General features: G+C 65.1%; 52 protein-coding genes (1 of these 52 cut by a window edge). 34 read left to right on the top strand and 18 right to left on the bottom strand.

Translation table 11 applies throughout. From position 1 onward, the window contains the following. The 6 genes in view from R2N11_RS10865 to bioB are tightly spaced (at most 42 nt apart) and all read left to right on the top strand, a layout consistent with a single transcriptional unit that may run on beyond the window. Positions 1–128, top strand: the end of a protein-coding gene (locus tag R2N11_RS10865) for an HAD family hydrolase (protein WP_199029598.1). The gene continues 571 nt to the left of window position 1, outside the view; only the last 128 of its 699 coding nucleotides appear in the window; the start codon falls outside the window, past its left edge; its stop codon occupies positions 126–128. Beyond that, positions 128–565: a YchJ family protein gene (locus R2N11_RS10860; RefSeq protein ID WP_316681105.1), complete on the top strand. Its 438-nt coding sequence runs from the start codon at positions 128–130 to the stop codon at positions 563–565. Before R2N11_RS10865 ends, R2N11_RS10860 begins: the two co-directional genes overlap by 1 nt. A 27-nt stretch (positions 566–592) precedes the next feature. Beyond that, positions 593–2200 carry a carboxyl transferase domain-containing protein gene (locus R2N11_RS10855; protein ID WP_316681104.1) on the top strand — a complete coding sequence of 536 codons (1608 nt, stop codon included), beginning with the start codon at positions 593–595 and terminating at the stop codon, positions 2198–2200. A 29-nt stretch (positions 2201–2229) separates the two neighbouring features. After that, entirely contained in the window at positions 2230–3177 is a 948-nt protein-coding gene (locus R2N11_RS10850; protein WP_316681103.1) for a dienelactone hydrolase family protein, read from the top strand. Next, positions 3174–3977, top strand: coding sequence for an enoyl-CoA hydratase/isomerase family protein (locus R2N11_RS10845; RefSeq protein WP_316681102.1), 804 nt, complete (start codon positions 3174–3176; stop codon positions 3975–3977). Before R2N11_RS10850 ends, R2N11_RS10845 begins: the two co-directional genes overlap by 4 nt. 42 nt (positions 3978–4019) lie before the next feature. Continuing rightward, positions 4020–5102 (top strand): biotin synthase BioB, encoded by a 1083-nt coding sequence (gene bioB, locus R2N11_RS10840; RefSeq protein WP_316681101.1) that lies wholly within the window; start codon positions 4020–4022, stop codon positions 5100–5102. Between the two features lie 237 nt (positions 5103–5339). Here the strand turns inward: bioB and R2N11_RS10835 are convergent, their stop codons facing one another. Further along, positions 5340–5504 carry a hypothetical protein gene (locus tag R2N11_RS10835; protein WP_316681100.1) on the bottom strand — a complete coding sequence of 55 codons (165 nt, stop codon included), beginning with the start codon at positions 5502–5504 and terminating at the stop codon, positions 5340–5342. A gap of 474 nt (positions 5505–5978) precedes the next feature. Between R2N11_RS10835 and R2N11_RS10830 the strand changes: the two genes are divergently transcribed. The 7 genes from R2N11_RS10830 to R2N11_RS10800 all read left to right on the top strand — a co-directional run bounded on the left by R2N11_RS10830 (position 5979) and on the right by R2N11_RS10800 (position 12475). Next, positions 5979–8003 (top strand): acetyl/propionyl/methylcrotonyl-CoA carboxylase subunit alpha, encoded by a 2025-nt coding sequence (locus tag R2N11_RS10830; protein WP_316681099.1) that lies wholly within the window; start codon positions 5979–5981, stop codon positions 8001–8003. A gap of 97 nt (positions 8004–8100) precedes the next feature. Next, the gene (locus R2N11_RS10825) at positions 8101–9042 is read left to right on the top strand and encodes a 2-hydroxyacid dehydrogenase (protein ID WP_316681098.1); all 942 of its coding nucleotides are present in this window, start codon (positions 8101–8103) and stop codon (positions 9040–9042) included. Between the two features lies 1 nt (position 9043). Beyond that, entirely contained in the window at positions 9044–9973 is a 930-nt protein-coding gene (locus R2N11_RS10820) for a hydroxymethylglutaryl-CoA lyase (RefSeq protein WP_316681097.1), read from the top strand. A gap of 22 nt (positions 9974–9995) precedes the next feature. Continuing rightward, a complete protein-coding gene (locus R2N11_RS10815; RefSeq protein ID WP_039599414.1) occupies positions 9996–10496 on the top strand; it encodes a YbaK/EbsC family protein in 501 nt (166 codons plus the stop codon). A 10-nt stretch (positions 10497–10506) separates the two neighbouring features. Further along, positions 10507–10773, top strand: a complete 267-nt coding sequence (locus R2N11_RS10810; RefSeq protein WP_199029620.1) for a DUF1289 domain-containing protein — start codon at positions 10507–10509, stop codon at positions 10771–10773. A 12-nt stretch (positions 10774–10785) separates the two neighbouring features. Next, complete coding sequence (locus R2N11_RS10805; RefSeq protein ID WP_316681096.1) at positions 10786–11739, top strand: MBL fold metallo-hydrolase; 954 nt, start codon at positions 10786–10788, stop codon at positions 11737–11739. 70 nt (positions 11740–11809) lie between these two features. Beyond that, positions 11810–12475 (top strand): TetR/AcrR family transcriptional regulator, encoded by a 666-nt coding sequence (locus R2N11_RS10800; RefSeq protein WP_199029624.1) that lies wholly within the window; start codon positions 11810–11812, stop codon positions 12473–12475. 121 nt (positions 12476–12596) lie between these two features. Here R2N11_RS10800 and R2N11_RS10795 read toward each other — a convergent pair whose 3' ends face one another. The 8 genes from R2N11_RS10795 to R2N11_RS10760 all read right to left on the bottom strand — a co-directional run bounded on the left by R2N11_RS10795 (position 12597) and on the right by R2N11_RS10760 (position 23707). Further along, positions 12597–14183: an AMP-binding protein gene (locus R2N11_RS10795; protein WP_316681095.1), complete on the bottom strand. Its 1587-nt coding sequence runs from the start codon at positions 14181–14183 to the stop codon at positions 12597–12599. A gap of 69 nt (positions 14184–14252) precedes the next feature. Further along, complete coding sequence (locus R2N11_RS10790; protein WP_316681094.1) at positions 14253–16247, bottom strand: acetyl/propionyl/methylcrotonyl-CoA carboxylase subunit alpha; 1995 nt, start codon at positions 16245–16247, stop codon at positions 14253–14255. A 3-nt stretch (positions 16248–16250) separates the two neighbouring features. Then, a complete protein-coding gene (locus R2N11_RS10785; protein WP_316681093.1) occupies positions 16251–17408 on the bottom strand; it encodes an acyl-CoA dehydrogenase family protein in 1158 nt (385 codons plus the stop codon). 64 nt (positions 17409–17472) lie between these two features. After that, on the bottom strand, positions 17473–19092 hold the full coding sequence (locus tag R2N11_RS10780) for an acyl-CoA carboxylase subunit beta (protein WP_199029632.1): 1620 nt from the start codon (positions 19090–19092) through the stop codon (positions 17473–17475). Next, positions 19079–19972 carry an SDR family oxidoreductase gene (locus tag R2N11_RS10775; protein WP_199029634.1) on the bottom strand — a complete coding sequence of 298 codons (894 nt, stop codon included), beginning with the start codon at positions 19970–19972 and terminating at the stop codon, positions 19079–19081. The genes R2N11_RS10780 and R2N11_RS10775 overlap by 14 nt, the downstream gene beginning before the upstream one ends. 12 nt (positions 19973–19984) lie before the next feature. After that, the gene (locus tag R2N11_RS10770) at positions 19985–21139 is read right to left on the bottom strand and encodes an acyl-CoA dehydrogenase family protein (RefSeq protein WP_316681092.1); all 1155 of its coding nucleotides are present in this window, start codon (positions 21137–21139) and stop codon (positions 19985–19987) included. A gap of 14 nt (positions 21140–21153) precedes the next feature. Further along, positions 21154–22926 carry an acyclic terpene utilization AtuA family protein gene (locus R2N11_RS10765; protein WP_316681091.1) on the bottom strand — a complete coding sequence of 591 codons (1773 nt, stop codon included), beginning with the start codon at positions 22924–22926 and terminating at the stop codon, positions 21154–21156. 1 nt (position 22927) lies between these two features. Next, positions 22928–23707 carry an enoyl-CoA hydratase/isomerase family protein gene (locus R2N11_RS10760; protein WP_199029640.1) on the bottom strand — a complete coding sequence of 260 codons (780 nt, stop codon included), beginning with the start codon at positions 23705–23707 and terminating at the stop codon, positions 22928–22930. A gap of 274 nt (positions 23708–23981) precedes the next feature. Between R2N11_RS10760 and R2N11_RS10755 the strand changes: the two genes are divergently transcribed. Genes R2N11_RS10755 through R2N11_RS10745 form a run of 3 tightly spaced genes read left to right on the top strand, consistent with a single transcriptional unit; the run spans position 23982 to position 27687 of the window. Next, positions 23982–26261 carry a TonB-dependent receptor gene (locus R2N11_RS10755; protein ID WP_316681090.1) on the top strand — a complete coding sequence of 760 codons (2280 nt, stop codon included), beginning with the start codon at positions 23982–23984 and terminating at the stop codon, positions 26259–26261. After that, on the top strand, positions 26261–27013 hold the full coding sequence (locus R2N11_RS10750; protein WP_316681089.1) for a tetratricopeptide repeat protein: 753 nt from the start codon (positions 26261–26263) through the stop codon (positions 27011–27013). The genes R2N11_RS10755 and R2N11_RS10750 overlap by 1 nt, the downstream gene beginning before the upstream one ends. Then, a complete protein-coding gene (locus R2N11_RS10745) occupies positions 27004–27687 on the top strand; it encodes a Fe2+-dependent dioxygenase (protein ID WP_316681088.1) in 684 nt (227 codons plus the stop codon). Before R2N11_RS10750 ends, R2N11_RS10745 begins: the two co-directional genes overlap by 10 nt. Positions 27688–27705: 18 nt before the next feature. Here R2N11_RS10745 and R2N11_RS10740 read toward each other — a convergent pair whose 3' ends face one another. Continuing rightward, positions 27706–28632 carry an alpha/beta fold hydrolase gene (locus R2N11_RS10740; protein ID WP_316681087.1) on the bottom strand — a complete coding sequence of 309 codons (927 nt, stop codon included), beginning with the start codon at positions 28630–28632 and terminating at the stop codon, positions 27706–27708. Positions 28633–28785: 153 nt separating this feature from the next. On the opposite strand from R2N11_RS10740, the gene R2N11_RS10735 reads away from it, so the two are divergent. Both R2N11_RS10735 and R2N11_RS10730 read left to right on the top strand, forming a co-directional pair. Next, positions 28786–29769 carry an NAD(P)H-dependent flavin oxidoreductase gene (locus R2N11_RS10735; protein ID WP_199029651.1) on the top strand — a complete coding sequence of 328 codons (984 nt, stop codon included), beginning with the start codon at positions 28786–28788 and terminating at the stop codon, positions 29767–29769. Positions 29770–30009: 240 nt separating this feature from the next. After that, positions 30010–31452: a DUF1254 domain-containing protein gene (locus R2N11_RS10730; RefSeq protein WP_316681086.1), complete on the top strand. Its 1443-nt coding sequence runs from the start codon at positions 30010–30012 to the stop codon at positions 31450–31452. 13 nt (positions 31453–31465) lie between these two features. On the opposite strand, the gene R2N11_RS10725 is transcribed toward R2N11_RS10730, so the two are convergent. Beyond that, a complete protein-coding gene (locus R2N11_RS10725; protein WP_316681085.1) occupies positions 31466–32068 on the bottom strand; it encodes a hypothetical protein in 603 nt (200 codons plus the stop codon). A gap of 187 nt (positions 32069–32255) precedes the next feature. Here R2N11_RS10725 and R2N11_RS10720 point away from each other — a divergent pair, with 187 nt between their 5' ends. Further along, positions 32256–33158 carry a LysR substrate-binding domain-containing protein gene (locus R2N11_RS10720; protein WP_316681084.1) on the top strand — a complete coding sequence of 301 codons (903 nt, stop codon included), beginning with the start codon at positions 32256–32258 and terminating at the stop codon, positions 33156–33158. A 54-nt stretch (positions 33159–33212) separates the two neighbouring features. On the opposite strand, the gene R2N11_RS10715 is transcribed toward R2N11_RS10720, so the two are convergent. From R2N11_RS10715 to R2N11_RS10700, 4 genes are all read right to left on the bottom strand, one after another. After that, positions 33213–34355, bottom strand: a complete 1143-nt coding sequence (locus tag R2N11_RS10715) for an acyltransferase family protein (RefSeq protein WP_316681083.1) — start codon at positions 34353–34355, stop codon at positions 33213–33215. 7 nt (positions 34356–34362) lie between these two features. Next, the gene (gene blaOXA / locus R2N11_RS10710) at positions 34363–35184 is read right to left on the bottom strand and encodes a class D beta-lactamase (RefSeq protein ID WP_316681082.1); all 822 of its coding nucleotides are present in this window, start codon (positions 35182–35184) and stop codon (positions 34363–34365) included. Between the two features lie 191 nt (positions 35185–35375). Continuing rightward, positions 35376–37154: a M56 family metallopeptidase gene (locus R2N11_RS10705; RefSeq protein ID WP_316681081.1), complete on the bottom strand. Its 1779-nt coding sequence runs from the start codon at positions 37152–37154 to the stop codon at positions 35376–35378. Beyond that, complete coding sequence (locus tag R2N11_RS10700; RefSeq protein ID WP_199029664.1) at positions 37151–37534, bottom strand: BlaI/MecI/CopY family transcriptional regulator; 384 nt, start codon at positions 37532–37534, stop codon at positions 37151–37153. The genes R2N11_RS10705 and R2N11_RS10700 overlap by 4 nt, the downstream gene beginning before the upstream one ends. 188 nt (positions 37535–37722) lie before the next feature. Here R2N11_RS10700 and R2N11_RS10695 point away from each other — a divergent pair, with 188 nt between their 5' ends. Beyond that, the gene (locus R2N11_RS10695) at positions 37723–38310 is read left to right on the top strand and encodes a helix-turn-helix domain-containing protein (RefSeq protein ID WP_199029666.1); all 588 of its coding nucleotides are present in this window, start codon (positions 37723–37725) and stop codon (positions 38308–38310) included. Beyond that, the gene (locus tag R2N11_RS10690; protein ID WP_199029668.1) at positions 38307–38843 is read left to right on the top strand and encodes a GNAT family N-acetyltransferase; all 537 of its coding nucleotides are present in this window, start codon (positions 38307–38309) and stop codon (positions 38841–38843) included. Before R2N11_RS10695 ends, R2N11_RS10690 begins: the two co-directional genes overlap by 4 nt. Here R2N11_RS10690 and R2N11_RS10685 read toward each other — a convergent pair. Further along, positions 38840–39697, bottom strand: a complete 858-nt coding sequence (locus R2N11_RS10685) for a PhzF family phenazine biosynthesis protein (protein ID WP_199029670.1) — start codon at positions 39695–39697, stop codon at positions 38840–38842. The two genes, R2N11_RS10690 and R2N11_RS10685, sit on opposite strands and share 4 nt — an antisense overlap. Before the next feature lie 155 nt (positions 39698–39852). After that, on the bottom strand, positions 39853–40707 hold the full coding sequence (locus tag R2N11_RS10680) for a 3-hydroxybutyryl-CoA dehydrogenase (RefSeq protein WP_316681080.1): 855 nt from the start codon (positions 40705–40707) through the stop codon (positions 39853–39855). Between the two features lie 169 nt (positions 40708–40876). Between R2N11_RS10680 and R2N11_RS10675 the strand changes: the two genes are divergently transcribed. The 7 genes from R2N11_RS10675 (at position 40877) to R2N11_RS10645 (ending at position 47033) form a co-directional block, all read left to right on the top strand. Then, positions 40877–41809, top strand: coding sequence for a LysR family transcriptional regulator (locus R2N11_RS10675; protein ID WP_199031869.1), 933 nt, complete (start codon positions 40877–40879; stop codon positions 41807–41809). Positions 41810–42082: 273 nt separating this feature from the next. Continuing rightward, complete coding sequence (locus R2N11_RS10670) at positions 42083–42769, top strand: hydrolase (RefSeq protein ID WP_021196188.1); 687 nt, start codon at positions 42083–42085, stop codon at positions 42767–42769. Between the two features lie 115 nt (positions 42770–42884). Next, the gene (locus R2N11_RS10665) at positions 42885–43706 is read left to right on the top strand and encodes an alpha/beta fold hydrolase (protein WP_199031870.1); all 822 of its coding nucleotides are present in this window, start codon (positions 42885–42887) and stop codon (positions 43704–43706) included. Positions 43707–43772: 66 nt separating this feature from the next. Then, on the top strand, positions 43773–44063 hold the full coding sequence (locus R2N11_RS10660) for a XapX domain-containing protein (RefSeq protein ID WP_316681079.1): 291 nt from the start codon (positions 43773–43775) through the stop codon (positions 44061–44063). Positions 44064–44067: 4 nt separating this feature from the next. Beyond that, a complete protein-coding gene (locus R2N11_RS10655) occupies positions 44068–44487 on the top strand; it encodes a DoxX family protein (protein WP_199031872.1) in 420 nt (139 codons plus the stop codon). 10 nt (positions 44488–44497) lie between these two features. Then, entirely contained in the window at positions 44498–46336 is a 1839-nt protein-coding gene (locus tag R2N11_RS10650) for an amidohydrolase (protein ID WP_316681078.1), read from the top strand. Beyond that, on the top strand, positions 46326–47033 hold the full coding sequence (locus R2N11_RS10645; RefSeq protein ID WP_316681077.1) for a YoaK family protein: 708 nt from the start codon (positions 46326–46328) through the stop codon (positions 47031–47033). Before R2N11_RS10650 ends, R2N11_RS10645 begins: the two co-directional genes overlap by 11 nt. Before the next feature lie 647 nt (positions 47034–47680). Here R2N11_RS10645 and icmF read toward each other — a convergent pair. Next, positions 47681–50968: a fused isobutyryl-CoA mutase/GTPase IcmF gene (gene icmF, locus R2N11_RS10640; RefSeq protein WP_316681076.1), complete on the bottom strand. Its 3288-nt coding sequence runs from the start codon at positions 50966–50968 to the stop codon at positions 47681–47683. A gap of 310 nt (positions 50969–51278) precedes the next feature. Between icmF and R2N11_RS10635 the strand changes: the two genes are divergently transcribed. From R2N11_RS10635 to R2N11_RS10610, 6 genes are all read left to right on the top strand, one after another. After that, a complete protein-coding gene (locus R2N11_RS10635) occupies positions 51279–51776 on the top strand; it encodes a hypothetical protein (protein WP_199031876.1) in 498 nt (165 codons plus the stop codon). Positions 51777–51955: 179 nt separating this feature from the next. Further along, positions 51956–52981, top strand: a complete 1026-nt coding sequence (locus tag R2N11_RS10630; RefSeq protein WP_199031877.1) for a hypothetical protein — start codon at positions 51956–51958, stop codon at positions 52979–52981. A 243-nt stretch (positions 52982–53224) separates the two neighbouring features. Further along, positions 53225–54427 carry an ammonium transporter gene (locus R2N11_RS10625; protein ID WP_316681075.1) on the top strand — a complete coding sequence of 401 codons (1203 nt, stop codon included), beginning with the start codon at positions 53225–53227 and terminating at the stop codon, positions 54425–54427. Between the two features lie 119 nt (positions 54428–54546). Then, positions 54547–54903 (top strand): DUF427 domain-containing protein, encoded by a 357-nt coding sequence (locus tag R2N11_RS10620; protein ID WP_064801208.1) that lies wholly within the window; start codon positions 54547–54549, stop codon positions 54901–54903. Positions 54904–55059: 156 nt separating this feature from the next. Next, entirely contained in the window at positions 55060–55803 is a 744-nt protein-coding gene (locus R2N11_RS10615; protein ID WP_316681074.1) for an AraC family transcriptional regulator, read from the top strand. Between the two features lie 116 nt (positions 55804–55919). Beyond that, positions 55920–56900 (top strand): DMT family transporter, encoded by a 981-nt coding sequence (locus R2N11_RS10610; protein WP_316681073.1) that lies wholly within the window; start codon positions 55920–55922, stop codon positions 56898–56900. Positions 56901–57400: the final 500 nt, after the last annotated feature.

Below are 57400 nucleotides of genomic sequence, written 5' to 3'. Positions count from 1 at the left end.
CTGCCGGCCATGCTGCGGGCATGACGGTGCTGGCCTACGCCGGTCGCAACGCACCGGGCCCGCTGATCGCAGCCGGTGCCACGCGCACCTTTACCGACATGCGCGACCTGCCGGAGCTGCTGGCCTGATGGGCACCCAAGCCAAGCCCATCGGCCCGGCCGACGCCTGCCCCTGCGGCGGTGTTGCGTACGCGCGCTGTTGCGGCCCGTTCCACGCCGGTGACGCCGTGCCGGCCACGGCCGAGCAACTCATGCGCTCGCGCTACAGCGCGTGTGTGCTGGGTGACACGGCGTATCTGCGCCGCACGTGGCATCCGTCCACTTGCCCCGCTGATCTGGAAACGAGTGAGGCAGATGCCGCCGCCACCCGCTGGCTCGGCCTGGACGTGAGGCGCCACACACTGCAAGACGCTACGCACGCGACGGTGGAATTCGTCGCGCGCTACAAGGTGGGCGGCCGCGCGCATCGCCTGCATGAAACCAGCCGCTTCGTTCGCCTGGACGCCAGCGGCGCCGAATCCGCCGAAGGCCGTTGGCTGTACGTCGACGGCACCTTCCCTGAATAACCGCACCGCACTTCCTGCACCGCTGCCATGCCGACGCTAGACACCAAGCTCAACCCCCGTGCCGAAGACTTCAAGGCCAACGCCGATGCCATGCGCACCCTCGTCGCCGACTTGCGCGACAAGGTCGCCCGCATTGCGCAAGGCGGCGGTGAAGACGCCCGCGCCAAGCACCTCGCCCGCGGCAAGCTGCTGCCGCGGGACCGAGTGCAGCAACTGCTCGACCCCGGCACGCCGTTCCTGGAGTTCTCGCAACTGGCGGCGTACGGCATGTACGACGACGCGGCACCGGGCGCCGGCATCATCACCGGTATCGGGCGCATCTCGGGGCAGGAGTGCGTGATCGTCTGCAACGATGCCACGGTCAAGGGCGGCACCTACTACCCGATGACGGTGAAGAAACACCTGCGCGCGCAGGAGATTGCCGAGCAGAACCACCTGCCCTGCGTCTACCTGGTCGACTCGGGCGGCGCCAACCTGCCGAACCAGGACGACGTGTTCCCCGACCGCGACCACTTCGGCCGCATCTTCTACAACCAGGCCAATTTGTCGTCCAAGGGCATTCCGCAGATTGCAGTGGTGATGGGCTCGTGCACGGCCGGTGGCGCGTATGTGCCGGCCATGAGCGACGAGTCGATCATCGTGAAGGAACAGGGCACGATCTTCCTGGCCGGCCCGCCGCTAGTGAAGGCCGCCACCGGTGAGGTGGTGAGTGCCGAAGACCTGGGCGGCGCCGATGTGCACACACGCCTGTCCGGCGTGGCGGATTACTTCGCCAACAACGACTCGCACGCGCTCGCACAGGCCCGCGGCATCGTCGCGCACCTGAACCGCCGCAAGCCGGAGCAGGTGCAGGTGCATGCGCCGATCGAGCCGCGCTATCCGGCCGAAGAACTCTACGGCGTGATCCCGACCGACACACGCAAGCCGTTCGATGTGCGCGAGGTCATCGCCCGCATCGTCGACGACTCAGCCTTCGATGAATTCAAGGCACGCTACGGCACCACGCTGGTCTGCGGTTTTGCGCGCATCTGGGGCTACCCGGTCGGCATCATCGCCAACAACGGCATTTTGTTTTCGGAAGCGGCGCTCAAGGGCGCGCACTTTATCGAGCTGTGCTGCCAGCGCAAGATTCCGCTGGTGTTCCTGCAGAACATCACGGGCTTCATGGTGGGCCGCAAGTACGAGAACGAGGGCATCGCCAAGAACGGCGCGAAGATGGTGACAGCGGTCGCCACGGCGCAGGTGCCCAAGTTCACGGTCATCATCGGCGGCTCGTTTGGGGCGGGTAACTACGGCATGTGCGGGCGGGCGTATTCACCGCGCTTCCTGTGGATGTGGCCGAACGCGCGCATCTCGGTAATGGGCGGTGAGCAGGCCGCCAGCGTGCTCGCCACCGTGCGCCGCGACGGCATTGAGGCCAAAGGCGGCCAGTGGAGCGCCGAGGAAGAAGCGGCTTTCAAGGCGCCGATCCGCGACCAGTACGAGCGCCAAGGCCATCCGTACTATGCCAGCGCGCGCCTGTGGGACGACGGCGTGATCGACCCCGCCGACACGCGCAGCGTGCTGGGGCTGGGCTTGTCGGCCAGCCTGAACGCGCCGATTGGCGATATGAACTTCGGCGTATTCCGCATGTAAGCGGACCGCCATCGAACAAGGAACTTGCAGTGAACAGCAACACCGCGCGAACGTGGCGCAGCGCCTGGGCAGCCATCGGCTGTGCGCTGCTACTTGCCGCCGCGCATGCGCAGGACAAACCGTCCAGCCCAACGAGCACATCGGGCATCAGCGAAGAGATCGTGGAGGTGCCCAAGTCAGCGGGCATCTTCACCATCAAGCTGGAGACCACCGTCTACAAGCCAGCGGGCACCGGCCCTTTCCCGCTCATCGTGCTCAACCACGGCAAGTCACGCGGTAACGCGGCCTTCCAGTCGCGTGCCCGTTACAGCGAGCAGGCGGCGGCGCTGGTCGCGCGCGGCTACGTGGTAGCCATCCCGATGCGCCAGGGCTTCTCCAAGTCGGGCGGCGCCTATATCGGTAGCGGCTGCAATGTGGAATCGAACGGCCTCATCCAGGCCGAAGATGTGGTGGCCGCGCTCGACTACATGACCGCGCAACCGTATGTGGACCGCAGCCGCATCGTCGTCATGGGGCAGTCGCACGGCGGCCTGACCACGATGGCTTTCGGCACGCTGAACTACCCCGGCGTGCGTGGCCTGGTGAATTTCGCGGGCGGCCTGCGCAACGACACCTGCGTCGCCTGGGAAAACAACCTCGTGCGCGCCTTTGAGACATACGGCCGGCAGTCGCGCTATCCGTCGCTCTGGTTCTACGGCGATAACGACAGCTACTGGCCCAAGCCCATGCCGGAAAAGATGTTTGCTGCGTACACTGGCGCCGGCGGTAAGGCGCGGCTGGTGGACTACGGCAACTTCAAGAGCGACTCGCACGGCATGTTTGCCAGCCACGCAGGGTTGAGCATCTGGCTGCCGCAGGTCGATGCCTTCCTGCGCGAACTTGGCCTGCCCGCGGGCCCAGTCAGCGCCGCACCCACCGCCGCAGAAGCCTCGGGGGCGGACAACCCGAGGGCCGGCACCAACAAGGACGCCGAATGAACACTTTCGAGACCTTCGCCACATTGACGTTCAGCCAGCACGGCGCCGTCGCCACGCTCACGCTCAACCGGCCTGATGTGCGCAACGCCTTCAACGAGACCGTCATTGCCGAGCTGACCGGTGCCTTCCGCGCGCTGGCGCAAGAGCCCAGCGTGCGCGCCATCGTCCTGGCCGGCAACGGCCCCGCCTTCTGCGCGGGCGCAGACCTGAACTGGATGAAGAAGATGGCCGGCTACTCGGATGACGAGAACCGCGCTGATGCTCTGCGCCTGGCCGAAATGCTGCGCGCCATCTATACCTGCCCGAAGCCGGTGATCGCACGTGTGCAGGGTGATACGTATGCCGGTGGCGTTGGCCTGGTCGCCGCGTGCGACATCGTGGTCGCCGTCGACACCGCCAACTTCTGCCTGTCGGAAGCCAAGCTCGGGCTGATTCCGGCCACCATCAGCCCGTACGTGATCCGCGCGTTGGGTGAGCAGGCGTCGCGCCGCTACTTCATCACCGCCGAACGCTTCTCCGCTGCTGAGGCGCATCGGCTGGGCCTTGTACATGAGCTTGTCAATGCAGACACGCTCGACGGCAAGGTCAACGACATCACCGCCGCGCTCGTCGCCAACAGCCCGAACGCCGTGCGCGAGAGCAAGCGCCTCGTGCGTGAAGTGGCTGGCGCCGCCGTCAACGACGCGCTGCTGGCCGATACCGCAGACCGCATCGCCGCCATCCGCGCCTCGGAAGAAGGCCGCGAAGGCGTGCAGAGTTTTCTGGGCAAGCGCAAGCCGAACTGGCTGCTGCCGGCCTGACCCGCATAACTAGAAACCACGCATTACTTGAAGGAAGTCCTCATGCAATCCACTCCGCTCAACTTCGTTCCGAACGCCGCCAAAGCGCCTGTCACGCCGGGTCAGGCACCCGACGCGCGCTGGAGCCGCGAAGCCATCGAAGCGCTGTTCGCGCTGCCGTTCAACGACCTGCTGTTCCAGGCCCAGCAAGTGCACCGCGCCAACTTTGATGCGAACGCAGTGCAGCTCTCGACGCTGCTGTCCATCAAGACCGGCGGCTGCCCGGAGGACTGCTCGTACTGCCCGCAATCGGCGCGCTACGACACGGGTGTGGAGGCTGAAAAGCTGATGCCCATCGACGAAGTGCTGGAAGCCGCATCACGCGCCAAGCAAAACGGCGCCAGCCGCTTCTGCATGGGCGCTGCGTGGCGCAACCCCAAGCCGCATCAGCTCGACGCCGTGGCCGATATGGTGCGCGGCGTGAAGGCGATGGGGCTGGAGACGTGCGTGACGCTGGGCATGCTCAAGCAGGAGCAGGCTGCGCAACTGAAAGACGCGGGGCTGGACTACTACAACCACAACCTCGATACCGCGCCGGAGTTTTACGGCGAGATCATCACCACGCGCACGTATCAAGACCGGCTCGACACGCTGGAACACGTGCGTGAGGCGGGCATCAATGTGTGCTGCGGCGGCATCGTCGGGCTGGGGGAATCGGTGCACGAGCGTGCGGGCCTGATCGCCGAGCTGGCGAACATGGAGCCGTATCCGGATTCGGTGCCCATCAACAACCTCGTGAAGGTGGAAGGCACGCCGCTGGCGGGCAATGAAGAACTCGACCCGTTTGATTTTGTGCGCACGATTGCCGTGGCGCGGATCACGATGCCCAAGGCGATGGTGCGGCTCTCCGCTGGCCGCGAGGCGATGGATGATGCGTTGCAGGCAATGTGCTTTATGGCGGGGGCTAACTCGATCTTCTATGGCGAGAAGCTGCTGACGACGGATAACCCTGAGGCGGATGCGGATCGTAAGCTGCTGGCGCGGCTGGGGATGCGGGTTGAGGTGCAAGATCACATGCACCAAAGCGCTGATGCTTCGCACTCGCATTCGTCGCATTGCCATATCGACATTACGCCTGCGGACTGATGCGTTTTATGGGAGGCGGTTTTTGTTTCTGTGTTGGTGGTCTGCCTCCCTTTCGCCCCCTGCCGGGGCCGACTCACTTTCTTTGTCTTGCCAAAAAAAGTAAGCAAAAGAAAGGCGCGCCCGAGATGGCGAAGCACTCCTTGAATTTATGTCGCAGGGAGGGGGGAGAGGCAAACTCGCTTCGCTCAAACAGCCTCCCCTCTTTTTCCTCCCTGCAACAGAAATTCAAGGCGCCACCTAGGGCAGGAACGGCCACGCCGTTGTGGCACTGGCGTTGGCGTTGGAGTAAATCGATTCGCGCGCCACGCTCTTTGTAGCGGTATTGAAGTTCTGGACTTCGACGCAGAGGTTCTGGAACTCCTGCTTCGAGGTGCCGAACTCGAACGTTGGAGTTCTGAACACCGACTTTGACGTTCCGGAACCCCAGCGTTGAGGTTCTGAACGCCGACTGAGCGGTTCCGAGCTTCGACGCTGAGGTTCCGAACTTCGACTGTGGGGTTCCGAAACTCCGACGTCGAGGTTCTGCACCCCAATTTTGGAGTTCTGAACCTCAACCTCGGGGCTTTGCGCTCCGCAGGAGCAAGAACACAGCGCCACGGGCAGCGCCCGGCCGGTTTGGCCGTACCCTGCCCTTGATGGCGCCTTGAATTTTCGTAAGCGGGCGGAAAAAAGACGGGAAACTGTTTGAGCGAAGCGAGTTTTTCCCGTCTCCGCCCGGTTACGAAAATTCAAGGAGGGTGTCGCCATCTCGGGCGCGCCTTTCTTTTGCCTACTTTTCTTTGGCAAGACAAAGAAAAGTAGGTCAGCCCCGGCAGGGGATGAAACAAGGGATGCACCACAAGTGCAAAAGATGCAGAACACCGGAGACAAATACCAATGATCAGTAAGCTCCTCATCGCCAACCGAGGCGAAATCGCCTGCCGAGTCGCCGCCACCTGCCGCAAGCTGGGCATCCGCACGGTCGCCGTCTATTCGGATGCCGACGCCAACGCCCGCCACGTCGCCGCCTGTGACGAAGCCATCCACATTGGCGAACCCGCGGCCCGCGACAGCTACCTGCGCGCCGACCGCATCCTCGAAGCTGCACGCGCCACGGGCGCCCAAGCCGTCCACCCCGGCTACGGCTTCTTGTCGGAAAACGAAGCCTTCGCCAAAGCCTGCGCGGACGCCGGCATCATCTTCGTCGGCCCGCCGGCCTCAGCCATCGAAGCGATGGGCAGCAAGAGCGCGGCCAAGGCGCTGATGGAAAAGGCCGGCGTGCCGCTCGTGCCCGGTTACCACGGTGACAATCAAGACGCCGCCTTCCTGCGCACGCAGGCTGATCGCATCGGCTACCCCGTACTCATCAAGGCCAGCGCGGGCGGCGGCGGCAAGGGCATGCGCGTGGTGGAATCGGGCGATGCATTCGAAGCCTCGCTGGCGTCCGTCAAGCGCGAAGCCTCCAGCAGCTTTGGCGATGACCGCGTGCTGATCGAGAAGTACCTCACGCGCCCGCGCCACATTGAAATCCAGGTCTTCGCCGACAGCTTTGGCGATGCCGTCTACTTGTTCGAGCGCGACTGCTCGGTGCAGCGCCGCCACCAGAAGGTGCTGGAGGAAGCCCCCGCCCCCGGCATGACGCTGGACCGCCGCCGCGCAATGGGTGAGGCCGCTGTGGCCGCCGCGCGCGCGGTGGGCTACGTGGGCGCCGGCACGGTCGAGTTCATCGTCGATGAAGACGGCACGTTCTACTTCATGGAGATGAACACGCGCCTGCAGGTCGAGCACCCCGTCACCGAGATGATCACGGGCGAAGACCTCGTCGAATGGCAATTGCGCGTGGCCTCCGGCGAGCCGCTGCCGCGCGCGCAGGACGAACTGCGCATCCACGGCCATGCGCTGGAAGCGCGTATCTACGCAGAAAACCCCGACCGCGATTTCCTGCCCTCCATCGGCACGCTGAAGGTGCTGCGCACGCCTGCGGCAGTGGAGTTCACCGTCGGCGCGCAAGCCAATGGCGAACCGGCCGCTGTGCGTATCGACGCCGGTGTGCGCGAGGGCGACGCCATCAGCCCCTACTACGACCCGATGATCGCCAAGCTGATCGTCTGGGGCCGCGACCGTGAAGAAGCGCTCGCGCGCATGCTGCAGGCGCTGGGCAGCTTCCACCTCGTCGGGCTGTCGTCCAACGTGGCGTTCCTGCGCAGGCTGGTGGCATCGAAGCCGTTTGCGACCGCTGATCTCGATACCGGCCTGATCGCGCGCAATCACGACACGCTATTCCCCGCTGCACCCGACGTGCCGCAAGACGCCATCGCCCTGGCCGTGGCCGCGCTGCTGGCACGCGAGGCGCGCAGCCTGCGCACCGACACGCGCGACCCGCATTCGCCGTGGGCACGCGGCAGCGGCTGGCGCCTGAACGGCGCAGCCGAGCGCACGCTGCGTTTCACGCACGGCGAGCAGGCCATCGACGCCACGCTCATCTATGGCCGCGACGGCTCGCGCCTGAAGACCAACGGCGCTGAGGCCCCCTTCACCACGCATCGCCACGCCGAGACCTTCACCGTCGCACTAGGCTCGCACAAGGCCACCGGCCAAGTGCATACCGATGGCGACACGTTCCACGTGTTCACCGGCGGCGCGCACTGGACGCTGGAGCGCCACGACCCGCTCGCCCACGCAGGCGAGGCCGATGACGAAGGCGGCAAGCTGACCGCGCCGATGCCCGGCAAGGTGATCGCCGTGCTTGCCACACCGGGCCAGAGCGTCACCAAGGGCGCGCCGCTGGTCGTCATGGAGGCGATGAAGATGGAACACACGCTCACCGCCCCGGCGGATGGCGTGGTCGAATCCGTGCTGTATGCCGTGGGCGATCAGGTAACGGAAGGCGTGCAACTGCTGGCGTTCAAGCCCGCAGAGTGACGCCAAAGCGGGCCGCCACACGCCACGGCGGGCCCTGCTACACTGCTTGACGTATACGTCAACCGTGCGTCAACCACGCATCTCGAAGTTGCCCCACATGCACATCCAGATCTACACGCCCGACGGCAAGCCCCAACCCTGGCTCGATGGTTTTGCGCAGGCGCTGCCGGACGCACGACTGTCGGTGTGGGAACAAGGCGCGGCGCAGGACGCTGATTACGCCGTGGTCTGGCAGCCGCCCGCCGACATGCTGCGCGGGCGCCAGGATTTGCGTGCGGTGTTCAACCTGGGCGCGGGCGTCGATGCCATCCTCGGCTTGCGCGCACAATCGCCCGATGCCATTCCCGAAGGCCTGCCGATCGTGCGCCTGGACGACGCCGGCATGGCCGCGCAGATGGGCGAGTACGTCACGCACGCCGTGCTGCGCTTCTTCCGCCGGTTGGACGAATACGAGCGCCAGCAGCACGCCAAGATGTGGCGCTTTCTCAAGCCGTTCAATCGTGATGAATTCGTTGTCAGCGTGCTGGGGCTTGGCGTGCTCGGTACGCATATCGCCAAGACGCTGGCGGGCTTCGGTTTTCCGGTGCGCGGGTGGAGCCGTTCGGCCAAGACCATCGACGGCATCGATTGCCGCGCCGGTGCCGATGCACTGCCGGAATTCCTGTCCGGCACCCGTGTGCTGGTGAACGTGCTGCCGCTCACCGCCGATACCGAGAACGTGATCGACGCCAAGCTGCTCAACCAGCTCGCGCCGGGCGCGTTCCTCGTCAACGTGGCGCGTGGCAAGCATGTGGTGGAAGAGGATTTGCTGGCCGCCGTGCGCAGCGGGCACATTGCCGGCGCCGCGCTCGACGTGTTCCGCAAAGAACCACTGCCCGCCGATCACCCTTTCTGGACCGAACCACGCATCCACATCACGCCGCACATTTCGGCGTTGACGCTGCGCGAGGTCAGCATTGCCCAGATCGCGCGCAAGATCCGCGCGCTGGAAGCCGGCGAGCCCATCGTCGGCATCGTCGACCTGCAACGAGGTTACTGACATGACATTCCCGCAATTCGTGAAGGTGGTCGAAGTCGGCCCGCGCGACGGTCTTCAGAACGAGAAGGCCCCCGTCTCCACCGACACCAAGGTCGAACTGGTGAACCGCCTGTCCGACGCTGGCTTCGTCAACGTGGAAGCTGCATCGTTCGTGTCGCCCAAGTGGGTGCCGGCCATGGCCGACGGCGCCGAGGTGATGGCGCGCATCCAGCGCCGGCCAGGCACGCTGTATTCGGTGCTTACGCCCAACATGAAGGGCTTTGAAGGCGCGGCGGCGGCGGGGGCAGACGAGGTCGTGATCTTCAGCGCCGCCAGCGAGGCGTTTGCGCAGAAGAACATCAACTGCTCGATCGCGGAATCAATCGAGCGCTTCGAGCCCGTGGCCAAGGCGGCCAAGAACGCGGGCATTCGCGTGCGCGGATCGATCTCGTGCTCCCTGGGGTGCCCGTACCAAGGCGAGGTGCCGGTGTCGTCGGTGGTGGATGTGATCAAGCGCATGGCCGATCTGGGCTGCGATGAGATCGACATTGCCGACACCATCGGCGTGGGCACCGCGGGCCGCGTGAAGGCCGTGATGGAAGCCGCAGCGGCGACCTTCCCGATCGATCGCCTCTCGGGGCATTTCCACGATACGTACGGCCAAGCGCTGGCGAACATCCTCGCCAGCCTGGAAGTCGGCATCCACATCTTCCACGCGTCGGTGGCGGGGCTGGGTGGCTGCCCATACGCCAAGGGCGCGACCGGCAACGTGGCGACCGAAGACGTGCTGTATATGCTGCACGGGCTGGGCATCCGCACCGGCATCGACCTCGACAAGGTGGTGCTGGCGGGCGACTTCATCTCGCAAGCCATCGGCCGCCCGACCGCCTCGCGCGCCGGCCGCGCGCTGCTGCTCAAGCTGCAAGACCAGATCGCCCAGGCCTGCATCTGACCCATCACCACGCACAACGACGATGACTGCGACCGACACCAACGCCCCCCTGCCCGAATCTGCCCAGCGCGTGGCCGACCACCTGCGCACGCTCGGCTACGAAAAAGCCATCGTGATGCTGCCCGCCACCGGCAAGACCTCCGCCGAAGCCGCTGCCGGCCTGGGCTGCTCAGTGGCGGAGATTGCCAAGTCGATCATCTTCCGCCGCGCCAAAGACGACGTGCCGGTGCTGGTGATTGCCAGCGGCACCAATCGTGTCGACGAGGCAAAGGTTTCCGCGCACGTGGGGGCACTGGCCAAGGCCGACGCCAAGTTCGTGCGCGAGAAAACGGGTTATGCGATTGGTGGCGTGTGCCCGGTCGGCCATGCGGTCAAACCCGTGATGCTGCTCGACCAGGACCTGTTCCAGTACGCCAGCGTGTGGGCTGCCGCCGGCCATCCGCACGCGGTGTTCAACCTCACGCCCGCAGAGCTGGAAGCGATGACCGGCGCGCCGGTGGCCGACATCGCCCAGCGTGATTGATCGAACGTCCATGGACAGCTGCACCCGCGCGCAACTGAAGCTCTCAAGCGCGAAGCTGCGCAACAGCCGCGCGCAGGCTGAACGCGCGCAGCCGGTCACCTCGCCGTGCATCAGCGTGTGCAAGATGGATGACGCACGCGGGCTTTGCCTTGGCTGCATGCGCACGATCGACGAGATTGCCGCTTGGTCGACCATGAGCGATGCTGCGCGACTCGCCGTCTGGCAGACGCTGCCCGAACGCGCCTGCGCTTGGCTCAACGACATACCCCGCGCCTGACTCCACACCAACATGGCCGAACATGACATCATCACTCTCCCCAATTCGATGCGCGTGTTCGAGCGCGGCTGGCTGTCGTCCAACAACATCCTCTTCTTCGATGACGACGCGCACGGCGGCTGTGCACTGGTCGACTCCGGCTATCTAACGCATGCGCCGCAGACCGTGGCGCTGGTCCAGCACGCGCTGCAAGGCAAGCCGCTGCGCCGTCTGCTGAACACGCACCTGCACTCCGATCACTGCGGCGGCAACGCGGCGCTGCAAGCGCACTACAGCTGCCACACCCGCGTACCCGCCGCACAGGTCGACGATGTGCGCCGCTGGGACACCGACGCCCTCAGCTATGGCCCCACCGGCCAGGAGTGCGCCCGCTTCACGCTGCCCGACAGCGATGCCGATGCGGGCCTGGCCGACGGCATGACCGTGCACCTGGGCGGCTTCGACTGGCAGGTCATCAGCGCGCCGGGACATGATCCCAACGCCGTCATCCTCTACAGCCCGGAGTCGCGCGTGCTGCTCTCGGCCGATGCGCTGTGGGAACGCGGTTTCGGCATCATCTTTCCCGAGCTGGAGGGTGAGAGTGGCTTTGCGGAACAGCAGGCCATCCTCGAACGCATCGCACAGCTCGATGCGCGCGTGGTGATTCCGGGACATGGCCGACCGTTCACCGACGTCAGCGCCGCCATTGAGGTGTCACTTGGGCGGCTTGCGTATCTGCGTGCGGACCCCGAGCGCAACGCTTTGCACGCCATTCGTGTGCTGGTGAAATTCAAGCTGCTGGAGCAGCAAGCACTGACGCACGATGCGCTGCTCGCCTGGTTCACGCAGACCAGCCTGATGCCGCGCTTGCAGGCGCGCTTCTTCGCCAACCAATCGATGACGGTGTTGCTGGACGCGGCCATTGCTGCCCTGGTCAAGGCAGGCGCTGCCACGGTTGAAGACGGCCGCATCCTCAACCGCGATTGACGCGCCGCGCGGTGCCTGACTGACCGGTCGGCCGCTACAATGCAGCGAAGCCTCTTCTCTTCGCCAGGGCATGCCAAAACCCGCCACACCCACCCCGCCCGAATCCACCACGCAAACCGATGCACCGCGCCGCAAGCGCGGCCGCCCTGCACAGGATGCCAACGAAGGCCTGCGCCGCGCACTGATCGAGCAATCGGCCAGGCTGTTCCGCGAGAAGGGCTATGGCAACACCACGGTGCGCGACATTGCCGCCGCAACAGGCGTGCATGCGGGTAGCTGGTTCTACCACTTCAAGAGCAAGCAGGACATCCTGCAGGCCGTGATCGAGCACGGCCTGACGGTGGCACTGGCCGACATCGAGGCCATCGATATCGATGGCCTGGCGCCGCGCGAGGCCATGCGCCAGTTGGTGCGCGCGCACCTCTACACCATCCTGGCGCCCAACCAGGACTTCATCCCGGTGATGCTGTATGAGTGGCGTTCGCTCGATGCGCAGGCGCAGGAACGCATCATCGCGCTCAAGGATCGCTATGAGGGCATCTGGAACCGCGTCATTGACCGCCTGCATGCGTCCGGTGAATGGGCGCAACCAACGCCGGTGGACCGCCTGCTGATGTTCGGCGCGCTCAACTGGACGGCGCAGTGGTACCAGGCCGGCGCGGGCATCAGCATCGATGCACTGGCGGATCAGGCGGTGCGCTTCATCCTGCGCACGCCGCCCGAGCCGGCGGCTTAGAGCCGCTAACAAAACCCAGCGTAGCGGTCCTGGCTAGGCGCGCCGACGCAGACAGTACAAGAAGTACGGCAAGGAGGCGTAACGACGCCAGGAGGGTTTTGTTAGCGGCTCTTAGTCGCCGTTAACGGGCATCGCTCTCGAACAGCATCTGATTGGCGCTGCGCAGCACGTGCTTCTGGATCTTGCCGGTGGCTGTCATGGGCAGCTTGTCGACCACGGCGATGTGCTTGGGAACCTCAAATGCACCAAGATGCTCGCGGCAGTGCGCCTGCAACGCCGCCGCATCGGCCTGTGCCTCGGGCTTGAGGCAGACGAAAGCCGCCACGGCCTCGATCCAATGCGCGTGCGGCAGTCCAACCACTGCTGCATTGGCGACAGCCGGATGTCGCAGCAGCACCTCTTCCACCTTGAGCGACGGCACGTTCTCGCCGCCGGTCTTGATCATGTCCTTGATGCGGTCCTTGAACTGGAGCTGGCCGTCGGCGTCCCACATGCCCAGGTCGCCCGTGTGGTGCCAGCCGAAGCGGCGTGCGTTGACGGTGGCCTGCGGGTCCTTGTAGTAGCCGAGCATAACGTTGGGGCCGCGGTGCACGATCTCGCCCAGCTGGCCGGGGCCGAGCAGATTGCCCTGGTCGTCCATCACTGCCGCCTCGTTGACCATGCAGGGCTGGCCCCAGTAGTTGCCGGTGCGCCGCAGTTGCTGGTCGGGCGCGAAGTACATCGTCATCGGGAAAATTTCCGTCTGCCCGGAGCCGAGTGCAAAGTTCGGGCACACCTCGGCAATCAGGCGTTCAAGCAACGGCTTGGCCATCGGCGCCATCGCGTACAGACACAGGCGCAGGCTGGAGAGATCGCGCTGCGCGCGCAGCGGATGGTGCAGCAACGCGGCGTACATGAGCGGCAGGCCGAACAGCTGTGTGATGCGTTCGTTGGCAATCGCGTCGAGCAGCGCAGTCGGATCAAAGCCACGCTGGATGACGAGCGTGGCGCCCACCGTCATCGCCGACGCCGCCGTCGAGAACTGCGCGCAATGGAACATCGGCAGGATGCACGAGAACACGTCTTTCTCGTTCAGGTTCAGGCCAGCGATGTTGGACATCAGCGCCGCGTGCACGGAGCGGTGCGAGTGCATCGCTCCCTTGGGCCGGCCTGTGGTGCCGCTGGTGTACATAATGAGCGCAAGATCGCGGTCGTCGATCACCACGGCGGGCAGCGTGTCGGCGTGGCCTTGCAGCGCCTGCTCGACAGTTTGCGGGCCGCCGGCAACCGGTTCGCCAAAGCACTGGTGTGCGGGTAGCCCTAGCGCTGCCAGCGTTTGACGCAGCACCGGGTACAGCGCGGCATCGATCACCACGTGCCGCGCCTCGGCATGCTCAAGGATGTAGCGCACATCGTCCGGCCCAAGCATCGCGTTGATGGGCACCCACACCAGCCCCGCCTTGAGGATGCCGTAGGCCGCCACCAGGAACTGCGCCGAGTTGCCGCAAAGCATGGCGACCTTGTCACCGGGCTTGAGACCGCTGGCCAGCAGGTGATGGGCGTAGCGATTGCTGTCCGCATTGAGCTCGGCATGGGTCATGCGGCGCGGGCCGTCCACCAGCGCGACCTTCGCGCCGAACTTGCGAGCACTGCGATGCAACGTATCGCCCAGCGCCACCCGGTTCAACAGATTGGCTTCAAGCGTGGTGTCTGGCGTGGCTTCGGACATGGGACGTCTCCTGTGGACCGCATGAACTGCACGACGAAACGATGGATGACAACAACGACGATGCAGCCCTCAGGCCGCGGCAATCTCCATCAGCAACCCGCCCGGCGCCACCTGCGCGCCGACCTGGGTGAACAGGCCCTTCACCTCGCCGGCAAGCGGCGCGGCAATGCTGTGCTCCATCTTCATGGCTTCGACCACCAGCAGCACCTGGCCGGCGCAGACGGCTTCGCCCTCAGCCACGTGGACGGCGACGACGCGGCCATTCATCGGTGCGCTGATGCGGCCGCTACCGGCCTGCGCGCCGTTGCGCTCGGCCTTGGCATAGGTGGTGTCGATGGCGGTGTGCTCCACGCCATCCATCACGAAGTGGCACGTGGTTCCGGTGATGGCGTATTCGAGCGGATACAGCCTCTCGCCCAGAGCAAGCGTCATGCGGCCATCGGCTTGGGACACAATCTCCGCTTGCGCGATGCCACCGTCCCAACTCACCTCCCAGCGTTGCGCGGCAAGCGCACGCACGCGCATTTCGATGGCTTCACCGTCGAGCGTGACGCGGCATAGCGTGGGATAGGTACGGCTGCTGGCCCAACCTTGCAGCTCAGCGGGATAACGGCGTGCGGTGTCTTTGCGCAAGTGCGTGAGCAGCACGGCTGCCGCCTGGCAGACCGCTGCATCGGGTACGGCCGCTTGACGCATCGCCGCTGGAAAATGCCGGTCGATGAACGCGGTGGAGACGTCGCCAGCGAGGAACGCCGGATGCGTCACGCACTGACGCAGAAACGCGCGGTTGGTCGGCAGGCCGAGCAGCAAGCAATCGTCCAACGCACGCGCCAGCCGCCGACATGCATCTGCGCGGTCGGTGCCGTGTGCAACGATCTTGGCGAGCATCGAGTCGTAGTACGGCGACACCACCAGACCATCGGTCAGCGCATGGTCAGTGCGCACCTCACGTGGCGCACGCCAGCGGGCGACGGTGCCGCTTTGCGGCAGGAAGTTCTGCTGCGGGTCTTCCGCACACAGGCGCACCTCGATGGCGTGGCCGCCCTGCGTGCGGCGCACATCAATCTCGTCTTGCGTGAGCGGCAACGGTTCGCCCAGCGCCACGCGCAACTGCCACTCGACCAGATCGACACCGACGATCGCCTCCGTCACCGCGTGCTCGACCTGCAGGCGCGTGTTCATCTCCATGAAGTAGAACGCGCCATCCGGGGCGAGCAGAAATTCCAGCGTGCCCGCACCCACGTAACCGATGGCACGTGCCGCCACCACGGACACGGCGCCCATGCGTGCGCGCAGTTCCGGTGACACGGCAGGCGACGGGGACTCTTCAATCACCTTCTGGTGCCGGCGCTGCACCGAGCAATCACGCTCACCCAGGTAGACGACGTTGCCATGCGCATCGGCAAAGACTTGGATCTCGATATGCCGCGGTTCGACGATCGCCTTTTCGAGGATCAGCTCGCCGGACGCAAAGGCGTTCTCCGCTTCGGAGCGCGCAGACTGCAATGCTGCGGCGAAATCTTCTGCCCGATCCACACGCCGCATGCCGCGTCCGCCACCGCCGGCAGCGGCCTTGATCATGACCGGATAGCCGATGCGGTCCGCCTCCTGGGACATGCGCGCATCGGACTGGTCTTCGCCTTGGTAGCCAGGCACGCATGGCACGCCAGCAGCTTCCATCAAGCGCTTGGCGCCAGCCTTGTTGCCCATCGCAAGGATGGCATCCGCGGGTGGACCGATGAAGACGAGGCCTGCTTCCGCGCACGCCGTAGCAAAGGCATCGCTTTCGGCGAGAAAACCGTAGCCGGGGTGCACCGCTTCGGCGCCGGACATGCGCGCCGCCTCCAGCAATGCGGCGATGTTCAGGTACGACGCCTGCGGTTGCGATGCGCCAATCGGCAAGGCAAGGTCCGCCGCGCGGCAATGCGGCGCATCGCGGTCGGCATCGGAATACACGGCAACGGTACGCATACCGAGGCGCTGCGCGGTGCGTTGGATGCGCAGCGCGATCTCGCCCCGGTTGGCGATCAGGACCGTGCGAAAAGCAGCGTGCGACGTGCCCATCGCTCAGCCCTTCTTGCCCGGCAGCGTGTTCATGTATTTGCAGATGATGCCGAGCATCACCTCGTCCGCGCCGCCACCGATGGAGCCCAGGCGCCCATCACGGTAGTAGCGCGAGACCGGGTTGTCCCACGTGAAGCCCATGCCCCCCCAGAACTGCAGGCAGGCATCGGGCACGATGCGCGCCAGACGCCCGGCCTTGAGCTTGGCCATCGAGGCCAGCTCCGTCACATCCTGCCCGTTGATGTAGAGATCGCATGCGCGGTACGTGAGCGCGCGCAGGGCCTCCACCTCGGTCTTGAGTTCGGCCAGCTTGAAGTGCACCCACTGGTTGTCGAGCAGGTTGGCACCGAACAGTTTGCGCTCGCGCGCGTATTCAACCGTCGACTCGATGCACATCGTCATCGTTGCCAGGCTGCTGGCGGCGGCCCACATGCGCTCTTCCTGAAACTGCAGCATCTGGTACGTGAAGCCCTTGCCCTCTTCGCCAATGCGGTAGCGCTGCGGCACACGCACGTCGTCAAAGTAGATGAGGCCCGTGTCCGACGAGTTCATGCCGATCTTGCGGATCTTCTTGCCGACCGACACGCCCTTCGTGTTCATCGGCACGATGATGAGCGACTTGTTGCGGTGGGCTGGATCATCCGACGTATTGGCCAACAGGCACATCCAGTCGGCCTGCAGGCTGTTGGTGATCCACATCTTGCTGCCGTTGATGATGTAGTCGTCGCCGTCCTTGCGCGCGGTGGTCTTGATGCCAGCCACGTCGGAACCGGCGCTCGGCTCCGATACGCCCACGCACGCCACCGCATCGCCGCTGATGGCGGGGGCGAGAAACTGTGCGCGCAACTCGTCCGAACCGAAGCGCGCGAGTGCGGGTGTCGCCATGTCGGTCTGCACGCCAATCGCCATCGGCACGCCTCCGCAGTGGATGTGGCCGAGCGTCTCCGCCATCGCCATCGCATACGAATAATCCAGGCCCAGGCCGCCGAACTCCGTCGGCTTGGCGATGCCGAGAAAGCCCAGTTCGCCCATCTTCTTGAAGAGCGCCTTGGCGGGGAACATCTCGGCCGCCTCCCATTCATCCACGTGCGGGTTGATGTCGCTGTCGATGAAGCGTTTGAGGTTGCGCTGCAGTTCCTGATGTTCGTGGGTGAAGTGCATGGTGTCTCGCTCCGGTGGCCTTGGGCTGTTCGTGTGTTCGTGACTGCGATTCGGATGGATGGCGCTACGGTCGTGCAACGCCAAACTGAATGGGGTGCAGCGCGCGCCTGCGCGCCTCGTCGCAGACGGCCAGCACGCTGGCCAGCACCTTGCGCGTGTCGCGCGGGTCGATCACGCCGTCATCCAGTAGACGGCCCGACACGGTGAACGCACCGGATTGCCGCTCGAAGGTGTCGATCACCTTGGCGCGCATGGCCTCGATGGCTTCGTGGTCGACGGTCTGCGTCTTGCGCTGCATGCTTGCGGCCATGACCGTCGCCATCGTGCCGGCTGCCTGCTCGGCGCCCATCACGGCAGTCTTGGCATTGGGCCAGCTGAAGCAGAAATCCGGGAAGAAGCCACGCCCTGACATGCCATAGTTGCCCGCCCCGAACGAGGCACCGCAATGCACGGTGATGCGCGGCACGGTGGCGTTGGCCATCGCCTGGATCATCTTCGAGCCGTGCTTGATCATGCCCGCCTGCTCGGACTGCTTGCCGACGATGAAGCCGGTGGTGTTTTGCAGATACAGCAGCGGCGTATCGGACTGACAGCACGCCTGTATGAAGTGGACGACCTTCGTGGCACCCGCCGGGTCCAGTGGCCCGTTGTTCGTGATGATGCCAACGTGCATGCCGCAGACGGCGGCGTGCCCCGTAAGGGTCGCCGGGCCATAGTCTGGCTTGAACTCAAGGAAATCCGAGCCATCGGCAATACGCGCAATCACCTCGCGCATGTCGAGCGGCTTGCGGTGATCGGTGAGCGCAATGCCCAGCAGTTCGTCCGCATCGAAACGCGGCGGCGCGTAGGGCCGATCGACTGCTGGCACATCGCGGTTCCAATCCAGCGCAGCCACGAGTTCGCGTGCGATGCGCAGCGCATCGGCATCGTCTTCGGCCAAATATTCAGCGAGGCCCGAGGTCGTGGCATGCATCTCTGCGCCGCCCAGCTCTTCTTCGGTGGCGACCTCGCCGGTAGCCGCTTTCAGCAACGGCGGGCCCGCGAGGAAAGCACGCGCGCGATCCCGCACCATCACCACGTAGTCCGACAGACCTGGCATGTAGGCACCACCCGCCGTGCTCGACCCATGCACCACACTGATCACGGGAATGCCCGCCGCCGACAGCCTTGCGAGCCAGTAGAAGCCGCTGCCGCCGTGGATGAAGGTCTCCACGCGATAGGTCAGCAGGTTGGCGCCGGCCGACTCGACCAGGTGGATGAACGGCAGCTTCTGTTCCAGCGCGATGGCCTGCGCGCGCTGGAACTTCTCGATGCCCATCGGCTGCACGGCACCGGCGTCGATGCCCGCGTCGTCCACGATGATCATCGCGCGCACGCCGCTCACCCAACCGATGCCGGCGATGAAGCCGCCGCCGGGAATCGAGCGCACCGGGTCTGCGTGGTCCAGGCAGAAGCCAGCCAGCGAAGACAGCTCCAGAAACGGCGCACCGGCATCGAGCAGACGGCCGAGCCGGTCACGCGGCAGCAGTTGCCCGCGCTGCTCGAAGCGCGCGCGCGAGGCTTCGGACTTGTCGCGCGTGCGGTTCTCCAGCGAGCGCAGTTGGCCGACGAGTTCCGAGAGCGCGGCGTGGTTCTGCCGGTACGCGTCGCTTTGCGGGACGATGCGCGATTCAAGCACCGGCATTGCTGTCCTCCTGGGCTTTGTCCTGCAGCACCTTGGGCGTCACCGCCAGGTGGAAGCCGTTGAAGGGCACGGCGCCATGACGCGGTGCCGGCATGGGCGAGCCGGGCCGCACGTTGGGGCGTCCGCCGTCCACGCGCAGCGTGGTGCCCGTGATGAACGCCGCCGCTTCCGACAACAGGTAGACGATGGCCGACGACACCTCCGCCTCGGTGGCAAAGCGCCCGGCGGGCACAGTACTCGGCATGCTGCGGATGGTCTCGGCCATCCACGGCGGATACGCGTCCATGCCCGACGACGCCACGTAACCCGGCGCCACCGCGTTCACGCGTACGCCGTACTGCGCCCACTCGAACGCGGCCGTCTCCGTCAAGTTGATCATGCCCGCGCGCGCCGCACCGGAGTGCCCCATGTTCGGCATGCCGCCCCACATGTCGGCGACGATGTTGACGATGGCGCCACCGAGTTGCTGCATCGCCTGGTTCAGGCACTCGCGCGCCATCAGGAAACCGCCGGTCAGGTTGGTCTGTACGACAGCCTCCCACCCTTTGACGGAGATATCCTTGAGCGGTGACGGGAACTGCCCGCCCGCGTTGTTGACCAGCGCATCGATGCGGCCGTGCTCGCCAATGATCTGCGCGATCGTCGCCTGCACGGCAGCCTCGTCGCGGATGTTGCAGACGTAGGCGTGCGCGGTGCCGCCGGCTTCAACAATCTCCGTGCGCACGGCAGCGAGCTTTTCCGCACTGCGCCCCACCAGCGCCACCGCCGCGCCGAGCGATGCCAGCTCATGCGCGGTACACCGGCCGATGCCGCTGCCGCCGCCGGTCACGACAGCGACCTGCCCGAGGAACAGCCCCGGTCGAAAGACTGAGCGATACATGGTTCTGCCTCCTCAAACCCAACCGAGCTGACGGGCGGCGAGATCGCTCAGGACCTCCTCCGCGCCGCCGCCGATCATGTAGACCTTCACTTCGCGATAAATGCGCTCCGACTTGGTGCCGCGCATGAAGCCCATGCCGCCGAGCAGTTGCACCGCCGTGTCCGCACAGAACTGCAGGCTCTGCGTGGCGAAGTTCTTCAGCATGCACAGTTGTGCGACCGGTGAATCGCCCGCCTGCATGCGGCGCATCAGGTCTTCGAGCAGCGCGCGTGTGGCTTCGATGCGCGTGGCCATCGCCACCAGCTTCTGCCGCGCCACTTGATGCTGCACGAGGCGCTTGCCGAAGGTCTCGCGCTGGCTGGCCCATTCCACCGCTTCCGCCAGGCATGTGCGCGCCAGCCCGTAGGCCTGCATGGCCAGCGCAAGGCGCTCGTGGTTGAAGTTGCGCATCACCAACTCAAAGCCACGGTTCTCTACGCCAAGCAGATTGCCCACGGGCACGCGGCAGTTGTCGAAATGCAGCTGTGCCGTGTCAGAGCACCACCAGCCCATCTTCTTGAGCGGCGTGCGCGACAGGCCCGGCGTGTCGCCATCCAACAGCAGCACGGAGATGCCGCCCGCGCCTGACCCGCCCGTGCGCACCGCCACGGTCAGGTAGTCGGCGCGCATGCCGGAGGTGATGAAGATCTTGCTGCCGTTGACGATGTAGTGATCGCCATCACGCACCGCGCGCGTGGTGAGGTTGGCGACGTCCGACCCGCCCGAGGGCTCGGTGATGGCCAGCGCACTGATCTTCTCGCCCGAAAGAATGTCCGGCAGCACGCGCGCTTTCAATTCTGCAGAGCCGCCCGCCACAATGGGCGGCGCCCCGATGGTGTGGCTGAACAGTGACGCGAGCAGACCACCGCTGGCCGCGCGCGTCAGCTCCTCAATCATCGCGAGCTCGAGAAACAAATCGCCGGGCGTACCGCCGTATTCCTCGGGAAAGCCGATGCCTAGCAGACCAATATCGGCCGCTTCGCGATACAGCGCACGCGGGAAGGTTTCCGCCTCTTCCCAGGCATCGATGTGCGGCAGCACCGCCTTGTCGACAAAGCGGCGCACGGTTTCGCGAAAGGTGTCGTGCTCGGCATTGAAGCGCACGGACGTCAGCAGGCCTGCAACCATGGTCGCCTCGTCGGTTATGGGTGATTGACCGGCACGCGCACCGGCATCGTCAACAGCACCTGCGCCATGCCCTTGCCCAGCGGGTCGTTGCGCAGCGAAGCCATGCCACCACCGCCCAGCGCCTGCTCGCAGACGAAGTTGAGCGCATGGATACCGGGCAGGTCGTAGCGCGTCACGCGGCCCTTCACGACATGCGCGAGGTAGGCGGCGACGGCATCTTCGGTCAGCTGTGCGCGCAGCAGCGGCAGGTCTTCCGGCCGGCGTGCGATGACGCCGATGTTGGACGTGTCGCCCTTGTCGCCGCTGCGTGCGTAGGCGAGTTCGATGAGTGGGGCTTCACGTGTTGGACCGGACGGCAGCGCATCCGTCACACTCGCAGCGGTTGAGGCTTCCAACGGCACGCCGCCCGTCGGCACGGCCACATCGAAGCTCTCTCCGCCCAGCAAGGTCACGCGGGGCTGCACGCGCGCCTTGTCGATCAGGAAAGCGTATTGCTTGACGGCGGGCACGACGCTCGGCCGCCCGCCCGCGCCCGTCGTGCCGGGTGCCCAGGATGTGCCGGCCGGTGCAATCTCACGCGCAAACAGTTCGAGTGCCGGCTTGCTCGGATGCGCCACCGCCAGCCACATCACCGATTCAAAGCGCGGCGCGCTCGGCTGATGCGGACCGAACAGATACGCCGAGCCCAATGTTTCGATGTGCGTGGCGCTGTAGTCCGGCAGGCCGAGCTTGCGGAAGAGCCCGCGCGTGCGTTCCAGAATCGCTTCCGCCGTGCGGTGCGCCTTGCGGTCCGCATCGACGCCAACCACGGTGAGTTGTCCGGTGGCGCGATAGCCGTCGGCATATGTGGCGCTCACCTTGTAGTCCGGTGTGGGCGCGAGACCGCGTGCGCCGCGCACTTCCACGCGATGCTCACCCGCCTGCGTCATCGTCACCCGCGTGAAATCGCACACGACATCGGGCAACACATAGCGTGCCGGATCGCCGATTTCATAGAGCAACTGTTCGCCCACCGTGGCGGGCGTCACCAATCCACCTGTGCCCTCCGGCTTGGTGACGATGAAGCCACCATCGGCACGACACTCGACGATGGGGTAGCCGCTGTGCGCCCAGTCCGGCACGGCTTCCCAGTCGGTATGCAGGCCGCCCGCGCCCTGGCAACCGCATTCGAGGATGTGCCCGGCAAGGCTGCCGGCGGCGAGGCGGTCGTAGTCATCCGCGCGCCAATCGAAGGTGTGCATCAACGCGCCGAGCGTGACCGCGCTGTCCACGCATCGGCCGGTGATCACGACTTGCGCGCCCGCATCAAGCGCCGCCTTGATCGGCAGCGCACCCAGGTACGCATTGGCGCTGACCACCTTGTCCGGCAGCGGGCGGGCGCTTTGCAGCTCACGCACACCTTCATCACGCAGCACGGGTAGCAGCGGCATGACGTCGTCACCTTCCACCACGGCAATGCGTACGCTCACACCCAGTTCGTCGGCCAAGGCCTGCAGCGCGGCAGCGCAACCGCGTGGGTTCACGCCGCCCGCGTTGGCGATGATGCGGATGTTCTGCGCCAGCGCATCCTTGAGCACTGCACGCATCGCCACGCTGACGAAGTCGGTGGCGTAGCCCAGTTCAGGGTTCTTCATGCGCGCGCTGGCCAGCAGCGACATGGTCAGCTCGGCCAGGTAATCGAAAACGAGAAAGTCGATACGACCCGAGGCCACCAACTGTATCGGCCCGGTCACGCTGTCGCCCCAGAACCCGCTAGCGCCGCCAATGGAAATCGTGTCTTTGCGCATATCAGCGGCCCGTCCAGTTGGGGGCGCGCTTCTCGCGAAAGGCGGCCTGCCCCTCCTGCGCGTCTTCGGTCAACGCGAACAAACCGATCTGGCTTTCCGTAAAGGCCATTGCCTGCTCGAAGCTCAAATGCTCGACCTGCTTGAGCGTGTACAGCCCACGCCGGATGGCCGAGGGCGATTTGTCGAGCAGCCGCGCGAGCAGCGCATCGATGGCGGCATCGAGCGCTTCGGGCTCAGCCACTTCGTTGACGAGCCCGGCGGCCAGCGCACGGTCTGCGCTCATCGGCTCGCCGGTCAGGCACATCTCGTTGAGCACGCGACGCGGTAACTGATGCTGCAGCACGGCCAGCACTTGCGCGGGAAACAGCCCAACCTTCACCTCGGGCAACCCAAACACGGCGCTGCGGCTGGCCACGGCCATGTCGCACATCGCCAGCAAGCCCATGCCGCCGGCCATGCACGCGCCGTTCACTCGCGCGATCAGCGGCACCGTGCATCGGCGCGCCTGGCGGAACAGATCAGCCAGGCCCTGGTGCGGTTGGGCGTAGTCGAAACGGAAAGATTGGCCGCTCTGCAGATCGGCCCCGGCACAGAACGCCCGCGTGCCGGCGCCGGTCAGCACCACGGCGCGCACAGCGGTGTTGCGACTGGCATCGGCCAGCGCCGCCGTCAGTGCTTCGAGCACCGCGCCGTTGATCGCGTTACGGCGGTCTTCGCGCTGAATGGTCAACCACAGCGCCTGGCCGCGCTGTTCGATGAGGAGTTCGGGGTCCGTGCTCACGCGATGCTCACCTTCAAGAGAGATTCGGTTGGACAGCCTGCCCGATAATAATAAATCATCTGCTTGAATAAATGGAAGTCTTCAAACACAAAACCTGCAGCGTTTTGCCGCACCCCACGGCCAGTGGCACATAACACGTTGATTTATCGGAGGTTTTCCTCCTCCGATAAGGAAATCAACAGATTCTGCGTTGACTCCTTCACATGCGAACGATAACAATTCTCATTTGCGTCAAACATGTAACAAGATTTTTCAGGGGAGCGGGCACCAAGCCATGCAAGCAGCACAGACGGAACGCAAGCGCGCCGAACATTCGGTGGTGGGATACCTGACAGGGGCCATGAGCTTTGCCGTGGCGGCCACACCGGCTGTGGCGGAAACCAAGAAGGATTCGGTGACGGCCACCCTGCCGACCCACACGGTCACCGGCAGCAGTGGCTTCAAGACCGACGAGGCCTCGGGCGGCAAATTCACCGCGCCGCTGGTCGATACGCCCAAGTCCGTCACGGTCATCCCCGCTGAAGTGCTGCAGGACACCGGCTCCGTCACGCTCACCGAAGCACTGCGCACGGTGCCCGGCATTGCGTTTGGCGCGGGTGAAGGCGGCAACCCCGTGGGCGATCGCCCGTTTATCCGCGGTTATGACGCGCAGGCCAGCACCTTCCTCGACGGGCTGCGCGACATCGGCGCGCAATCGCGCGAGATGTTCAACGTGGATTCGGTGGAAGTCATCAAGGGGCCGTCGGGTGCGTATGAAGGGCGCGGCTCGGCGGGCGGGGCAATCAACATCGTATCGAAGACGCCCAAGCTGGAGCACTTCACCGAGGGCACGATCTCCGTGGGCAATGCCGCGTACAAGCGCGCCACGGCCGACGGCAACTACCAGATCGGCGAACACGCGGCCTTCCGCCTGAACGCGATGTATCACGACGCCGGCACGCCGGGCCGCGACGTGACGAGTTTCAGCCGCTGGGGCATCGCGCCGTCCATCGCCTTCGGGCTGGGCACGCCCACGCGCGCCACGCTGTCGTACTACCACCTGCAATCGAACGATACGCCCGACACCGGCATCCCCTACAACAACGGCACGTTCAATCGCCGCGCCGATGGCCGCCCGCAGTTGTTCGCGCCCGGCGATGGCTCGCCGGTGGATGTCGGCCGCAACACCTACTACGGCCTGGGCCGCGACTTCCGCCGTGACCGCGTCGACATGGGCACGTTCTCGCTCGAGCACGATGTGTCGACCGCGCTGAAGCTGCGCAACACCACACGCATCGCGCGCACCAGCCAGGACTACGTCTGGACACAGCCCGACGACAGCCAGGGCAACATCTACTACGGCATGGTCTGGCGCCGTGCCAACACGCGCTACTCGGTGGCCAACACCGTCGCCAACCAGACGGAAGCGACCGGCAAGTTCGAGACCGGCGGCTTCAAGCACAGCTACGCGGCGGGCCTGGAGTTCTCGCGCGAGCACAGCAGCAACGACACCTACAACGTTCCCACCGGCAGCAACCGCTGCCCGAACGGGATCGGCGCGGCCGGCGGCTACAACTGCACGAGCCTGTTCAACCCGAACCCGAACGACCCGTGGACGGGCAACATCACGCTGGCCAACAACCCGGCCGAGACCACCGTACGCACGCAATCGGCGTACGTGTTCGACACCATTGAGCTGTCGCCGCGCTGGCAGATCAACGGTGGCCTGCGCTTCGACCGCTACTCGGCATCGGCCACCACCTCGGCCAATGCGCAAGGTGTGCGCTCCAGCTTCTCGCGTGACGACAACCTGCTGAACTATCAGCTCGGCCTGGTCTTCAAGCCCGCGCAGAACGGCAGCATCTACGTGGCGTATGGCACGTCGTCCACGCCGTCGGGCTCCGTGGCTGGCCAGGGTGCCGATGGCAGCGCGCTCACGCCGGACCGCTCGGGCAATCGCGGCGACGTGCTCGCCCCCGAGAAGAACCGCGCCTACGAGCTCGGCACCAAGTGGAACGTGCTGGACAACAAGCTGGCGCTCACCGCTGCGGTCTTCCGCATCGAAACCACCAACGCGCGCATCGTGCTGCAAGACGGCACCGCCGCCATGGCCGGCAACAAGCGCGTGGACGGCTTCGAGCTGGGCTGGTCGGGCGCGCTCACCAACAAGTGGCAGGTGTTTGGCGGCTACACATACCTGAAGAGCGAGCTGCGCAACAACGGTGGTTCGGGCTCGGCTTTTGGCGCCACCAATGGCACCGAATTCCCCAACACGCCCAAGAGCAGCTTCAGCCTGTGGACCACCTACCAGCCGATGCCGAAGTTCACGCTGGGCGGCGGTGCGTACTACGTGTCGAAGGTCTGGGGCAGCGCCAACCCCGCCAACCCGAAGTGGGTGCCGGCCTATTGGCGCTTTGACGCGATGGCCTCGTACCGCATCGACAAGCACATGCACCTGCAGTTGAACGTGCAGAACCTGTTCGACAAGAAGTACTACAACCAGGCGTACGCATCGCACTACGCATCGCTGGCACCAGGGCGCGCCGCAATCCTGACGCTGGGTATCCGGTACTGATGACAGCACTTGCCCAAACCACCGCTGCCGATGCTGCGGTGGTGGATGCCATCCACGCCGTACTGACCGGCCCGGCCGATCGCGCGGCGGACTGGCTTGCCGGCGCCGCCCGTCGCGGTCATACGGAGGCACAGGCCATCCTCGGCCAATGGCTGCTCGATGGCCACGGTGTCGAACGCAATCACACCCAGGCGCTCTTCTGGTTCAAGACCGCCGCGCTGTCCGGCCACGCCATGGCGGCCAACATGCTCGGCCGCTGTTATGAGCACGGCTGGGGCGCACCCGCCTGCGACAAGACCGCCGCGCACTGGTATGCCCGCGCGGCGGATGCCGGCCTCGACTGGGGCCAGTACAACTTCGCCACCAGTCTGCAGCTCGGGCGCGGTGTGCCGCAGGACCGTGCGCAAGCCTTCGGCCTCTTCCAGGCAGCCGCTGCACAGGGGCACGCCAAGTCGATCAACGTGGTCGGCGGCTTCTATGAAGACGGCTGGGAAGTCGAGGCCGACCTGGGAATGGCCCTGTACTGCTATCTGCGTGCCGCCGAGGGCGGCGACTTCCGTGGCCAGTTCAACGCAGCACGGCTCTTCGCCCTCACCGATCGGGCCGACGAAGCCCGTACGTGGATGCGCGCAGTGCCGCGCAGCGCGACACCCGCCTTCCTCGCCAAGGCGCATGACTTTCTTGCCGGCCACCCCGATGCGCGCCTGCGCACGTTGGCCAGCGCTCTCGAAACCGAATCGCCATGCTGTTGAAGATTCCCGCCGTGCTCACCAAGGATCAGGTGGCGCACTGCCGCGCCATCATCGATGCCGCTGAATGGGTTGACGGCAAAGTCACCGCCGGCGCGCAGTCGGGCCAGGTGAAGCACAACATGCAGTTGCCCGAAGGCTCGCCCGCCGCGTGCGAAGTCGGCACCTTCATCCAGGACGCGCTTGCTGCCAACACGCTGTTCTTCTCGGCCGCGCTGCCGCTCAAGGTGTTCCCGCCGCTGTTCAACCGTTACGCGGGCGGCCAGACCTTCGGCAACCACGTCGACAACGCTGTGCGCCACCTGCGTGGCACCGACTTCCGCATCCGCAGCGACCTCTCCTGCACGCTGTTCCTGACCGAGCCGGAAGACTACGACGGCGGTGAACTCATCATCGACGACACCTTCGGCGAGCACCGCGTCAAGCTCGCCGCGGGCGACATGGTGCTCTACCCGAGCAGCAGCCTGCACCGCGTCACACCGGTCACGCGCGGCGCGCGGGTGTGCTCGTTCTTCTGGCTGCAGAGCATGGTGCGCAGTGACGCGCATCGCGCGCTGCTGTTCCAGATGGATAACGAACTGCAGCGGCTGATGGGGCTGCTGGGGCAGGAGGACACGTCCGTCATTGCATTGACGGGGACGTATCACAACCTGTTGCGGGAGTGGGCGGAGGCTTAGTCCGCCGCCGAGTCACACTCAAGCGAAGAAGCTGCGCATCTCCGTCAGCAACGCGTCCGGCGCCTCCTCCGGCACATAGTGCCCACACGGCACCGTGCCGCCGCTCACTTCCTTGGCCACCGCGCTCCACAGTTCCAGCGGCTTGAAGCACCGCTGGATCACCCCATGCTCGCCCCACAGCACACGCAGCGGCACGCTCACGCGCTTGCCGGCAGCACGGTCGGCGCGATCGTGTTCAAGGTCGATGGTGGCGGCAGCACGGTAGTCCTCGCACATGGCGTGTACGCAGGCCGGCTCGCGCATGGCGGCGGCGTAGGTGGCCATGGCTTCCGGAGCGAACGGTTCGAGCCCGGCGTGGCGCAGGCCCATCAGCTTGCTGATGTAGAAATCCGGCGTGGCGTTGATGAGCGTCTCAGGAAACGGCGAGGGCTGGATCAGGAAGAACCAGTGCCAGTACGCGGACGCAAACGCCATGTCGGTGTTTTCATACATCGCCAGCGTGGGGGCAATGTCGAGCAGCATGGCGCGCTCCACATGCACGGGGTGGTCGACGCACAGGCGATGCGCCACACGCGCGCCGCGATCGTGCGCGCAGAGCCGGAAGCGGCCGAAGCCGAGTGCGCGCATCACCTCCACCTGATCCTGCGCCATCGTGCGCTTGCTGTATTCCGCGTGCCGGGCGCTGCCGGCCGGCTTGGACGACGCGCCATAGCCGCGCAAATCGGTGGCGACGACGGTGTAATCGCGCGCCAGCGCCTGCGCCACCTTGTGCCAGATCACATGGCTTTGCGGATGGCCATGCAGCAACAGCAACGGCGGCCCGCTGCCACCGATCACCCCGGCGATCTCCACCCCATTGACCGCCTGGCGGAACGGGCGAAAGCCGGGAAACAGCGCGGCATCTGCGGCGGCGGTGGCGGCGTCGATGGGAAGCAGCGTGGTCATGCAGGTCTCCGGTGGTTTGTGATGCGCAAGGAATGCTCCGCATGCTAGCGCAGAAGCTACCGGCACATTCGGCGGCAACACGTGGCGCCCGCTTCCTATAATCGAACAACGCTGTCTGCCCCGCTGTCAGCCTTCCTCTCATCAGGAGACGCCATGCCCGCCGCCAAGCATCTGCCGCCCGCGCTGCAACACCTGACCCTGCCGGTGATCGGCTCGCCGATGTTTATCGTCAGCTATCCGGAACTGGTGCTGGCGCAGTGCAAGGCCGGCATCGTCGGTGCGTTTCCGGCGCTCAACGCGCGCCCGGCCGAGGTGCTGGACGAATGGCTCACGCAAATCCATGAAGACCTCGCTGCTCACCGAGCCGCGCATCCGCACGCTGTGGTGGGGCCGCTGGCCGTCAACCAGATCGTGCACCACTCCAACGCGCGGCTGGAGCAGGACGTGGCCACCTGCGTGAAGCACAAGGTGCCGATCTTCATCACCTCGCTGCGCGCGCCGGTCAAGGAGATCCTGGATGCCGTGCACAGCTATGGCGGCATCGTGCTGCACGATGTGATCAACCTGCGCCATGCCGAGAAGGCGCTGGAAGCCGGGGTCGATGGCCTGATCCTGGTGGCGGCGGGCGCAGGCGGGCACGCCGGCACACTGTCGCCGTTTGCGCTGGTGGGGGAGGTGCGGCGCATCTTTGACGGGCCGATCGCGCTGTCGGGGGCCATCGCCACGGGGGATGCCATCCTCGCCGCGCAGGCCATGGGCGCCGACCTCGCCTACATCGGCACGCGCTTCATCGCCAGCAAGGAGGCGCATGCGGCGGAAAGCTATAAGCAGGCCATCGTGCGTGCAGCAGCGTCCGACATCATCTACACGAACCTCTTCACAGGCGTGCACGGCAACTACATCCGCGAGAGCATCGAGCTGGCGGGCCTGGACCCCGCAGCCCTGCCCGAAGCGGACAAATCGAAGATGAACTTTGGCGACGGCAGCTCCCGCGCCAAGGCATGGAAAGACATCTGGGGCGCGGGGCAGGGGGTGGGCCAGATTGCCGACCTGCCACCCGCCGGCGAGATCGTCATGCGGCTCAAAGCCGAGTACGACGCCGCCAAGTTGCGCCTTGCCCTGCACCTGCGGCTGTAGGCGCATCCGCACGCACTTACCGAGCACCCTAGCGTGCACCCTAGCGCGCACCCCACCATGCGCACCCCACCGCACTTCGATTGACTTGCGAGGGCGGCACTTCTAAATTCAGAAGATGCTCAACAACAAGCGCGGCGTCGTGACGGGCGACCGCGCAACCGTATGCGCAAGCATCCTTGGGGGGATGTTCGACAGGCGTCTGGTTTCCTGTTGCCGCGTACCGACAAGATGGAGAACACCATGACGCACTGCCATGCGCCGGTGCGCCAGCTCACAAGGCTGGCGGCCGTGGCGCTGAGCGCGGCGGCCCTGACCCTGACGGGCTGCGCCACCCAGAACCCCGACCCTGCCGCCGCCAACGAACTGCGCCTGCCGCAAGCCGGTGAGGCCCAAGTCCGCTCCGCCTATGTGTATGCGTTTCCGTTGATGATGACGGACGCGCTGATGCAGGTCACCTCCGCCATCGCGCCGGATGGGCGCTTCATGCACCAGCGCACGCTGGAAGACGAAGCCCTGCCCGCCGGTGTGCGCGCCCGGGTGGACGTGCTCGCCAGCAGCGCCTTCGTTGATTTGCGCAACGGGCCCGTCGTGCTGAGCGTGCCCGATGTCGGCCGCCGCCACATCTGGGTGGCCGTGCACGACGCCTGGACGGACGTGTTCGAATCCATCGGCAACCGCACCACGGGGGCACGTGCGGCCAACTACGCCATCACGCCACCGGGCTGGGAAGGCACGCTGCCGGCAGGCGTCAAGCAGATTGCCGCGCCGACGAACCTGGTATGGATCGTTGCCCGCACGCAGGTCGCCGGCCAGCGCGACGAGGCTGCCGCACGGCGCGTGCAGGATCGCTACCGCATCACGCCGCTGGACGCCTTCGGCAAACCCGGCACGCGCGAAACAGAGGCGGAGGCCAAGGCTGACGCAACCAGCGCCACCGACATCGACGTCAGCCTGAATGCCGCGCGCCGCCGTGTGACCGCGCTCGATGCCAACGCCTACTTCACCCGGTTTGCCGAGCTGCTGAAGGACAATCCGCCGCACGCGGCAGACTCCACGATGGTGGCATCGCTGCGCAACCTTGGCATCGTGCCCGGTGCGCCGTTCAATGCCAACGCCGTGGACTCGACCAGCCTGAAGGTAATGGATGCCGGGGTGGTGGCCGCACGCGAGACGCTCTCCATGGCGGCCAAACAGCCGTCCATCACGCAAAACGGCTGGTTCATCCCGCGCATGATCGGCGCCTACGGGCTGGACTACGCGCAGCGCGCCATCGTCTCGTGGTCAGGTGGCGGCACCGACGTGCCGCAGGACATGCTGATCGCCACGGCCACGGCCGATGCCAACAGCCTGCCGCTGGACAGCACGCACCGCTACGTGCTGCATTTCGACCGCAACCAGCTCCCGCCTGAAAACGCCGGTTGGGCCGTGGCCGCCATACAGCAACCGCGCCGCACCACCGAGCGCCCGGGCCTGCGCAACGTGCTGAGCGAAGCCGATCGCCCACGCCTGAACCGCGATGGCTCGCTCGACATCCTCATCCAGCGCGCGCCGCCCAAGGGCATGCGGAACAACTGGCTGCCGCCGCCCGTGGGGCCCTTCCTGCTGCGCATGCAGCTGACGTGGCCCAAAGAAGCTGCGCTGGATGGGACATGGCTGCCGCCCGCCGTGCAGCGGCGGGAATAGCGCACCGCTTCGCTTAAGGCTGCCCCTTGCAGGCAGCCGAGCACAACACCTTGTCCACACCTGCGAAGAAGCCGTCGTAGACCTCCCGCTGCAGCACGGTCTTCGTGCGCGCATCGCCGTTGCTGTCCCAGACCGTGCTGTCGAACCGGGCGCGCACCAGCGTCGCCTGGTTGCCGGCGGCCGCCTTGACCGCGATGACCGCCGACACGCGCTCGTGGTCCGGCTTGGCCGGAAACATGCCGGTATAGTTCTTGAGCGCGCCGCGTAGCAGTTGGCGCCACTTGGGCACCAGCGTGTCACTCAGCCCGGCTTCCACCAGGCCGGTTTCGTTGTCGACCGACACCGGTGCGTAGCCGAGTTCGGTCAACGCCTTGGCCACGGCGCTCAGTGCACGCTCCGGTGCGGTATTGGCGTACGTACGGTCGCGCATGGTGCGCAGGCTCTGCTGCTCCGCATCGGTCAGATCCACACTCACCTGGCGCGAGCTGTATCGCACCAGCGTTCCACCGCTGCCGGTCTCACGCTCGTTGGGTGGTGGGCCTGAGCAGGCGACCAGCATCAAGATGGTGCCGGCCAGCGCCAGGTATCGACTGGCTTGACGTAACCACCGGGACATCCACAGCGGCATCCAGCAACCGAACGGAAATGACCGCCACGCAGAGCGCTTCACCGATGTCTTGAGTAGGCTGGGTAATGCAATCATCATCTTCCAATCCAATGTGGCGCCTATGATAGAAAGCCGCCTTCATTGCCACAAACGAGTTTTTTTCCACGACGCTTTAGCTGTTCTTTGACATTGCGCCATGCGCCGACTCCCTCCTCTCAATGCCCTGCGCAGCTTTGAAGCCGCCGGGCGCCTGAACAGCCTGACCCTTGCCGCCGAAGAGTTGAATGTCACGCAGAGCGCGATCGCCCAGCAGATCCGCGTGCTGGAAACGTTCTTTGGACAGAAGCTCTTCGAGCGCGATGGACGATCCCTGCGCCTGACCTTGCGGGCGCGGCATTACCTGGTGGACGTCGCAAGTTGCATCGGGCGCCTGACCGAGGCCACGGAGCAGATGTTCGAGGCGCCTGACCGGCGCCAGATCCGGATCAATACTTCATCGTCGTTCGCCCACGGCTGGCTGCTTCCGCAACTGGCGCACTTTCATGTGCGGCACCCGGGCATCGAGATTGAGTTGGTGTCCACGCCTGACACAGACGTGGAGCGCATCGATGAATCGAGCGATGTGGTCATCCGCCGCTACACGCCGGAGTTACGGCGGCGGGGGTTCGTGTCGAAGCCCCTGGTGGCCAACGTAGCAGTGCCGGTCTGCGCGCCGCATCATCCCGCGCTGGCGGCTGTGCACGCGCCATCAGACTTGCGCCATGCACCGCTGCTGCATTACGCCGGCTTGCCCCAGGCATGGCAGTACTGGTTTCACCAGGCAGAGGTTCCCGTCGGCGAAACACTGCGCGGCCCCTTCTACGACGAATTCGCCCTGCTGGTGAAAGCTGCGATAAGTGGACTGGGGATCTGCCTGGCCCCGCGGGCCGTGATTCAGGACGATGTCGACCACGGGCGTCTAGTCATGCTGTTTCCGGAGGTCAAGCTGGAAGGGCCACCGTTTCACTGCCTGTATCGGGATACCGCGGACGACCGGTCGCTCAACATCTTGCTGGCATGGCTGTTCGAGCGCGCCGGCCACGCGCATGCCCCCGCGTAGTCCCGCGCCACGTTCACCCCGGTTACCGCAATTGCCGGGGTGATGCGCCGTCCTTCAGCCGATGGTGGACTGCGTGCGCCGCGGCTGCAGAAGACGTTGCCGTAGGGCACGGTTGAGCGGCTCTGCGTAGTACCGCGCAATGCCCGCAGCCAGCAAGAACGAAAACAGCATGAACGCCGCCAGCAGCACGAGTTTCTCGTCACCCAACACCGTGGCGCGCGGAAACCCCGTTTTGAGCACCGCCAGCGGGATCAGGTGAAACAGATACAGCTCATAGCTGTTCTTGCCGCACCATGCCAACGCTGCACCGACACGGTTGAAGCGCCGCGCATCATCAGCTGTTGAACGCTGCGCAGGCCATAACAGGGCGGCCGTACCAAGCGCCATCGCCGTCACACCCAAGACGTTGCTCTGTGCAATCGGCCACCATAGATAGAGAAACGTCATCAAGGCCACGACTGCGGTTTGTGTGAACCAGGTCGTCATGCCGGCCGGGGCGAACCGCCTGGAAAGAACGGCGGCGGCGCAACCCATGGCAATGCCGTCAAAGCTGGCGAAGTACGCGTAAAGAAATCCGGCCTCATCCCCTTGGTGGGTCAGCCGGTACAGCGGGCCGACGGCAATGATCGTTGCCCAGAACAGGCAGAGCAGCGACTCGCGCCGAAGTACGAGACACAGCAATGGGAACGTGAGGTAGAACACCTCTTCCACCGAGAGCGACCACAAGACGCCCAACGGATAGTTGACCCATCCGACCCTGGCAATCAGCAAGTTCATGGTGAAGGTCAGGCTCGCCAGATTGACGTGCCATAGCGGAACGGGCTCGCCTGTCGCGACGTGGTTCTGGAAGATCGCCACGCCGTACAGCGCGAGCACGTTCACGATGGTGAGCAGCAACAGCAGACACGGCACGATGCGCGCGATGCGCAGCCCGTAGAACGCCCACGCGTCGATACGGCCAAGCTGGCCCCAGCGGCGCAGGGCATTCGAGGTGATCAGGTAACCCGAGACCACAAAGAACATGGTCACCCCGTAGTTGCCATTGCGCGCCACCGCCTGCACAAGCTCCGGCCCGAAGACCGCAGCGAGTGACGTATCGCTCAAGCGATAGGCGATGTTGAAGTGATGAAACAGGACGAGCAGGATGGCGACCCCACGGATCAGGTCGATCCGCCTATTGCGCATGTCAGCGGGCATGGTTGTCCTATCGCGTCACGCCATCGACCAGCGATGGCAGGTCGCTCAGCAGCGTGTCGCGTGTGCGCATGCCGGCTGGCGTCGGCTGCACCTGCGCGTCCTGGGTCAGGCGTGCGAACACCAGCGTGCGCGGCCCCTTCGTTGCCCAGCCGACGAACCAGCCGTAGGCGTGCTCGCGGTCGTAATGGCCTTCGTGTGTGATCGGCGCCCCCGGAGAGCCCGTACCCGTCTTGCCGTGAATCGTCCATCCATCAGGGTGTGCAGCGATCTCCGTCACGCGCCAGGTCATGTCCAGTGCGGTAGCGCTCACCGGAAGCGTGCGGTTGGCGACCTTGCGCAGGAAGGCCACCTGTTCCAGTGGCGATATCTGCAGCGACGAGTTGATCCACGCACCGGAGGTGCCGTTGTGCTTGCCGGGCTCGCCGGACACATCCCGGTTTCCGTAGTCGAACACGTCTGCGTAGTGCTGAAAGCGGGTGTCGCCCAGCGACTGGGCCACCCGTTGCGAGAACCAGACCACCGAGTACTGGATCCAGCGCGCGGCGTCCGTAGGCTGCCGCCATGCATCGCCGCCCCAGGCGACATCGCCATCGTGGTACGCCAGCGTGGGCGTGTGTTCATCTTTGAGGATGCCTGCATCGAACCCCATCAGGCTGAGAGCAATCTTGAAGGTGGACGCCGGCGTCACGCGCGTCGCGCAATCGCCCTCCTGCACCAGGACATTGCCCGAGGCCGCATCCGCAATGACGGTGCAGAGGGTTCGAGCGTGAGCCGTCGGGCTCATCAGGTTGACGGCCAGGACGGCCGCCGCGATACACCAGCGTTTCATGCGTTTCTCTCTTGAGGGTGCCTCAATCCGGTTGCCGTTTCAGCGAGGACGAGGCGGGGTTGCCAGTCAGAACTTCAGACGAACGCCTCCCCTCCGACCGAACGCAATCGGCCAGACAGGAAAGCAAACACGGGAACAACGCGACGCAGACCGACCTGCTCAGGCGGGTGCGGCGGCGCTCAGGGTGCAGATCAAGACATGGTGGGAACGGTCACCGCCCGGTGCCCATTGAGCAGAACCATCGTGATGCTGGTGCCAGCAGACCGGATCTGCATGATCAGGCAACGGCCAGCCTCATCGGTAAAGCCTGTCTTGGAGAGCTGGATGTCCCAGCCGCGCACCCCCACCAACGGATTGGTATTGCGGTACTCAACCGGCTGGCCGTTGATCTGGAGCGTCTCGCTCGTGTAGGTGGTATCGCGGCGGATCTCCGGATAGTCCGCCGCCGCCTTGGCGATGATGGCGATGTCGCTGGCCGTCGATCGGTTGTGCGCCGACAGGCCCGTCGGTTCGTTCAACACGGTATGCGTCAGCCCCAGTGCGGCAATCTTCGCCTGCAATGCCCGCTCGAACGCGGGCACGCCCCCGGGGTAGGTTCGCGCCAGGGCATAGGCAGCCCGGTTGTCCGATGACATGAGTGCAAGCTGCATGACGTCGCGCAGGGCCAGGTTTGTCCCGACAGGCACACCAGCACGACGCAACGCCGGCGTGCCCGCATCGGCCGGGGCGATCTGCACAACGCGATTCAACTCGGGCCGCGCATCCAGCACCACCATGGCGGTCATCAGCTTGGTCAACGATGCGATCGGGACAACGCTGTCTGCATCGCGCTGGAGCAACACCTTGCCGCTGCCGTCCTCCACCACGTAGACATGCTTGGATTGGATCAGGCCGACAAGCGCTTCGACCTTGCCGATGGCCGAAGCATGGGCGAGCATGCGCTGCGCGTCATCCGACACCGACAGCGCCTCGCGGGCAAAGGCGGCGCCAACGTACTGCGGCACGACAACCGCCGACACGACCAGCGCGGCACCCAGCGCTACGGTCAAGCCAACCGAAGCCCATCCGGCGGGCTGTTGCGGCCTGACGAGCCGGCGGATGCGTTCGGACAGCACGCCGCCGTGCGCCCACACTGCCGCGCCCGCAGGGACAGCCTCCACGCCCTGCTGCTGACTCAGTTGATTGAGCGCCAGCGCCAGGTGCCGCGGGTTGCCGGTCAGGCTCGCGGCAAGCTCATCGGCAATCAGCTCCCGCTCCACACGGATGCGCCCGGACAACCACCACACGCCAGGGTGATAGAAGAGCAATGCCTCGATTGCCCGCTGCATGAGGTTGACGAGATAGTCGAAACGCCGGATGTGCGCGACCTCGTGCGCCAGCAACGCTTCGATCAGGTCCGGTGGCATCTGCGTCAACAGTGAAGCCGGCACCAGCACGACGGGCCGCCACCAACCGGCAGCGACCGGACTGGGCAGATGTGGCACCACCCGAACCCGGATCGGGCGACGGATTCCACAGCGTTGCGCAAGCGCGGACACACAGGCTTGCCACGCATCGTTGGCACAGGCGTGCGAGGCATGCGCAAGCCGATGCACCCAGGCCAGGCCCACGACCACACGCACCATCATCAGGCAGACACCGAACAGCCAGCCCACCACCACCCAAAGCATCGGGTCTTCCAGCAAGGCAGGCGCTGCGGGCTGGGGCACCCAGATGGGCATCACCGGCACCGGGTCGACGGTGGCCGTGGCGGCAGTCATTTCCGTGAATTGGCGATAGCCGTCGACGAAGGGCACCAGCACGCACAGCACCAGCGCCGTGCACAACACGATGTACCGGACCTGCGGACGACCGCCTCGCGTCAACCGCAGGAACAGTGCGGCAGCAAGACTCAGCAGCGCGCCTTTCCAAAGAAAGTGCAGCAGCGCCCAGCCCACTGCCGGCACCAGGATGGCAAGCGTTGTGCTCATAGGTCTTCCTCGCGCAGCAACGCTTCGATCTCGGCACGCTCTTCCTTGGTGACATGCCCGCGCAACGCCGCAAGAACCAGCGCCTTGCCGGAGCCCGCAAACGCCTTGTTGATGAACTCGTTCAGCAGACCGCTCTGCAGAACGTTCTGGCGCTGCGCCGGCGCGTACACGTGCGAACGCTCACGCTCGTCGCGTACCAGCATCCCCTTGGCATGCATGATCTGCAACTGGCGCAGCACCGCAGCGTAGGTCGTCTCCGGTTTCTCGGTCTGCACCGCTTGATGGACCTGCTTGACCGTGGCGGGCCCCAGTTGCCACAGCACACGCAGGAGGTTCAACTCGGCAGTGGTGGGCTTGATGCGCGGCGAGGTCTTGGTCATGACGATACGTCGGTTCTGCGGGAGATCGGCACGTAGACTAACTTTTCTAGAAAAACTTGTCTAGAAAATGCTGTCTACTTCCCGCACGATTTCTCGTACAGAACCTCACGGCAATTGACGGCCGTAGGCGAAGCCGATCACCCTCAAATTCCAGTTTACTGGATAGAAATTTCCATTAAACTGGCAGCATGGACATCCACCACCGTATCGCCCATAGACTGCGCGAACTGCGCGACGCCCAGGGCCTCTCGCTCGACGCCCTGGCAGAACGCAGCCAGGTCAGCCGCTCGGCCATCTCCCTGATCGAACGCGGGCAGAGCAGCCCGACGGCTGCCGTACTCGACCGGCTCAGCTCTGCGCTGGGCGTGACGCTCGCCTCCCTGTTCGAAGAAGGTGCGGCGCCGGCTGCCGAGCCCTCGCCCGTAGCACGCGCAGCCGATCAGCCCGAGTGGACCGACCCGGGCTCGGGCTACGTACGCCGCAACCTCTCACCGGCCGCGCGTTCGCCCATCCAGTTGGTGGAAGTGCACTTCCCGCCCGGCCAGCGCGTGGCCTACGACACTGGCGTGCGCGATACCGAGGTCTACCAACAGGTGTGGATCGTCGAAGGCACGATGGAGATGACCGTGGGCGACGCGCACTGGCGCCTCGCCGCAGGCGATTGCCTGGCGATGCAGCTGGACCGGCCCATCGTCTTTCATAACCCAACGCAACGGCCGGCGCGCTATCTCGTGGCGCTCACCACCGTCGCATCGGTTGGCTGGAGAACCAAATGATCGACACCGTCATCGTGCGCCGCGTGGGCGCCAATGAAGCGAGCGCCTGCATCTCCGCGCTGGCCGATGTGTTGGTCGATTGCGTGGAGGGCGGTGCGTCAGTCAGCTTCATGTGGCCGTTGTCGCATGACAAGGCGCAGGCGTTCTGGCGCAACGTGGCTGAAGGCGTCGCCCGTCACGAGCGCGCGTTGCTGATCGCCGAAGATGCGAACGGCGCCGTGCTCGGCACCGTGCAGCTGGTTCTAGCGCAGCCTGAAAACCAACCGCACCGCGCAGACGTGGCCAAGATGCTCGTGCACCGCCGCGCTCGCCGGCAAGGCGTGGCGCAGCGACTGATGGCGGCGGTAGAGGAAGCTGCCCGCGCCGAAGGCAAGACCGTGCTGGTACTCGACACCGTCACCGGCGGCGATGCCGAACGCCTGTACGCCCGTGCCGGGTGGCAGCGCGTGGGCACGGTGCCCAACTACGCGCTGATGCCCGACGGCGCCTTCTGCGGGACGACGTTCTTCTGCAAGCAGTTGGACGCCGCTTAAATATTGAGCGTACCGCGGCCGATTTCGATCACACGGCCACCCACGTGGATCGTGCCGTCGGCATCGACTTTCAGCGTCAGGTGACACGGCCGCCCCACCGCCGCACCCTGCTCGATGCGGTAGCTCGCCGGCAGCGTATGACCTGTCGCGCGCAGCCACCCACCCAGGTTGGCGCAAGCCGAGCCGGTGCCTGGGTCTTCCCACAAGCCGACACCGTATTCGAAGAAGAAACGCGACACCACCGGATCATTGCTGCCGGGTTCGGGCATGGTGAAGACGTAAGCGTTGCGCCCGTCGTTATTGCTGCGCGGCCACGCATCGAACGCGGAAGGATTCGGGCGCGCACGTTCCACATCGGCACGGCGCTTGACCGGCACCATCAGTTGCTCGATGCCAACGTCGACCCACAGCGGCGGGCCGGCCAGCGCGTCCGCTTCCAAGCCCAGCATGGCAGCGATGGCCGGGTCCGCCTCCCGCGTGCTGACCCCGCCCGAGCGCGGCGGCACCAGAGACCACCCTTCGTCCTGTGCCGTCAGCGAGACGATGCCCGACTGACAACGCAGCGTCAGCTCATTGCCGGGGCCATAGAGTTCGCGCACCACCTGCGCGGTGCCAAGCGACGGGTGCCCCGCAAACGGCATCTCATAGTCGGGCGTGAAGATGCGGAAACGCGCCGTGGCGCCATCCGTGTCATCGGGAAAGATGAAGGTGATCTCGGACAGATTGAACTGGCGTCCGATGGCCTGCATGGTGGCATCGTCCAGGCCGCGCCCGTCTTCAAAGACGGCGAGCTGGTTGCCGCCAAAGGTGGATTCGGCAAAGACGTTGAGCAGGCGGAAGGCGTAGCGCGGCATGGCGGTGTCCGGTGTGTGAAAGAAAAAAGCGGTGTGGCGATGCGTCATCATCAACGCACCGCCGCACCGCCTCCATGCACACTTGCGGACACTTCACGCGAATCCGACCAGACAGTTGGCGGACAGCGCGAATACCGTCGGTGCTCGCCGCTTACTTACTTGCGGTAGTCGTACACGCCGCGCCCGGTCTTGCGTCCCAGGTAGCCGGCAGCCACCATCTCGCGCATCAGCATGGCGGGGCGGTATTTGGGGTCGCCAAACTCGGTGTAAAGCACTTCCATCACGGCCAGCATGGTATCCAGGCCGATCATGTCGGCCAGCGCCAGCGGCCCGATCGGGTGGTTGCAGCCGAGCTTCATGCCTTCATCAATTTCTTCCGGCGAGGCCAGGCCCTCACCCAGCACGCAGAATGCCTCGTTGATCATCGGGCACAGGATGCGGTTGACCACAAAACCCGGGCTGTTCTTGACCGTGATCGGCGTCTTGCCGAGCTGCTTCGACAGGGCCTCGACAGCCGCGTGCGTGGCATCGCTCGTCTGCAGCCCACGAATGACTTCCACCAGCGCCATCATCGGCACCGGGTTGAAGAAGTGCATGCCGATGAAGCGGCTCGCATCCTGCAGCACGGCAGCCAGCTTGGTGATCGAGATGGACGACGTGTTCGACGCGACGATGGCGTGCGGTGCGGCCACCGCTTCGAGCTGCTTGAGGATCTTGACCTTCAGGTCGAAATTCTCGGTGGCGGCTTCGATGACGAGATCAGCGCGCTTGAGATCGTCATAGCTGGTTGAACCCTGGATGCGCGCGAGTGCGGCGGTCTTGTCGGCTTCGGTCAGCTTGTCCTTCTTGATGAGGCGGTCCAGGCTGCCGGCCACGGTGGCAATGCCCTTCTGCACGGCGGCATCGCTGATGTCCACCATCACCACGTCCAGCCCGACCACGGCGCATGCCTGTGCAATGCCGTTGCCCATTGTTCCAGCACCGACGATGCCGACCGTTTGGATTGCCATGAACTGCTCCTCGCTAGGTAGTTTGGTAGGGGAATGAAACAGATTGCAGAGGATAAACGACCAGACGATCCCCGGAAAAGCCCCGCGGGCGGCAACGTCACATTCGTCAGGATCCCCGTATGATGGCTGGCGTCGCGCCACCCTCACCTGCGGCGCAGGGACCGTACCTATGGACCGCTTTCTCAGTATCGAAGCCTTTGTGCGCGTGGCCGAAACGCGCAGCTTTGCCGAAGCCGCACGCCAGCTGGGTGTAACCAACTCGGTAGTCACCAACCGCGTGCAGCAACTTGAGCGCTTTATCGAGGCGCCGCTGTTCCACCGCAGCACCCGGCACGTGCGGCTGTCAGAGGTGGGCGAGACCTACTACAAGCGGTGCGCCGAAGCCGTCTGCATGCTGACGGACCTGACCGATCAGATGCGCGGCCTGCGCGCCACGCCGGCCGGCAAGCTGCGCATCCGCATGCTGCCCGGTTATGCGCTGAGCCACTTTGCCGCGCCGCTGGCCAGGTTTGGCGCGCAGTACCCCGACATCCAGCTCGACGTGGTGGTGGACGACAGCGTGGTCGACCCGATTGCCGAGGGGTTCGACGTGGCGTTCCAGATCTTCCCGCCCATCAACGATTCGCTGATCGAGAAGCGCCTGTTTGTGCTGCGGCGCGTGTTCTGCGCGACGCCCGCCTACGTTGAGGAGTACGGCCTGCCACAACAGCCGGCCGATCTCCTGCAGCATTCGCTCGCGCTGTACTCCGGCTACCCCACCCGCAAGCGCTGGGCGTTCTCGCAAGGCGGTGAAGTGCGCGCTGAACTCGACCTGCCCGAGCAGGTGCGCTCCAACTCCGTGCACCTGCTGCGCGACTACGCACTCACCAGTGCCGGCATCGCGTGCTTGCCCACGCTGGTGGTGAGCGATGACCTGATCGCCGGCAGGCTTGTGCCTGTGCTGGCCGAGTACGACCTCGCGCCGCTGCATTTTTCTGCGGTCTATCCCGCAACGCAGCGACAGGCCGTCAAGGTGTGTGCGCTGATCGACTGCCTGGCCAACCACCACGCGGGCGAGCTGACCTGGGACGTGCCCCTGCTCGCGCGCGGCTGGGTCCGCTAGGGGCTGGCGCTAGGGGCTGGCGAACCAGTTCCAGCGGCCGGCGCGGGTACAGGTTAGTCGCGCAATATTTCGCGAAGCAGCATGGATTGTTCGTCAATCGCGAAAACTGCACTCGCCGTTTTGGACGTTGTGCACGGAGCGCAGATTCCTATGATGGTTGGGCCGCCGATTGCCGTGGGTGCCGTGGGTTCTGCACGGCACCCGCATGACACCCATGCGACAACCACACGGCGGCGCTCTCTCATTTGCATCACGCCCCCAACGGATACGGCCATGACGAACCCGAAGCTGGAAGTCCTCACCCCGCAGAACTGTCAACTGATCTTCATCGACCACCAGCCGCAAATGGCCTTCGGCGTACAGTCGATGGACCGACAAGCCCTGAAGAACAATACCGTTGGTCTTGCCAAAGCCGCGAAGATCTTCAACATCCCCACCACCATCACCACCGTCGAGTCGGAGAGCTTCTCCGGCTACACCTACCCTGAGCTGCTCGACGTATTCCCGGGCAAGGAACTGCTCGAACGCACCTCGATGAACTCCTGGGACGACCAGAAGGTGCGCGACGCCCTGGCGAAAAACAACCGCAAGAAGGTCGTCGTCGCCGGTCTGTGGACGGAGGTGTGCAACTGCACCTTCGCGCTGTCAGCCATGCACGATGCCGACTACGAGATCTACATGGTGGCCGACGCCTCGGGCGGCACCTCCAAGGAAGCGCACGACTACGCCATGCAGCGCATGGTCCAGGCTGGCGTGGTGCCCGTGACGTGGCAACAGGTGCTGCTGGAATGGCAGCGTGACTGGGCCCACCGCGATACGTATGACGCCGTCATGAAGCTGGTGAAGGAGCACTCCGGCGCCTACGGCATGGGCGTGGACTACGCCTACACGATGGTGCACAAGGCACCGCAGCGCACGGCCACGCCGCACGAGGCGCTGGCGGCCGTGCCTGCCCGCTGATCGCGCTGCCCCCCCAAGCCGCATCCCTGCCCTCGGGCGACGCCTGACCAGCAACACCGCTGTTGCACGCGCCGCCCGATTCGCCATCACCATCACACAGAGATCCACTCCCACCATGCAAACGATCACGACTCAAGACGGTACGCGCATCTTCTACAAGGACTGGGGCACCGGCCAACCGGTCGTCTTCTCTCACGGCTGGCCGCTCAACGCCGACGCCTGGGACGCTCAGATGCTGTTCCTCGTGCAGAAGGGCTTTCGCGTCATCGCGCATGACCGGCGCGGCCACGGCCGCTCCGACCAGCCCTCGAAGGGCAACGACATGGATACCTATGCCGACGATCTGGCGGCGCTGCTCGATGCGCTCGACATCCAGGGCGCCACGCTGGTCGGCCACTCCACCGGCGGCGGAGAAGTCGCGCATTACATCGGCCGGCACGGCACCAAGCGCGTCGCGCGCGCCGTGCTGATCGGTGCCGTACCGCCCATCATGCTCAAGACGGCCGCCAACCCGAAGGGCTTGCCGATGGAGGTGTTCGACGGCATCCGCAAAGGGGTGGCGGACAACCGCTCGCAGTTCTACCGCGATCTCGCCACGCCGTTCTTCGGCTTCAACCGGCCGGGTGCCAAGGTCTCGCAAGGCACCATCGACGCCTTCTGGGCGCAGGGCATGACCGGTGGCATTCACGGCCAGTACCTGTGCATCAAGGAATTCTCCGAGGTCGACTACACAGAAGACCTGAAAAAGATCGACGTGCCGGTATTGTTCCTGCATGGCGACGACGACCAGATCGTGCCGATCGACGATTCCGCCAAGCTCGGTGTGGAGCTGGTCAAGAACGGCACGCTCAAGGTCTACCCGGGCGGCTCGCACGGCATGTGCGTGACCGAGGCGGATAAGGTCAACGCCGATCTGCTGGCTTTCCTGTCGTCCTAAGCTGGGTGAGCCGGTGCACGGCGGCGCGCGTGCACCGGCCCCGATCACTGCCTGACAGGAGGCCTCATGAAGCCCTACCTCATTTCCATTGGCGTCGGCATGTTGGTCGGCATCATCTATGCGTTGCTGCACGTACGCTCGCCCGCGCCGCCTGCGATTGCGCTGGTTGGGCTGCTCGGCATGCTGATCGGCGAGCAGATCGTGCCGACCGCGCAACGCCTGCTGGCGGGTGAGCCGATCACGATGGCGTGGTTCCGCCACGAGTGCGTGCCCAAGATCAAGGGGGCGCCGCCCAAGGCACCCGAGGCCGAACTTGCGGCCAACCCGGCTGAGCAAACACCGCGCAACCCGACCTGATGCCATGACGCGCCTTTCGCTCGAATCCACAAACGCGGCGGCACCGGCCGACACCGCACTGCACGCTGGCCTGCTGTTCTTGCGCGTAGCCGGCAGTGCGCTGCTCTTTACCGTGCACGGCCTGCCCAAGGTGCTGCACTACAGCCAGGAACTCACGCGCATCGAAGACCCGTTCCACATGGGCGCCGCCCCCACGCTGCTGCTCGCGATCCTGTCGGAGACCGTGTGCCCACTGCTCATTGCATTGGGCGTGCTCACACGCCTGGCATGCCTGCCCATCGTTGCCACGCTGCTGGTGGCGATGCTGATCGTCCACCCCGACTGGTCACTCGCTGACGGGCAGTTCGGCTGGATGCTGCTCATCATCTTCGTCACCGTCCTGATTGCCGGACCGGGACGCTTCTCGCTGTTTCCCAAGTACTGACACCGACACCATGACTGCCGACCTCATCCTGCATAACGGCCGCATCCACACAGTCGACCGCGAACGCCCCACCGCCAGCGCCGTTGCCGTGCGCGATGGCCGCTTCACCGCCGTGGGCGACGATGCCACAGTGATGGCGCAGCGCGGCGCCGCGACCCAGGTGATTGACCTGCGCGGGCGTACCGTCATCCCCGGCCTGAACGATTCGCACCTGCACCTGATCCGAGGCGGACTGAACTACAACCTGGAGCTGCGCTGGGAGGGCGTGCCCTCGCTGGCCGATGCGATGCGCATGCTCAAGGAACAAGCCGCGCGCACGCCGTCGCCGCAATGGGTACGCGTGGTCGGCGGCTGGACAGAATTCCAGTTTGCAGAGCGCCGCATGCCCACGCTGGAAGAACTGAACCAGGCCGCGCCCGACACGCCCGTGTTCGTACTGCACCTGTACGATCGCGCGCTGCTCAACCGCGCCGCGCTGCGCCAGGTCGGGTACACCAAGGACACACCGAACCCGCCGGGCGGCGAGATCCAGCGCGACGCCAGCGGCGAGCCCACCGGCATGCTGATCGCCAAGCCCAACGCGATGATCCTGTACGCCACGCTGGCCAAGGGGCCGAAGCTGCCGCCCGAGTACCAGGTCAACTCCACACGCCAGTTCATGCGTGAGCTGAACCGCCTGGGCGTGACCAGCGCCATCGATGCGGGCGGCGGCTTCCAGAACTATCCGGAAGACTACGAAGTCATCCGCGAGCTGTCGGCGCAAAACCAGCTCACCATCCGCATCGCCTACAACCTCTTCACGCAAAAACCCAAAGAAGAGCTGGCCGACTTCAAACACTGGACCGGGAGTGTGCAATACCGCCAGGGCGATGACTTCTTCCGCCACAACGGCGCGGGCGAAATGCTCGTCTTCTCCGCCGCGGATTTCGAAGACTTCCTGCAGCCGCGCCCCGACCTGCCCGAGACGATGGAGCAGGAACTGGAGACCGTGGTACGCCACCTCGTCGCGCAGCGCTGGCCGTTCCGCCTGCACGCCACATACGACGAATCGATCTCGCGCATGCTCGACGTGTTTGAGCGCGTGAACCGCGACATTCCGTTCAACGGCCTGCCGTGGTTCTTCGACCATGCGGAGACGATCTCGCCGAAGAACATCGAACGCGTGCGTGCGCTCGGCGGCGGCATCGCTATCCAGGATCGCATGGCCTTTCAGGGCGAGTACTTTGTCGACCGCTATGGCGCTGCGGCCGCCGAACAGACGCCCCCCATCAAGCGCATGCTGGCGGAAGGCGTGCCGGTGGGCGCCGGCACGGATGCCACGCGGGTGTCGAGCTACAACCCGTGGACGTCACTGTACTGGCTGTCGAGTGGGCGCACGGTGGGTGGCATGGCGTTGTACCCGGAAGGGCTGCCGCGCGAGGTCGCACTGGAGCTGTACACACACGGCAGCGCGTGGTTCTCGGCGGACCAGGGCAACAAGGGGCAGATCAAGGTCGGGCAGCTCGCCGACCTGGCAGCGTTGTCGGCGGATTTCTTTAGCGTGGACGAGGCTGACATCAAGACCATCGAATCGGTGCTGACCGTGGTGGGTGGGCGCGTGGTCTACGGCGCTGCGGAGTTCACCGAGTTTGGGCCGCCGCCGATTCCGGTGCTGCCGGAGTGGTCGCCCGTCTCGCGCGTGCCCGGGCACTGGCGTCCGGCTGCGCCGTTGCAGCAGCAGGTACACCACTGCGCCGGCGCGTGCACGGTGCACGGCCATGCGCACCAGAAGGCGCGCACGGCCAACGTACCGACCACCGACTTCCGTGGTTTCTGGGGCGCCTTCGGGTGTTCGTGCTTTGCCTTCTGAAGCCGCGGCGACTCCGGCGGTCGCACCGCCGTCAACGCGCTTCCTGATCGCGCAGGGCAGCCTGCTGGCGTTCGTTGCCGGCTATGTCGACGTGGTCGGCTTCTCGGCGCTGTTCGGCCTGTTCACGGCGCACGTCACGGGCAACTTCGTGATGATCGGCGTGGAGTTGGCCGGCTCCGGTCAGGGTGTGCTTGCGAAGCTGCTGGCGTTGCCGGTGTTTGTGCTGGCAGTGGCGTCGACCAAGCTGGCAGTGGCGGCGCTCACGCGGCGCGGTGTGGCGCCGGTACGGCCGCTGCTGCTGGCGCAAGCCGTGCTGCTGGCGGCGTTCATGGTGGCAGGCCTGCTGGCACTACCGATTCAATCGGCCGATGCCCCGGCCACCATCGTCGTTGGGCTGATCGGCGTGGCGGCGATGGGGGTGCAGAACGCCAAGGCGCGCATCGTGCTGTCTGAGCATGCACCGACCACCATCATGACGGGCAACACGACGCAGATCGTGATTGATGTGGTGGAGTTGCTGTCGCCTGACAGTACGCAGAAGGATGGTGCTCGTACGCGCCTGCGAAAGATGCTGCCGCCGTTGATGGGGTTCGCCATTGGCGCGGTGCTGGGGGCGTTGGCGTTTGGGGTGGTTTCGTTTTGGTGTGTGGTGCCGCCGGTTTTGATTTTGTTATGGCTGGCTTGGATGCAGCGGTAGATGGTTGGTTTTTTTGTTGGTGGTTCATCCCTTGTTTCATCCCCTGCCGGGGCCGACTCACTTTCTTTGTCTTGCCAAAGAAAGTAAGCAAAGAAAGGCGCGCCCGAGATGGCGAAAGACTCCTTGAATTTATGTCGCAAGGAGGGGAAGGGGAAAACTCGCTGCGCTCAAACAGTTTCCCTTCCTTTTTCCTCCTTGCAACAGAAATTCAAGGCGCCATCTAGGGCAGGGGTAAAGCACACCATCGATTGCCGGTGCACTACTTCGTCTTGTGTTCATGACGACTCACCGCCGGCCGCTAACCTCGTACTCGCATTCCCCCTCGCGCATCACGCATCACGCATCACGCATCACGCATCACGCGAGTTCCAACGCTCACCTTCGTTCCCCGTCGGTTTGGCCTTTGACGTTCCTGCCCTTGATGGCGCCTTGAATTTTCGTAAGCGGGCGGAATAAAGATGGGGAACTGTTTGAGCGCAGCGAGTTTTCCCCATCTCCGCCCGGTTACGAAAATTCAAGGAGGGGGTCGCCATCTCGGGCGCGCCTTTCTTTTGCTTACTTTTCTTTGGCAAGACAAAGAAAAGTGAGTCGTGCCCGGCAGGGTACGAAAGGGAGATGCACCACCAACATCAAAACCAAAACCCCAACTACATATTCCGCCGATACTGCCCCCCCACCTCAAACAGCGCATGGGTAATCTGCCCAAGCGAACAAACCCGCACAGCATCCATCAACACAGCAAACACGTTCTGATCCTCAATCACAGCCCGCTGCAACCGCTGCAACATGGCCGGCGCATCAGCCGCATGACGCGTATGGAAGTCCAGCAACCGAGCAAGCTGACTCTGCTTCTCTTCCTCGCTTGAACGCGCCAATTCAATATGCGGCGGCACTACGTTCTCAGCCTCCGGGTTGCGGAACGTATTCACACCAATGATCGGCAGCGAGCCATCATGCTTGCGCTGCTCATACAGCATCGACTCTTCTTGAATCTTGCCGCGCTGGTAGCCCGTCTCCATCGCCCCCAACACGCCGCCGCGCTCGGCAATGCGCTCGAACTCCTGCAGCACGGCCTCTTCCACCAGGTCAGTCAACTCGTCGATGACGAAACTGCCCTGGTTCGGGTTCTCGCACTTGGCCAGCCCCCACTCGCGGTTGATGATGAGTTGGATGGCCAGCGCGCGCCGCACGGATTCCGCCGTGGGTGTTGTGATGGCCTCGTCGTAGGCATTCGTGTGCAGGCTGTTGCAGTTGTCGTAGATGGCGATGAGCGCCTGCAGCGTGGTGCGGATGTCGTTGAACGCAATCTCCTGCGCATGTAGAGATCGGCCTGATGTCTGCACGTGGTACTTCAGCTTCTGGCTGCGCTCGTTTGCGCCGTACTTGTCGCGCATCGTCACCGCCCAGATGCGGCGGGCAACACGGCCCAGCACGCTGTACTCCGGGTCCATGCCGTTGGAGAAGAAAAACGACAGGTTGGGCGCAAAGTCATCAATGTGCATGCCACGCGCCAGATACGCCTCCACATAGGTAAAGCCGTTGGCCAGCGTAAAGGCCAGCTGCGAAATCGGGTTCGCGCCGGCTTCGGCAATGTGATAGCCCGAGATCGACACCGAATAGAAATTGCGCACCTGGTGGTGCACAAAATATTCCTGAATATCACCCATCACCTTGAGCGAAAACTCGGTCGAGAAGATGCAGGTGTTCTGTCCCTGATCTTCCTTGAGGATGTCCGCCTGCACCGTGCCGCGCACGTTCTGCAGCACCCATGCGCGGATCTTCGCCTCCTCGTCTTGTGTCGGCTCGCGGGCGTTGTCGGCGCGGAACTTGGCGAGGTTCTGGTCGATGGCGGTGTTCATGAACATCGCCAGGATGGTCGGCGCGGGGCCGTTGATCGTCATGGAGACGGACGTGTTCGGGCTCGTGAGGTCAAAGCCGTCGTACAGCACCTCCATGTCATCCAACGTGGCGATCGACACACCGGAATTGCCGACCTTGCCGTAGATGTCGGGGCGCACGGCCGGGTCTTCGCCGTACAGGGTGACGGAGTCGAACGCGGTAGAAAGGCGCTTGGCGTCCATGCCCTCGCTGACGAGCTTGAAGCGCCGGTTCGTGCGGAAGGCATCGCCCTCGCCCGCGAACATGCGCGTTGGGTCTTCGTTCTCGCGCTTGAAGGCGAACACGCCGGCGGTGTAGGGGAAACTGCCCGGCACGTTCTCACGCATCAGCCAGCGCAGCACTTCGCCGTCGTCTTCGTACGGCGGCAGCACGACTTTGCGGATGGTGGTGCCAGAGAGCGTGGTGTGTGTGAGCGCGGTGCGGATCTCCTTGTCGCGGATCTTCACGACGTATTCGTCACCGGAATACGCGCGGCGCAGGTCGGGCCACATGGCGAGCAGCTTGCGCTCGGTGGCGCCGAGTTGCGCATCGCGTTCGGCGGCCTGCTTGTCGAGCGCTGAGAGCGTCTGCACGCTCGCGCCCGCGCGCTCCAGCATGAGCCGGCTGGCCTGCAACTGCTGACGCTCGCGCGCGAGGCAGCTTTGCATCTGCACGCGGCGGTGATAGCCGCGCACCGTGTCGGCCAGCTCTGCCAGATAACGCACGCGTGCGGGCGGCACGATTGCGTCGTGGCTGGTGGAGCAATGACCGGCCGGGCGCGGCAATGTGCGCTCGGTCAAGGTCATGCCGCGCGCCGTCAGCAGGTCTGCCAGCGCGTGGTACAGCGCCGTCACGCCGTCATCGTTGAAGTGTGATGCCTGCGTGCCGAACACCGGCATGTCTTCGGGCCGCGCGTGCCATTGCTCGCGGTTGCGCTGCACCTGCTTGGCCACGTCGCGCCACGCATCCTGCGCGCCCTTGCGATCGAACTTGTTGATCGCCACCAGATCGGCAAAGTCGAGCATGTCGATCTTTTCCAACTGGCTGGCAGCGCCAAACTCGGGCGTCATCACGTACAGCGACAGATCGACATGCGGCACGATGGCCGCATCGCCCTGGCCGATGCCGGAGGTCTCCACGATGATCAGGTCGAAACCCGCCGCACGGCACGCGGCAATTGCATCAGGCAGCGCGTCGGAAATCTCGCGGCTGGCCTCGCGCGTGGCCAGCGAGCGCACGAAGATGTGCGGATGGTTGATCGCGTTCATGCGGATGCGGTCGCCCAGCAGCGCCCCGCCCGACTTGCGCCGCGACGGATCGATCGAGATGACCGCGATGCGCAGCCTGTCCTGCTGGTCGAGCCGGAAGCGGCGGATCAGCTCATCGGTCAGTGACGATTTACCGGCACCGCCCGTGCCCGTGATGCCGAGCACCGGCGTATGCGTCACAGCGGCGCGCTCGTGCACGGCCTGACGCAATGCCGGATCGATGCGGCGCGATTCCAATGCCGTAATCAACTGTGCCAGTGCGCGGCGATCGCCGTTGACGATGGGCTCCAGCGTGGTCGGCGCATACGTGGAGAGGTCGATATCGCAGCGCTGCACCATGTCGGCAATCATGCCGGCCAAGCCCATGCGCTGGCCGTCTTCGGGGCTGTAGATGCGGGCCACGCCGTAGTCCTGCAGTTCGCGAATCTCTGTGGGCACGATCACCCCGCCGCCCCCGCCGAACACCTGGATGTGTTCGCCGCCGCGCGCACGCAGCGCATCGATCATGTACTTGAAGTATTCGACGTGGCCGCCCTGGTAGCTCGACACGGCAATGCCCTGTACGTCTTCCTGCAGGGCAGCATTGACCACCTCGTCGACGGAGCGGTTGTGCCCGAGGTGGATCACCTCGCAGCCCATCGACTGCAGGATGCGCCGCATGATGTTGATCGACGCGTCATGCCCATCGAACAGCGAGGCGGCTGTCACGAAGCGCACCTTGTTGCGCACCGGGGCGGGTTCGCTGGCGGGCGTTGGATCGGCCGCGCGGGCAGCGGAAAGATCGGTCATGTCTCCACCTTCGTTGAGTGGGCGCCGGCGTTGAATGTGTTGTGGGACGCACAGGGTGCGGCATGCCGGTCGGAGGATCGAACAGACAGTATTTTCGGGGTGGACGGGAACGTCAACCATCCCGGCGCGACGGGCGCTCGTCAGCCGATTCCTATTTTTCGGACCGATCCGAGCCGCCTTTCGGACCAATCCGACGGAAACGTCAGGCCGCTTCGCCGAAGATTCCCATCACACAAAACTTCACGGGAAATCGCGTCGGGGCCCCAAGCAAGGGCCGGGCGAGCCTTTGGCTCGGACGTGTTGGCGTCATATGACTCTCTCTTCTTTGATCACCAAGCTTCGCGGCATTGCCACCGCTGCGGCGCTCCTGGCTGGCGCATCGCCTGCCGTTGCCGATATCTTTGAACCCGGAGACGAAATCTCCGTCCAGGCCAGCGTGTACAACATGCACTACAGCCGGGACGACCACTACATCAAGTACTCCCCGTTGCTGGGCGTTGAATGGCGGCGTGACAACGGTTGGCTGGTGGGCGCGGCGGCGTTCCAGAACTCGTTCGGCCAACCCTCGCAACTGGTGTACGGCGGGTATCTGTGGAACCTGGGCAATACCAACTTCTACGGCAAGCTGACCGGAGGCATCCTGCACGGCTACAAGGGTGAGTACCAGAACAAGGTACCGCTCAACTACAAGGGCTTCTCGCCAGGCATCCTGCCGACGCTGGGCTACAAATACGGGCAGATCCGTACGGAAGTGCAGTTCTTCTGGACCAGTGGCTTCATGGTCACGGTTGGCTACTCGTTCAAGTAGAGCACCACGCCTCGCTTGTTTGCGCAAACCCGCACACGCATGAGTGCACGCAACCCGCGCACGAAAAACACAACGACCCCCTCCTTCCTTGGGGCAAGCCCCGTCTTGCGCACAATCGATACATATCGCTAGAGTCGGGCTTTGGCCGGAAACGGGTCCGGCCACAGGGGGATATTCCAATGCCAAGCCGCGCAACGATGCGCTGGTGTCTGACCGCCATGCTGGCGTACTCCGGCCATGCGCTGGCATGGGACTACACGCCTGGCGCCATCCCGGGGCTGATCAGCGTGCTTGGCTTTCTGACCGCACAAACGCAGGCGCTGGACCGTGCCATCCAGCGGTTTCCCAGCCAGCGCGAAGAGTTGATCCGAGCCCGCAACCAGTTCGACAACACCTTCCCGCAAGCGCTGGCGCGCACGCGCCGCCTGATCGCCGGGATTCCGCTCACAGATGATGAACGCCAACTGTTGATCGAGCGTGCGCTCGACCTGCACCAGCCGAGCGTGGCCGTCTCTACGCAGACCCCGGAGACCACGCATGCCCTGGCCCAACGCGTGACAGAGCGCGCCCAGGGTAGCCAGGACCGCCCGACGCTGCAGACGTTACTGGCGGTGGTCTACGACGACCGCCCTGCCGAAGAGCTGTCCAGCCGTTTCACGCAAAGCATCACGCTCTCTGACTGGCCGAACGCCAATGGTGCGAACCTGACGCTGCGCTTGCCGTTTTCCTGGGAGCGCGTGCCGCCCACCCCGCCGCGCAAACCCGATCCGGCCCGCGTGGCGATTGGCGCCTGGGCCAACCAGGGCGGCGCAGGGTTGTCGCGCATCGAGCTGATCGTGCGCCCCACCGAAGGCGAGCCCGAAGCCGTATCCGATAACCGCGAGCCCCGCTGGATGCGTGATGCCATCCGGCAAGCCGTGGCGCTGCCGTGCCGGATGACCGGCTGGGGCGTGCAATCGTTCGGCGGGCGCATTGGCGTCTGGGCCAGTTACATCGGCGATGCCCCCGGCCCGCACGCACCGCGCGCTACGAGCAACACGTTCATCGGTCGCGTCTACATGGTCCCGACCGACGGTGCACTCGTGATGCTGCACACGCAGTCGCCCGCCGCATCGCCCGAGCAGGCCGGCGTCTTGCGGCAGCGCTATGAACCACTCTGGACGGCGGTGGCCACCTCCTTCGCCGTGGCGACGCCCAAGCCCTGACGGCGGACGCACCATCTGCGCGCATACCGTGCGCCATCAGCACCAAATAAAGGCATAGACGCACCGAAACCGGGCTCACCCAGGGTCGGCACTCTGCCGACGGATCGGGCGCACGGCTGTGGTGCGCCAATTCACACGTTTGCACACAGTTGGAACAGCTTTTGCATCTGTCGGCGGCTTTTGCGTCATTTGAGGGCATTCTGCACTTGAACGGCGCTGGTCCCAACCCGCACGACAACCATAATGAACACCATCAAAACCGGGGGCGACGCGCTCTTCATCCTGCTGGGCGCGATCATGGTGCTTGCCATGCATGCCGGATTCGCATTCCTTGAGCTGGGTACCGTCCGCAAGAAGAACCAGGTGAATGCGCTGGTCAAGATCCTGGTCGACTTTGCCGTGTCGACCATCGCGTACTTCTTCATCGGCTATTCCGTAGCGTACGGCGTCAACTTCTTCACCGGCGCCGATGTGCTCGCGCAGCAGAACGGCTACGAGCTGGTGAAGTTCTTCTTCCTGCTGACCTTCGCCGCGGCCATCCCGGCCATCATCTCGGGCGGCATTGCCGAGCGCTCGCGCTTCGAGCCGCAACTGGCGGCGACCTTCGTGCTGGTGGGCTTCGTCTACCCGTTCTTCGAGGGCATCGCCTGGAACCAGCGTTTTGGCATCCAGCACTGGCTGCAGGCCATGACGGGCGCGGAGTTCCACGACTTTGCGGGCTCGGTGGTGGTGCATGCGGTGGGCGGCTGGATCGCGCTGCCGGCGGTGCTGCTGCTGGGCGCACGCCACGGCCGCTACAAGGACGACGGCCGCATCGCCGCGCATCCGCCGTCGAACATCCCGTTCCTGGCAGCGGGCGCCTGGGTGCTGGCGGTGGGCTGGTTCGGCTTCAACGTGATGAGCGCGCAGACGCTGGACAAGATGAGCGGCCTGGTCGCCATCAACTCGCTGATGGCCATGGTGGGCGGCACACTCACCGCGTGGTGGATGGGCAAGAACGACCCGGGCTTCTCGTACAACGGCCCGTTGGCAGGTCTCGTGGCGGTGTGCGCAGGGTCTGACGTGATGCACCCGCTGGGTGCGCTTGCCACCGGCGGCATTGCCGGTGTGCTGTTCGTGTGGATGTTCACGCGCGTGCAGAACGTCTGGCGCATCGACGACGTGCTGGGCGTTTGGCCGCTGCACGGGCTGTGCGGCGCATGGGGCGGCATTGCGGCGGGCATCTTCGGCCTGAAGGCATTGGGCGGCCTGGGCGGTGTGTCGTTCTGGGCGCAGGTGGCGGGCACGGCAGGCGGCATCGTGATCGCGCTGATCGGCGGTACGGTGGTGTACGGCGCACTGCGCAAGTTCGTGGGCCTGCGGCTGGATCGCGAGGCCGAGTTCATGGGGGCCGACCTGGCCATCCACCGCGTGTCGTCCACACCAGAGAGCGAGACGCACTGGTAACACCGGCGGATGGCGTGCCGGCAACGTCCGGCACGGTCCAACACGGAAGGCGCTCTTCCACTAGAGTGAAAGAGCGCCCCGCACCAGCGGGGCCGCATCCTTCGACGCAGGAGCACCGCATGCCCGATACCGCACTCGCATCCCCCATCGTTGTTGAAGCCAATCCGCGTCGCGTTACGGTCACGTTCAACGGCCACACCATCGCCGACACACGAGCCGCGCGGACGCTGCGTGAGCGCTCGCTCCCGCCCGTGTTGTACATCCCGCGCGACGACGTGCGGATGAACCTGCTGGAGCGTACCCAGCATCACACCCAATGCCCCTACAAGGGGCAGGCGTCCTACTACACCATCGTGGCCGGCGACGAACGCGCCACCAACGCGGTATGGACGTACGAGCACCCCATTCCGGCAGCCGAAGCCGTGGCCGGCATGCTCGCGTTCTATCCGAACATCGTGACCATTACCGAGGCGTGAGCATTGAGCGTTGGACGTTGACACGCCGGTGTCACGCGCGCGGCGCACGATGTGCGCGTTCCTCTTCTCACGGATCCTCATCCGTGAAAGTTAAGTGCCCGGTGCCTTCCACCGGGTATTTTTTTGGGCGCACGCCGGTGCTATCCTCGCCCGATCATGCTGGACTTCCGCACCTACGGCCTGGCCGCTCCGCCTCACGCACATGACTTCGTGCAAGTCGTGATGCCCGCGCGCGGCGTGCTGGAGATGGACGTGGACGGCCGCGGCGGCTGCGTCGATGTGCACCACGCCGCGCTCATCCCCGCCGATGCCACGCATGCCTTTGAAGCCGCCGGCACGAATACCTTCATCGTGCTGGACATCGCCGCGCAAGCGGTTGAAACGCCTGACCTGCGCGGCCTGGCCGACCGCGTGTTCTTCCCGCTCACGCCCGGGCTGCGCGCGCTGACGGCGTGGCTGCAGAGCGCGCATGCGCCATCGGCCGGTCCCGTGGTCGATGCCACGCTGGCAAATGCGTGGTCGACTCTTGCACTGGCGACGCTGGCCGCGCATCCGGCCAATCAAGCGACGCAGCTGCGCGCCCGCACCGACGCGCGTGCCGAGCAAACCTGGCGCACCATCGACCAGCGCTATGCCGATCCGCTGACCCTCGACGAACTTGCCGCCGATGTGGGCCTGAGCACGCGGCGCCTTGCGACACTGTTCCGAGCTGCGTATGGCACCACCCTGCACGCGCGCCTGGCTGCGGTACGACTGCACCACGCGTTGTCGCTGCTCGAAACCAGCGCGCTGCCCATCGCCGAGATTGCCGCGCGCACGGGCTACTACGACCAGAGCGCGCTCACGCGTCACCTCAAGGCTGTGCACGGCGTCACGCCCGCAGCTGTGCGGCGCGGCTGAATCGCCCCTCTCGTTTCCATTTCCGTTTCTGCCAAAGCACGGCCGTCTTCACCAAGACGCATCGCACGCGCACGCGCAAAGTGCTGGTTCGATTGATCTTCCGGACCAGGCTCCACATGGCTGTTAGCGACACCCACACCGCAACACACCTCGCGCCGACGCAGCACGACGCACGGCGTGACCACCTCATGGGCCTGGGCTGTGGCGTGGCCGCGGGTGCCCTGTGGGGGATCATCTTTGTTGCGCCCAAGATGCTGCCGCAGTTCTCGCCCCTGGCGCTGTCGGCGGCGCGGTATGTGCTGTATGGCGTGCTCTCTCTGGCGCTGGCGTTGCCCGTGTGGCGCACGCTGTGGCACAAAACGACGCGGCGTGATTGGGGGGCGCTGCTGTTGCTATCGCTGCCGGGCAACCTGCTGTACTACCTGTGCGTGGCGGGCGGCGTGCAGCGTGCAGGCGTGGCGCCGGTGTCGTTGATTGTCGGGCTACTGCCGGTGACGGTCACACTGGCGGGTGCGGCGGAGCACGGCAGCTTACCGTTGCGGCGCTTGGCGCTGCCGCTGCTGATGGCGGTGGCGGGGGTGGTGTGCATCTACCTGGATGCGCCGGCCATGCATGCGGATGCCGGTGGCAGCGCGTACCTCATCGGCCTGCTGATGGCGGCGGGTGCCCTGGCGTGCTGGACGGTGTATGCGGTGTGCAATGCGCGGTATTTGCGCAAGCGCCCGCAGTTCACGAGTCGTGAATGGTCATTGCTGACGGGCATTGCAACGGGGGCGCTGTCATTGGTGCTGGCGGTGCCGGCGTTCCTGATGCCGGGGATGGCGACGGCGTCTGCTCAACCTGCATCGGCGTGGATGCTGTTCTGGGTGATCAATGCTGGGGTCGCGTTGGGGGCTTCGGTGCTTGGCAACAGCCTGTGGAATGCAGCCAGCCGGAAGCTGCCTTTGACACTATCTGGGCAGATGATTGTGTTTGAGACGGTGTTTGCGCTGCTTTATGGGTTTATCTATGAGGCTCGCTTGCCGCATGGGTTGGAAGTGGTGGCTGCGCTGTTGTTGGTGGGTGGGGTGGCGTTGGCAGCGCGGCGGCATGGCTAGTTTTTTTGGTTTGTGGTCCATCCCTTGTTTCATCCCCTGCCGGGGCCGACTCACTTTCTTTGTCTTGCCAAAGAAAGTAAGCAAAGAAAGGCGCGCCCGAGATGGCGACTTCCCCTTGAATTTCTGTAACCGGGCGGAGACGGGGAAAACTCGCTTCGCTCAGACAGTTCCCCGTCTTTTTTCCGCCCGCTTACACAAATTCAAGGCGCCATCTAGGGCTGGGGTAAAGCACACCTTCGATTGCCTGTGCGCTACTCCGTCTCGCCCCCACTGGTCGCCGCTAGCCGTTAGCCTCGCACCTCGCGTTAGGCGCCCGCACCCGCACCCGCACCCGCACCCGCACCCGCACCCGCACCAACCGAGCCATGTCGCTCACGCTTGTTCCCCGCCGGTTTGGCATTTGACTTTCCTGCCCTTGATGGCGCCTTGGATTTTTGTCGCGGGGAGGAAAACGGAAGGAGCCTTGTCTGAGCGCAGCGAGTTTGGCTCCTTCCCCTCCC

This window comes from Ralstonia flaminis (assembly GCF_958415495.1).
In the GTDB taxonomy this organism is placed as follows: Bacteria; Pseudomonadota; Gammaproteobacteria; order Burkholderiales; family Burkholderiaceae; genus Ralstonia; species Ralstonia flaminis.
This window is presented reverse-complemented; position numbering and strand designations above follow the sequence as displayed.

Excerpts from the sequence above, each read along its gene's own strand:
- R2N11_RS10795 (WP_316681095.1), bottom strand. The coding sequence starts at position 14,183 with ATGTCCGAAGCCACGCCAGACACCACGCTTGAAGCCAATCTGTTGAAC.
- R2N11_RS10650 (WP_316681078.1), top strand. The coding sequence starts at position 44,498 with ATGACTGCCGACCTCATCCTGCATAACGGCCGCATCCACACAGTCGAC.
- R2N11_RS10690 (WP_199029668.1), top strand. The coding sequence starts at position 38,307 with ATGATCGACACCGTCATCGTGCGCCGCGTGGGCGCCAATGAAGCGAGC.
- R2N11_RS10745 (WP_316681088.1), top strand. The coding sequence starts at position 27,004 with ATGCTGTTGAAGATTCCCGCCGTGCTCACCAAGGATCAGGTGGCGCAC.
- R2N11_RS10695 (WP_199029666.1), top strand. The coding sequence starts at position 37,723 with ATGGACATCCACCACCGTATCGCCCATAGACTGCGCGAACTGCGCGAC.
- R2N11_RS10610 (WP_316681073.1), top strand. The coding sequence starts at position 55,920 with ATGGCTGTTAGCGACACCCACACCGCAACACACCTCGCGCCGACGCAG.
- R2N11_RS10785 (WP_316681093.1), bottom strand. The coding sequence starts at position 17,408 with ATGCACTTCACCCACGAACATCAGGAACTGCAGCGCAACCTCAAACGC.
- R2N11_RS10855 (WP_316681104.1), top strand. The coding sequence starts at position 593 with ATGCCGACGCTAGACACCAAGCTCAACCCCCGTGCCGAAGACTTCAAG.
- icmF (WP_316681076.1), bottom strand. The coding sequence starts at position 50,968 with ATGACCGATCTTTCCGCTGCCCGCGCGGCCGATCCAACGCCCGCCAGC.
- R2N11_RS10825 (WP_316681098.1), top strand. The coding sequence starts at position 8,101 with ATGCACATCCAGATCTACACGCCCGACGGCAAGCCCCAACCCTGGCTC.
- R2N11_RS10820 (WP_316681097.1), top strand. The coding sequence starts at position 9,044 with ATGACATTCCCGCAATTCGTGAAGGTGGTCGAAGTCGGCCCGCGCGAC.
- R2N11_RS10670 (WP_021196188.1), top strand. The coding sequence starts at position 42,083 with ATGACGAACCCGAAGCTGGAAGTCCTCACCCCGCAGAACTGTCAACTG.
- R2N11_RS10660 (WP_316681079.1), top strand. The coding sequence starts at position 43,773 with ATGAAGCCCTACCTCATTTCCATTGGCGTCGGCATGTTGGTCGGCATC.
- R2N11_RS10715 (WP_316681083.1), bottom strand. The coding sequence starts at position 34,355 with ATGCCCGCTGACATGCGCAATAGGCGGATCGACCTGATCCGTGGGGTC.
- R2N11_RS10685 (WP_199029670.1), bottom strand. The coding sequence starts at position 39,697 with ATGCCGCGCTACGCCTTCCGCCTGCTCAACGTCTTTGCCGAATCCACC.
- R2N11_RS10630 (WP_199031877.1), top strand. The coding sequence starts at position 51,956 with ATGCCAAGCCGCGCAACGATGCGCTGGTGTCTGACCGCCATGCTGGCG.
- R2N11_RS10830 (WP_316681099.1), top strand. The coding sequence starts at position 5,979 with ATGATCAGTAAGCTCCTCATCGCCAACCGAGGCGAAATCGCCTGCCGA.
- R2N11_RS10790 (WP_316681094.1), bottom strand. The coding sequence starts at position 16,247 with ATGGGCACGTCGCACGCTGCTTTTCGCACGGTCCTGATCGCCAACCGG.
- R2N11_RS10815 (WP_039599414.1), top strand. The coding sequence starts at position 9,996 with ATGACTGCGACCGACACCAACGCCCCCCTGCCCGAATCTGCCCAGCGC.
- R2N11_RS10845 (WP_316681102.1), top strand. The coding sequence starts at position 3,174 with ATGAACACTTTCGAGACCTTCGCCACATTGACGTTCAGCCAGCACGGC.
- bioB (WP_316681101.1), top strand. The coding sequence starts at position 4,020 with ATGCAATCCACTCCGCTCAACTTCGTTCCGAACGCCGCCAAAGCGCCT.
- R2N11_RS10730 (WP_316681086.1), top strand. The coding sequence starts at position 30,010 with ATGACGCACTGCCATGCGCCGGTGCGCCAGCTCACAAGGCTGGCGGCC.
- R2N11_RS10735 (WP_199029651.1), top strand. The coding sequence starts at position 28,786 with ATGCCCGCCGCCAAGCATCTGCCGCCCGCGCTGCAACACCTGACCCTG.
- R2N11_RS10770 (WP_316681092.1), bottom strand. The coding sequence starts at position 21,139 with ATGGTTGCAGGCCTGCTGACGTCCGTGCGCTTCAATGCCGAGCACGAC.
- R2N11_RS10780 (WP_199029632.1), bottom strand. The coding sequence starts at position 19,092 with ATGCCGGTGCTTGAATCGCGCATCGTCCCGCAAAGCGACGCGTACCGG.
- R2N11_RS10740 (WP_316681087.1), bottom strand. The coding sequence starts at position 28,632 with ATGACCACGCTGCTTCCCATCGACGCCGCCACCGCCGCCGCAGATGCC.
- blaOXA (WP_316681082.1), bottom strand. The coding sequence starts at position 35,184 with ATGAAACGCTGGTGTATCGCGGCGGCCGTCCTGGCCGTCAACCTGATG.
- R2N11_RS10755 (WP_316681090.1), top strand. The coding sequence starts at position 23,982 with ATGCAAGCAGCACAGACGGAACGCAAGCGCGCCGAACATTCGGTGGTG.
- R2N11_RS10665 (WP_199031870.1), top strand. The coding sequence starts at position 42,885 with ATGCAAACGATCACGACTCAAGACGGTACGCGCATCTTCTACAAGGAC.
- R2N11_RS10775 (WP_199029634.1), bottom strand. The coding sequence starts at position 19,972 with ATGTATCGCTCAGTCTTTCGACCGGGGCTGTTCCTCGGGCAGGTCGCT.
- R2N11_RS10675 (WP_199031869.1), top strand. The coding sequence starts at position 40,877 with ATGGACCGCTTTCTCAGTATCGAAGCCTTTGTGCGCGTGGCCGAAACG.
- R2N11_RS10860 (WP_316681105.1), top strand. The coding sequence starts at position 128 with ATGGGCACCCAAGCCAAGCCCATCGGCCCGGCCGACGCCTGCCCCTGC.
- R2N11_RS10705 (WP_316681081.1), bottom strand. The coding sequence starts at position 37,154 with ATGAGCACAACGCTTGCCATCCTGGTGCCGGCAGTGGGCTGGGCGCTG.
- R2N11_RS10620 (WP_064801208.1), top strand. The coding sequence starts at position 54,547 with ATGCCCGATACCGCACTCGCATCCCCCATCGTTGTTGAAGCCAATCCG.
- R2N11_RS10655 (WP_199031872.1), top strand. The coding sequence starts at position 44,068 with ATGACGCGCCTTTCGCTCGAATCCACAAACGCGGCGGCACCGGCCGAC.
- R2N11_RS10615 (WP_316681074.1), top strand. The coding sequence starts at position 55,060 with ATGCTGGACTTCCGCACCTACGGCCTGGCCGCTCCGCCTCACGCACAT.
- R2N11_RS10680 (WP_316681080.1), bottom strand. The coding sequence starts at position 40,707 with ATGGCAATCCAAACGGTCGGCATCGTCGGTGCTGGAACAATGGGCAAC.
- R2N11_RS10800 (WP_199029624.1), top strand. The coding sequence starts at position 11,810 with ATGCCAAAACCCGCCACACCCACCCCGCCCGAATCCACCACGCAAACC.
- R2N11_RS10805 (WP_316681096.1), top strand. The coding sequence starts at position 10,786 with ATGGCCGAACATGACATCATCACTCTCCCCAATTCGATGCGCGTGTTC.
- R2N11_RS10720 (WP_316681084.1), top strand. The coding sequence starts at position 32,256 with ATGCGCCGACTCCCTCCTCTCAATGCCCTGCGCAGCTTTGAAGCCGCC.
- R2N11_RS10765 (WP_316681091.1), bottom strand. The coding sequence starts at position 22,926 with ATGCGCAAAGACACGATTTCCATTGGCGGCGCTAGCGGGTTCTGGGGC.
- R2N11_RS10750 (WP_316681089.1), top strand. The coding sequence starts at position 26,261 with ATGACAGCACTTGCCCAAACCACCGCTGCCGATGCTGCGGTGGTGGAT.
- R2N11_RS10725 (WP_316681085.1), bottom strand. The coding sequence starts at position 32,068 with ATGTCCCGGTGGTTACGTCAAGCCAGTCGATACCTGGCGCTGGCCGGC.
- R2N11_RS10635 (WP_199031876.1), top strand. The coding sequence starts at position 51,279 with ATGACTCTCTCTTCTTTGATCACCAAGCTTCGCGGCATTGCCACCGCT.
- R2N11_RS10700 (WP_199029664.1), bottom strand. The coding sequence starts at position 37,534 with ATGACCAAGACCTCGCCGCGCATCAAGCCCACCACTGCCGAGTTGAAC.
- R2N11_RS10810 (WP_199029620.1), top strand. The coding sequence starts at position 10,507 with ATGGACAGCTGCACCCGCGCGCAACTGAAGCTCTCAAGCGCGAAGCTG.
- R2N11_RS10625 (WP_316681075.1), top strand. The coding sequence starts at position 53,225 with ATGAACACCATCAAAACCGGGGGCGACGCGCTCTTCATCCTGCTGGGC.